General features: G+C 64.0%; 55 protein-coding genes and 1 tRNA gene (1 of these 56 only partly in view). 32 read left to right on the top strand and 24 right to left on the bottom strand.

Features of this window, described 5'->3' with window-relative positions; translation table 11 throughout:
* The 4 genes from FJ959_RS32555 to FJ959_RS28260 all read left to right on the top strand — a co-directional run.
* Positions 1-132, top strand: partial view of a hypothetical protein gene (locus tag FJ959_RS32555; RefSeq protein WP_263490082.1) — the 3' portion only. The gene continues 3 nt to the left of window position 1, outside the view; 132 of the gene's 135 nt are visible here — the last part of the coding sequence; its start codon lies off the left edge, out of view; it ends in the stop codon at positions 130-132.
* Between the two features lie 164 nt (positions 133-296).
* The gene (locus FJ959_RS28270) at positions 297-848 is read left to right on the top strand and encodes a sigma-70 family RNA polymerase sigma factor (protein WP_140513867.1); all 552 of its coding nucleotides are present in this window, start codon (positions 297-299) and stop codon (positions 846-848) included.
* Position 849: 1 nt separating this feature from the next.
* Positions 850-1,488 (top strand): NrsF family protein, encoded by a 639-nt coding sequence (locus tag FJ959_RS28265; protein WP_140500813.1) that lies wholly within the window; start codon positions 850-852, stop codon positions 1,486-1,488.
* 238 nt (positions 1,489-1,726) lie between these two features.
* Positions 1,727-3,622 carry a PAS domain S-box protein gene (locus tag FJ959_RS28260; protein WP_246671085.1) on the top strand — a complete coding sequence of 632 codons (1,896 nt, stop codon included), beginning with the start codon at positions 1,727-1,729 and terminating at the stop codon, positions 3,620-3,622.
* 33 nt (positions 3,623-3,655) lie between these two features.
* Here FJ959_RS28260 and FJ959_RS28255 read toward each other — a convergent pair whose 3' ends face one another.
* The 7 genes from FJ959_RS28255 to FJ959_RS28225 form a co-directional block, all read right to left on the bottom strand.
* On the bottom strand, positions 3,656-4,534 hold the full coding sequence (locus FJ959_RS28255) for a 3-hydroxybutyryl-CoA dehydrogenase (RefSeq protein ID WP_140500869.1): 879 nt from the start codon (positions 4,532-4,534) through the stop codon (positions 3,656-3,658).
* A 119-nt stretch (positions 4,535-4,653) separates the two neighbouring features.
* Positions 4,654-5,583, bottom strand: coding sequence for an electron transfer flavoprotein subunit alpha/FixB family protein (locus FJ959_RS28250; protein WP_140558136.1), 930 nt, complete (start codon positions 5,581-5,583; stop codon positions 4,654-4,656).
* A gap of 20 nt (positions 5,584-5,603) precedes the next feature.
* A complete protein-coding gene (locus FJ959_RS28245) occupies positions 5,604-6,353 on the bottom strand; it encodes an electron transfer flavoprotein subunit beta/FixA family protein (RefSeq protein WP_140525441.1) in 750 nt (249 codons plus the stop codon).
* A 177-nt stretch (positions 6,354-6,530) separates the two neighbouring features.
* The gene (locus tag FJ959_RS28240) at positions 6,531-7,343 is read right to left on the bottom strand and encodes a rhomboid family intramembrane serine protease (RefSeq protein ID WP_140560186.1); all 813 of its coding nucleotides are present in this window, start codon (positions 7,341-7,343) and stop codon (positions 6,531-6,533) included.
* 31 nt (positions 7,344-7,374) lie between these two features.
* The gene (locus FJ959_RS28235) at positions 7,375-7,956 is read right to left on the bottom strand and encodes a cob(I)yrinic acid a,c-diamide adenosyltransferase (RefSeq protein WP_140500873.1); all 582 of its coding nucleotides are present in this window, start codon (positions 7,954-7,956) and stop codon (positions 7,375-7,377) included.
* A 25-nt stretch (positions 7,957-7,981) separates the two neighbouring features.
* The gene (locus FJ959_RS28230) at positions 7,982-8,173 is read right to left on the bottom strand and encodes a twin transmembrane helix small protein (protein WP_140500874.1); all 192 of its coding nucleotides are present in this window, start codon (positions 8,171-8,173) and stop codon (positions 7,982-7,984) included.
* 24 nt (positions 8,174-8,197) lie between these two features.
* On the bottom strand, positions 8,198-9,064 hold the full coding sequence (locus tag FJ959_RS28225) for an SDR family oxidoreductase (protein ID WP_140633269.1): 867 nt from the start codon (positions 9,062-9,064) through the stop codon (positions 8,198-8,200).
* Positions 9,065-9,122: 58 nt separating this feature from the next.
* Here FJ959_RS28225 and FJ959_RS28220 point away from each other — a divergent pair, with 58 nt between their 5' ends.
* On the top strand, positions 9,123-9,974 hold the full coding sequence (locus tag FJ959_RS28220; RefSeq protein WP_140500876.1) for a YihY/virulence factor BrkB family protein: 852 nt from the start codon (positions 9,123-9,125) through the stop codon (positions 9,972-9,974).
* A 97-nt stretch (positions 9,975-10,071) separates the two neighbouring features.
* Here the strand turns inward: FJ959_RS28220 and FJ959_RS28215 are convergent, their stop codons facing one another.
* Both FJ959_RS28215 and gluQRS read right to left on the bottom strand, forming a co-directional pair.
* Entirely contained in the window at positions 10,072-10,968 is an 897-nt protein-coding gene (locus FJ959_RS28215) for a DMT family transporter (protein WP_140633266.1), read from the bottom strand.
* A 150-nt stretch (positions 10,969-11,118) separates the two neighbouring features.
* Positions 11,119-11,988, bottom strand: a complete 870-nt coding sequence (gene gluQRS / locus FJ959_RS28210) for a tRNA glutamyl-Q(34) synthetase GluQRS (protein WP_140633263.1) — start codon at positions 11,986-11,988, stop codon at positions 11,119-11,121.
* 74 nt (positions 11,989-12,062) lie between these two features.
* Between gluQRS and FJ959_RS28205 the strand changes: the two genes are divergently transcribed.
* Positions 12,063-12,704 carry a DNA-3-methyladenine glycosylase gene (locus FJ959_RS28205; RefSeq protein WP_140500879.1) on the top strand — a complete coding sequence of 214 codons (642 nt, stop codon included), beginning with the start codon at positions 12,063-12,065 and terminating at the stop codon, positions 12,702-12,704.
* A gap of 130 nt (positions 12,705-12,834) precedes the next feature.
* On the top strand, positions 12,835-13,392 hold the full coding sequence (locus tag FJ959_RS28200; RefSeq protein ID WP_023677956.1) for an HNH endonuclease: 558 nt from the start codon (positions 12,835-12,837) through the stop codon (positions 13,390-13,392).
* A gap of 364 nt (positions 13,393-13,756) precedes the next feature.
* Here FJ959_RS28200 and FJ959_RS28190 read toward each other — a convergent pair whose 3' ends face one another.
* Together FJ959_RS28190 and FJ959_RS28185 are read right to left on the bottom strand one after the other, a co-directional pair.
* Positions 13,757-14,275, bottom strand: coding sequence for a disulfide bond formation protein B (locus FJ959_RS28190; protein WP_140500880.1), 519 nt, complete (start codon positions 14,273-14,275; stop codon positions 13,757-13,759).
* Positions 14,276-14,359: 84 nt separating this feature from the next.
* Positions 14,360-14,947 (bottom strand): YqaA family protein, encoded by a 588-nt coding sequence (locus FJ959_RS28185; RefSeq protein ID WP_140500881.1) that lies wholly within the window; start codon positions 14,945-14,947, stop codon positions 14,360-14,362.
* 326 nt (positions 14,948-15,273) lie between these two features.
* Here FJ959_RS28185 and FJ959_RS28180 point away from each other — a divergent pair.
* Both FJ959_RS28180 and FJ959_RS28175 read left to right on the top strand, forming a co-directional pair.
* A tRNA-Leu gene (locus FJ959_RS28180) sits at positions 15,274-15,358 on the top strand.
* A gap of 283 nt (positions 15,359-15,641) precedes the next feature.
* A complete protein-coding gene (locus tag FJ959_RS28175) occupies positions 15,642-15,851 on the top strand; it encodes a hypothetical protein (protein ID WP_140500898.1) in 210 nt (69 codons plus the stop codon).
* Between the two features lie 185 nt (positions 15,852-16,036).
* Here FJ959_RS28175 and FJ959_RS28170 read toward each other — a convergent pair whose 3' ends face one another.
* The gene (locus tag FJ959_RS28170) at positions 16,037-16,240 is read right to left on the bottom strand and encodes a hypothetical protein (RefSeq protein WP_140500899.1); all 204 of its coding nucleotides are present in this window, start codon (positions 16,238-16,240) and stop codon (positions 16,037-16,039) included.
* A 335-nt stretch (positions 16,241-16,575) separates the two neighbouring features.
* On the opposite strand from FJ959_RS28170, the gene FJ959_RS28165 reads away from it, so the two are divergent.
* Entirely contained in the window at positions 16,576-16,809 is a 234-nt protein-coding gene (locus tag FJ959_RS28165) for a polymerase (protein WP_140633260.1), read from the top strand.
* A gap of 577 nt (positions 16,810-17,386) precedes the next feature.
* Here FJ959_RS28165 and FJ959_RS28160 read toward each other — a convergent pair.
* The 5 genes from FJ959_RS28160 to FJ959_RS28135 all read right to left on the bottom strand — a co-directional run bounded on the left by FJ959_RS28160 (position 17,387) and on the right by FJ959_RS28135 (position 21,696).
* Positions 17,387-18,667: a GNAT family N-acetyltransferase gene (locus FJ959_RS28160; RefSeq protein WP_140525444.1), complete on the bottom strand. Its 1,281-nt coding sequence runs from the start codon at positions 18,665-18,667 to the stop codon at positions 17,387-17,389.
* Positions 18,667-20,067 (bottom strand): lipopolysaccharide biosynthesis protein, encoded by a 1,401-nt coding sequence (locus FJ959_RS28155; RefSeq protein ID WP_140633257.1) that lies wholly within the window; start codon positions 20,065-20,067, stop codon positions 18,667-18,669. The genes FJ959_RS28160 and FJ959_RS28155 overlap by 1 nt, the downstream gene beginning before the upstream one ends.
* 176 nt (positions 20,068-20,243) lie before the next feature.
* Positions 20,244-20,450 carry a DUF1127 domain-containing protein gene (locus FJ959_RS28150; protein WP_140633254.1) on the bottom strand — a complete coding sequence of 69 codons (207 nt, stop codon included), beginning with the start codon at positions 20,448-20,450 and terminating at the stop codon, positions 20,244-20,246.
* A gap of 57 nt (positions 20,451-20,507) precedes the next feature.
* Complete coding sequence (locus tag FJ959_RS28145) at positions 20,508-21,005, bottom strand: hypothetical protein (protein WP_140633251.1); 498 nt, start codon at positions 21,003-21,005, stop codon at positions 20,508-20,510.
* A 418-nt stretch (positions 21,006-21,423) separates the two neighbouring features.
* The gene (locus FJ959_RS28135; protein ID WP_140500909.1) at positions 21,424-21,696 is read right to left on the bottom strand and encodes a DUF4242 domain-containing protein; all 273 of its coding nucleotides are present in this window, start codon (positions 21,694-21,696) and stop codon (positions 21,424-21,426) included.
* 215 nt (positions 21,697-21,911) lie between these two features.
* Between FJ959_RS28135 and FJ959_RS28130 the strand changes: the two genes are divergently transcribed.
* Entirely contained in the window at positions 21,912-24,497 is a 2,586-nt protein-coding gene (locus FJ959_RS28130; protein WP_140633328.1) for an AAA family ATPase, read from the top strand.
* A 58-nt stretch (positions 24,498-24,555) separates the two neighbouring features.
* Here FJ959_RS28130 and secA read toward each other — a convergent pair whose 3' ends face one another.
* Positions 24,556-27,288: a preprotein translocase subunit SecA gene (gene secA, locus FJ959_RS28125; RefSeq protein ID WP_140500910.1), complete on the bottom strand. Its 2,733-nt coding sequence runs from the start codon at positions 27,286-27,288 to the stop codon at positions 24,556-24,558.
* Between the two features lie 258 nt (positions 27,289-27,546).
* Here secA and FJ959_RS28120 point away from each other — a divergent pair, with 258 nt between their 5' ends.
* Complete coding sequence (locus FJ959_RS28120) at positions 27,547-28,473, top strand: peptidylprolyl isomerase (protein WP_140558156.1); 927 nt, start codon at positions 27,547-27,549, stop codon at positions 28,471-28,473.
* 64 nt (positions 28,474-28,537) lie between these two features.
* On the opposite strand, the gene FJ959_RS28115 is transcribed toward FJ959_RS28120, so the two are convergent.
* Complete coding sequence (locus FJ959_RS28115) at positions 28,538-29,137, bottom strand: TetR/AcrR family transcriptional regulator (RefSeq protein ID WP_140500912.1); 600 nt, start codon at positions 29,135-29,137, stop codon at positions 28,538-28,540.
* Positions 29,138-29,524: 387 nt separating this feature from the next.
* Between FJ959_RS28115 and argJ the strand changes: the two genes are divergently transcribed.
* The 5 genes from argJ to FJ959_RS28090 all read left to right on the top strand — a co-directional run bounded on the left by argJ (position 29,525) and on the right by FJ959_RS28090 (position 32,728).
* Positions 29,525-30,766, top strand: coding sequence for a bifunctional glutamate N-acetyltransferase/amino-acid acetyltransferase ArgJ (argJ, locus tag FJ959_RS28110; protein ID WP_140500913.1), 1,242 nt, complete (start codon positions 29,525-29,527; stop codon positions 30,764-30,766).
* A gap of 29 nt (positions 30,767-30,795) precedes the next feature.
* Positions 30,796-31,548 (top strand): GNAT family N-acetyltransferase, encoded by a 753-nt coding sequence (locus FJ959_RS28105; RefSeq protein WP_140500961.1) that lies wholly within the window; start codon positions 30,796-30,798, stop codon positions 31,546-31,548.
* Between the two features lie 8 nt (positions 31,549-31,556).
* Positions 31,557-31,979 (top strand): (deoxy)nucleoside triphosphate pyrophosphohydrolase, encoded by a 423-nt coding sequence (locus FJ959_RS28100; RefSeq protein WP_140633245.1) that lies wholly within the window; start codon positions 31,557-31,559, stop codon positions 31,977-31,979.
* 145 nt (positions 31,980-32,124) lie between these two features.
* Positions 32,125-32,439: a hypothetical protein gene (locus FJ959_RS28095; protein WP_140500915.1), complete on the top strand. Its 315-nt coding sequence runs from the start codon at positions 32,125-32,127 to the stop codon at positions 32,437-32,439.
* Between the two features lie 109 nt (positions 32,440-32,548).
* Entirely contained in the window at positions 32,549-32,728 is a 180-nt protein-coding gene (locus FJ959_RS28090; protein ID WP_140500916.1) for a Flp family type IVb pilin, read from the top strand.
* A gap of 27 nt (positions 32,729-32,755) precedes the next feature.
* On the opposite strand, the gene FJ959_RS28085 is transcribed toward FJ959_RS28090, so the two are convergent.
* On the bottom strand, positions 32,756-33,628 hold the full coding sequence (locus FJ959_RS28085) for a methyltransferase domain-containing protein (protein WP_140560194.1): 873 nt from the start codon (positions 33,626-33,628) through the stop codon (positions 32,756-32,758).
* A 66-nt stretch (positions 33,629-33,694) separates the two neighbouring features.
* On the opposite strand from FJ959_RS28085, the gene FJ959_RS28080 reads away from it, so the two are divergent.
* The 4 genes from FJ959_RS28080 to FJ959_RS28065 are packed head-to-tail and all read left to right on the top strand — an operon-like array spanning position 33,695 to position 36,085.
* Positions 33,695-34,495, top strand: coding sequence for a ComF family protein (locus FJ959_RS28080; protein WP_140500963.1), 801 nt, complete (start codon positions 33,695-33,697; stop codon positions 34,493-34,495).
* Between the two features lie 27 nt (positions 34,496-34,522).
* Entirely contained in the window at positions 34,523-34,792 is a 270-nt protein-coding gene (gene grxC, locus FJ959_RS28075) for a glutaredoxin 3 (RefSeq protein ID WP_140633242.1), read from the top strand.
* 10 nt (positions 34,793-34,802) lie between these two features.
* The gene (locus FJ959_RS28070) at positions 34,803-35,663 is read left to right on the top strand and encodes a carbon-nitrogen hydrolase family protein (RefSeq protein ID WP_140633239.1); all 861 of its coding nucleotides are present in this window, start codon (positions 34,803-34,805) and stop codon (positions 35,661-35,663) included.
* Entirely contained in the window at positions 35,660-36,085 is a 426-nt protein-coding gene (locus FJ959_RS28065; protein WP_140500920.1) for a DUF1178 family protein, read from the top strand. The genes FJ959_RS28070 and FJ959_RS28065 overlap by 4 nt, the downstream gene beginning before the upstream one ends.
* Before the next feature lie 4 nt (positions 36,086-36,089).
* On the opposite strand, the gene FJ959_RS28060 is transcribed toward FJ959_RS28065, so the two are convergent.
* A complete protein-coding gene (locus FJ959_RS28060) occupies positions 36,090-36,575 on the bottom strand; it encodes a MarR family transcriptional regulator (protein ID WP_140500921.1) in 486 nt (161 codons plus the stop codon).
* 98 nt (positions 36,576-36,673) lie between these two features.
* Between FJ959_RS28060 and FJ959_RS28055 the strand changes: the two genes are divergently transcribed.
* Positions 36,674-37,588, top strand: coding sequence for a DMT family transporter (locus FJ959_RS28055; RefSeq protein ID WP_140513841.1), 915 nt, complete (start codon positions 36,674-36,676; stop codon positions 37,586-37,588).
* Between the two features lie 6 nt (positions 37,589-37,594).
* On the opposite strand, the gene ubiG is transcribed toward FJ959_RS28055, so the two are convergent.
* Positions 37,595-38,344: a bifunctional 2-polyprenyl-6-hydroxyphenol methylase/3-demethylubiquinol 3-O-methyltransferase UbiG gene (gene ubiG, locus FJ959_RS28050; protein WP_140513840.1), complete on the bottom strand. Its 750-nt coding sequence runs from the start codon at positions 38,342-38,344 to the stop codon at positions 37,595-37,597.
* 213 nt (positions 38,345-38,557) lie between these two features.
* Between ubiG and FJ959_RS28045 the strand changes: the two genes are divergently transcribed.
* From FJ959_RS28045 to FJ959_RS28005, 9 genes are all read left to right on the top strand, one after another.
* Positions 38,558-39,130 (top strand): putative glycolipid-binding domain-containing protein, encoded by a 573-nt coding sequence (locus FJ959_RS28045; RefSeq protein WP_140560196.1) that lies wholly within the window; start codon positions 38,558-38,560, stop codon positions 39,128-39,130.
* Between the two features lie 211 nt (positions 39,131-39,341).
* A complete protein-coding gene (locus FJ959_RS28040) occupies positions 39,342-40,595 on the top strand; it encodes an aspartate kinase (protein ID WP_140500924.1) in 1,254 nt (417 codons plus the stop codon).
* A gap of 80 nt (positions 40,596-40,675) precedes the next feature.
* Positions 40,676-42,946, top strand: a complete 2,271-nt coding sequence (gene ptsP / locus FJ959_RS28035; protein WP_140525455.1) for a phosphoenolpyruvate--protein phosphotransferase — start codon at positions 40,676-40,678, stop codon at positions 42,944-42,946.
* Between the two features lie 10 nt (positions 42,947-42,956).
* Positions 42,957-44,036: a peptide chain release factor 1 gene (gene prfA / locus FJ959_RS28030; RefSeq protein WP_140500926.1), complete on the top strand. Its 1,080-nt coding sequence runs from the start codon at positions 42,957-42,959 to the stop codon at positions 44,034-44,036.
* Positions 44,029-44,901: a peptide chain release factor N(5)-glutamine methyltransferase gene (gene prmC / locus FJ959_RS28025; RefSeq protein ID WP_140633236.1), complete on the top strand. Its 873-nt coding sequence runs from the start codon at positions 44,029-44,031 to the stop codon at positions 44,899-44,901. The genes prfA and prmC overlap by 8 nt, the downstream gene beginning before the upstream one ends.
* A gap of 304 nt (positions 44,902-45,205) precedes the next feature.
* A complete protein-coding gene (locus FJ959_RS28020; RefSeq protein WP_140560200.1) occupies positions 45,206-46,147 on the top strand; it encodes a DUF4167 domain-containing protein in 942 nt (313 codons plus the stop codon).
* Between the two features lie 218 nt (positions 46,148-46,365).
* Positions 46,366-48,972 (top strand): ATP-dependent chaperone ClpB, encoded by a 2,607-nt coding sequence (gene clpB / locus FJ959_RS28015; protein ID WP_140633233.1) that lies wholly within the window; start codon positions 46,366-46,368, stop codon positions 48,970-48,972.
* Between the two features lie 61 nt (positions 48,973-49,033).
* The gene (locus tag FJ959_RS28010) at positions 49,034-49,393 is read left to right on the top strand and encodes an MmcQ/YjbR family DNA-binding protein (protein ID WP_140560202.1); all 360 of its coding nucleotides are present in this window, start codon (positions 49,034-49,036) and stop codon (positions 49,391-49,393) included.
* Positions 49,394-49,649: 256 nt separating this feature from the next.
* Positions 49,650-51,140, top strand: coding sequence for a L,D-transpeptidase family protein (locus FJ959_RS28005; RefSeq protein ID WP_140560203.1), 1,491 nt, complete (start codon positions 49,650-49,652; stop codon positions 51,138-51,140).
* Positions 51,141-51,253: 113 nt separating this feature from the next.
* Here FJ959_RS28005 and FJ959_RS28000 read toward each other — a convergent pair whose 3' ends face one another.
* Positions 51,254-51,886: a TMEM175 family protein gene (locus FJ959_RS28000; protein WP_140560204.1), complete on the bottom strand. Its 633-nt coding sequence runs from the start codon at positions 51,884-51,886 to the stop codon at positions 51,254-51,256.
* Between the two features lie 183 nt (positions 51,887-52,069).
* Between FJ959_RS28000 and FJ959_RS27995 the strand changes: the two genes are divergently transcribed.
* A complete protein-coding gene (locus FJ959_RS27995) occupies positions 52,070-53,623 on the top strand; it encodes an MFS transporter (protein WP_140560205.1) in 1,554 nt (517 codons plus the stop codon).
* Positions 53,624-53,640: 17 nt separating this feature from the next.
* Here FJ959_RS27995 and FJ959_RS27990 read toward each other — a convergent pair whose 3' ends face one another.
* Positions 53,641-55,611, bottom strand: coding sequence for a M23 family metallopeptidase (locus FJ959_RS27990; protein ID WP_181168324.1), 1,971 nt, complete (start codon positions 55,609-55,611; stop codon positions 53,641-53,643).
* Between the last annotated feature and the right edge of the window lie 450 nt (positions 55,612-56,061).

Below are 56,061 nucleotides of genomic sequence, written 5' to 3'. Positions count from 1 at the left end.
GGCGTCGTCCTCGATCTCGTTGAACTGGCACGCAGCACCTATCGATACATGACAGGTGTAGTCAACATTTTTGGCCTGCTTCAATCGGCCGCTGGCGGCATAGACCCATGCCAGGCGGACAATTCCGCGTGATGGCCGCGCGCGACAGACGGTCCAGGACACAGTCGCCGTCGACGAGCCCAAGTTCGCGTTCGCCCGCAATCTTTCGTGACTTGCCGGTAGTTTGCCTTGGACATTATTTCGCCGGCCACGTAACAAATCAGCGCCGAGGCGCGAAGATCGGGGAGTGAACTCTTGTGAGCGGCAAGGACGAGGCCGAGCTTTCCCGGCTGATGCGAGCCGCGATCGCGGGAGATGAAAGGGCCTATGCCGACTTTCTGCACCGGACGGCCGCTCTGGTTCGCGGTTTTGCCAGGCGCAAGATCGTCAAAGGCGGGGTCGATCCCGAGGATGTCGTGCAGGAAACCTTGCTGGCCATTCATGTGAAACGGCACACCTGGCGCCAGGACGCACCTGTGCTGCCCTGGGTCTATGCCATCGCGCGCTTCAAGTTGATCGACGCGTTCCGGCGGCGCGGACGGCGCATCGAGATCGATGTCGACGATATTGCCGAAACCTTCGCCGAGCCGGAAACGGAAACCGTCAGCGAACGCGACATCAACCGGGCGCTCGACGGCCTGCCGCCGGCACAGCGCTCCGTGGTGTCGTCCGTGTCGGTGGAGGGGCGCTCGATCGGCGACACGGCAGCCAAGTTCGGCATCAGCGAAACAGCGGTGCGGGTTTCCTTGCATCGCGGACTTGCAGCCATTGCCAAGCGGTTCGGGCAGGGGCGGTTTGGGCGGGAATGACATGAGGACCGAAGATCTCATCAAGGCGCTTGATGCCGACGCCCGCAGCAAGGCGATGCCGCTGCGCTCGGCCTGGTGGCTGGCTGCCGGCGTGGCCGCCGTGATCGCGGGCGCGGTTTTCATGATGACGATCGGTCCGCGCCCCGACTTCATGGCTGCCGCACATACGATGCGCTTTCTTTCGAAGTTCCTGTTCACCATCGTGCTCGCCGCCAGCGCCTTCGCCTTCGTCAGGGCATTGTCGACACCGGGAGCATCGACAGGCAAGGCGGCGGCCTGGATGGCGGCTGCGCCCGTGCTCGTGGCAGTGGCCGTGGTGCTGGAGCTTTACGCCGTGCCCGAGGCCGACTGGGGCAGGCGTCTCGTCGGTTCCAACATGATGGTCTGCATGGGGCTCATCCCGCTGATCGGCATCGGCCCGCTTGCCATCTTCCTGTGGATGCTGCGCTATGGCGCGCCGACACGGCCGGTGCTGGCCGGCACGGCCGCGGGCCTGCTCGCCGGCGGGCTGGCGGCAACCTTCTATGCCGCGCATTGCTTTGATGATTCGCCGCTTTTCGTCGCCACCTGGTATACGATCGCGATCGCCGCGCTGGCGCTGCTCGGCGCGCTCGGCGGCCGGTTTTTCGTGCGCTGGTAGCGCGACGCCCGCTGCTGCATCCCGCGCATACCGATCCTTAATCATGCCGGCAAATGTTTGCCGGCCGGCGGCATCGCCGATACCCGACGCAACCTTTCCTTAAAATCGATCCGTCAGGATTTTCACGGGAAATGCGATTGCCCACGGGGTGGTACAAATCGTGGCAATGCGAAGGATCATCGGGCCGGCGCCGCACAGACATGCGGGGTTGGCTCTGCTCGTGGGCGGGACAGCGGCGATGACGGCATCGATCTTGCTGTCGCGGCTGGATCCCGGCGCCGAGACGCTCGAATTATGTGTGCAGGCGTCGGTCGGTGTGGCAGCCGGCGCACTTCTCCTGGCCTGCATGTTCGCGCGCGTCATCCGCAAGGACCGCCGCCAGATCGCCGAGAGCGAGCAGCGCTTCCGCCGTGCCATGGAGGATTCCTCCATCGGCGTCGCCATCGTCGGCCTCGACGGGCGCATTCTCGAGGCCAACCCGGCTTTCGCTGCCATGCTCGACTACCGCCGCGACGAGATCGAGGCGTTGACCTTCTTCCAGCTCACGCATGCCGACGATCTGGAGATCGGGCGGGAGACGATGGAAGACCTGAAGGCCGGCAAGATCGATTCCTTTCATTTCGAGAAGCGCTATCTCAAGAAGGACGGCACGCCCGTCTGGGCCAGGCTGGCCGGCTCCGTCATTCGCGACGGGAATAGCGGCCGGCCGCTGTATCTCGTCTCGCAGATAGAGGACATCAATGCGCGCAAGCAGGCCGAGGCGCGGATCGCCGAGGCCGAAACGCGCTGGAACTTTGCATTGGCCGGCGCCGGCCAGGGCGTCTGGGACTTCGACAAGCGCAGGGGCGGCACCAACTATTCCTCGACCTGGGTCAAGATGCTGGGTTACGCCGACGGGGAACTCGACGGTGACCCCGATCACTGGCTGGCGATGATACATCCCGACGACCGCGAAGCAGTGGCCGAGGCGGACCGCGCCCATCTCGAAGGCCGCACGCCGTTCTTCGAGGCCGAATTCAGGATGCGCCACAAGGATGGCCGCTGGCTCTGGTTCCTCGACCGCGGCAAGGCGATCGAGCGCGACGAAGAGGGGCGGCTGATCAGGGCGATAGGCAGCCTGACCGACATCACCCGGCGCAAGCAGGCGGAGGAGCGCCTCGCCGTGTCGGCGGCCATGCTGGCGGACGAAAAGGAGCGCCTCAAAGTGACGCTCCAGTCGATCGGCGATGCCGTCATCTGCACCGATGCCGCCAACCGCGTCACCTTCATGAATCCTGTCGCCGAAAAGCTGACCGGTGTCTCTTGCAATGATGCCCTCGGCAAGACGCTCGGCCATGTCTATTGGGCGGTCGACGAGGAGACCGGCCACAGGATCGGCGTGGCGCGGCCTGCGATCGGCGGCCAGGGAGCCGATGACCAGAACAGCCGCGCCGTCCTCATCCGGCGCGACGAGACGCGCTGCAGCATCCGGCAGGTCGTGTCGCCGATCATGAACGAACGCAACGAATTCTGCGGACTGGTCATCGTCTTCCAGGACTTCACCGATGCGCGCGCGCTGCAGCGCCAGCTTGCCCACGCCGCCGCGCATGATGCGCTGACCGGCCTTGCCAACCGCGCGAGTTTCATCCGCGCCATGGAAGAACTGGTCGATCAGGCCCGCAAGGAGGGGATCGGACATCAGTTCATGTTCATCGACCTCGATCATTTCAAACTGGTCAACGACACAGGTGGCCACGCGGCGGGAGACGCATTGCTCAAGTGCGTTGCCGAGGCCGTGCGTGGCGTGCTTGGTCCGCAGGACATGGTCGCGCGTCTGGGCGGCGACGAATTCGCGGTCATTCTGAAGTCGGGCTCGGCCGCCGGGGCCAGGATCGCGGCGCGATCCATCATCGATGCGATACAGGGCCTCGATTTCACCTGGGAAGGCCGTCCCCATTCGATCGGCGCCAGCATCGGACTGGCTCCTATCGACGCCGATTGCGGCGCTGTCGACGAGATCATCGCCAGGGCAGACGCCGCCTGCTACGTGGCCAAGGCTGCGGGTCGCGGATGCGTGTCCATGGCGCCCGAGAATGACGCCACGGACGACAGGATCGAAATCGAGACACCCAAGCCCCTGGCCGCAGCGTCGTAGCCCCGCGATAGGGCCGCGATCAACCCTGGCGGGTCAGCGTGTTGGAACCGGATGCTCGCCGCGATAATCGTAGAAGCCGCGGCCGGTCTTGCGGCCGAGCCAGCCGGCCTCGACATATTTGACCAGCAACGGGCAGGGGCGGTACTTCGAATCCGACAGGCCGTCATGCAGCACCTGCATGATCGACAGGCAGGTGTCCAGGCCGATGAAATCGGCCAGCTGCAGCGGCCCCATCGGATGGTTGGCGCCGAGCCGCATGGCGGTGTCGATGGCATCGACCGTGCCGACGCCCTCATAGAGCGTGTAGATCGCCTCGTTGATCATCGGCAAAAGGATGCGGTTGACGATGAAGGCCGGAAAATCCTCCGAGACCGTGATCGTCTTGTCGAGCTGCTTCACATAGGTCTTTGCCGCCTCGAAGGTCTGGTCCTCGGTGGCGATGCCGCGCACCAGTTCGACCAGCTTCATCAGGGGAACCGGGTTCATGAAATGGATGCCGATAAAGCGCTCGGGGCGGTCGGTCTGCGCGGCTAGCCGCGTGATCGAGATCGACGAGGTATTGGTCGCCAGTATGGCCTCGGGATTGAGCTGCGGACAAAGCTGGGCGTAGATCTTGCGCTTGACCGTCTCGTCCTCGGTCGCTGCCTCGATGACCAGGTCGGCACCGGCGAGATCGGCCATGGATGGCGCCGCCGCGATGCGCGCCATCGCCTGGTTGCGGAGCTTCTCGTCGAGCTTGCCGGACCCCACCTGGCGGGCCATGTTGCCGCTGACAGTGGCGATGCCCTTCTCGATACGGTCGGGCGATATATCGTAGATCAGCACCTTGTAGCCAGAAAGTGCGGAGACATGGGCGATGCCGCCGCCCATCTGGCCCGCGCCGATGATGCCGATCGTTTCGATCTTGCTCATTACACCGATCCCGTCGAAAAAGGCCTTTGCGGCCTGCTTTTTGTGCGGTGCAAACTAAAAGGGTGGGGCGACTTCGTCTACCCCACCCCTCACAATTTAATACGCTTTGCGGCAGGGCGTCAAAGCGCCTTCTGCAACTCCGGCAGGACAACGAACAGATCGCCGACGAGGCCATAGTCGGCAACCTGGAAGATCGGCGCTTCCTCGTCCTTGTTGATGGCGACGATGACCTTCGAATCCTTCATGCCGGCGAGGTGCTGGATGGCGCCGGAGATGCCGACGGCGATGTAGAGGTCGGGGGCGACGACCTTGCCGGTCTGGCCGACCTGCCAGTCATTCGGCGCATAACCGGCATCGACGGCGGCGCGGGATGCGCCGACGGCAGCGCCGAGCTTGTCGGCGACCGGCAGGATGACCTCCTGGAACTTCTCCGAGGAGCCGAGCGCGCGGCCGCCCGAGATGATGATCTTGGCCGAGGTCAGTTCCGGACGATCGGTCTCCGATAGCTTGTTCTCGACGAAGGAGGAGAGGCCAGGATTGGCCGCAGCGCTGACGGTTTCGACAGCGGCCGAACCGCCCTCGGGCGCCGCCTGGAAGGAGGCGGTGCGCACGGTAATGACCTTCTTGGCATCGGTCGACTGTACCGTCTGGATGGCGTTGCCGGCATAGATCGGCCGCTTGAAGGTGTCCGGCGAGACCACTTCGATGATCTCGGAGACCTGCGCCACGTCGAGCAAAGCGGCCACGCGCGGCGCGACGTTCTTGCCCGACGAGGTTGCCGGCGCGACGATGGTGTCATAGGAGCCGGCCAGCGACACGACGAGCGCCGCGGTCGGCTCGGCGAGACGCTCGGCAAGCTCGTCGGCTTCGGCCAGCAGCACCTTGCTCACGCCCTTCAGCTTGGCGGCGGCGTCGGCTGCGCCCTTGGCGCCCTTGCCGGCCACCAGCACATGCACGTCCGAGCCGATCTGCAGCGCGGCCGACAGCGCCTTGGCGGTCTGGTCGGAAAGGGTAGCGTTGTCGTGTTCGGCGATGAGGAGAATGGTCATTTTATCTGTTCCTTCCGATCTCAGAGCACGCCGGCTTCGTTCTTCAGCTTGTCGATGAGCTCGGCGACGCTCTTGACCTTGACGCCCGCCTTGCGGCCGCCCGGCTCTTCGGTCTTGATGACCTTCAGCCGCGGCTTGACGTCAGCGCCGTAGTCGGCCGGGCTCTTCTCGTCGAGCGGCTTCTTCTTGGCCTTCATGATGTTGGGCAGCGATGCATAGCGCGGCTGGTTGAGGCGAAGGTCGGCAGTGACGATCGCCGGCATCTTCAGCTCAACCGTCTGCAGGCCGCCGTCGACCTCGCGCGTCACCCTGGCCTTGTCGCCCTCCAGCACCACCTTGGAAGCAAACGTGCCCTGCGCCCAGCCGAGAAGGGCTGCGAGCATCTGGCCGGTCTGGTTGGAATCATCGTCGATCGCCTGCTTGCCGAGGATGACAAGGCCGGGCTGCTCGGCCTCGACCACGCCCTTCAGTACCTTGGCGACGCCCAGTGGCTCTGTCTGCTCGTCGGTCTTGACCAGGATGGCGCGGTCGGCGCCCATGGCGAGCGCGGTGCGAAGCGTCTCCTGCGCCTGCTGCGGGCCGATCGACACGACGATGATCTCTTCGGCCTTGCCGGCTTCCTTGAGCCGGATCGCCTCTTCCACCGCGATCTCGTCGAATGGGTTCATCGCCATCTTGACGTTGGCCAATTCCACCGCCGAACCGTCAGCCTTGACGCGAACCTTCACATTCGCATCCACAACCCGCTTCACGGGCACAAGGATCTTCATTTTCCTGTCACCTCTCTTGAGATAGTTGGGGCGCGCTATACCAGCGTGAACCCTGTCAGAGTTGTCGAAAGCCGACATTCCGGATGGAAATTCTGCTCTTCAACCGCCAAAGGCGGGCGGAAACGCTTCCGTAGTTGCGGCGAACCCGCACGTCAATATGCCACGGCGTCGGGCAATTCACTCAATCGGTTCAGTCGGGGCCGGGGCACTTCCTCGACCCCAGCGTGGCACGGGCTGCGCGGCAATCGGCTCGTTTACGGCCGGATCTACGGCGACGGCGGGCTGGTCGGCGGGTGCGGCTTCTTCGTCCGCGCCCGCAAAAAGCGGCACGCCGCGGCTGCGCAGCACGAGCACCAGCACGGCGCCGGCGATGATGCCGCCTATGTGGCAGGCCCAGGAAATCTGGTCCTCGCCACCGGCGGCGAACATGACGATCTGGAACAGCACCCACAGGAGGAGCGGGATGAAGGCCGGGATGCGCAGCGGAATGCGGGCAAAGGCCAGCACCCAGACCTTCACCCTGGGATAGAGGATCAGGTAGGCGACGACCACGCCGGCGATGGCGCCGGAGGCGCCGATCAGCGGCACCTGCGAGTCCCACGCGATGAGGCCCTGGAAGGCGGCTCCGGCGATGGCGCACAGGAGGTAGAAGATGAGATAGCGGATATGGCCGAGCGCGTCCTCGACATTGTCGCCGAACACCCACAGGAACAGCATGTTGCCGCCAAGGTGGAAAATGTCGGCATGCAGGAATGAGTAGGTGAGATAGCTCAGGCTTTCGGGAATGACGATAAAGCGCGGGTCGAGCTCTGCCGTGTCATGCACCACGGAGGGGATGAAGCCGAGGCCGAGCACGGCGGCATTGGTGAAATTCTCGCCCCCGAGCGCGGTGGCGCAATAGACCAGCGCGTTGGCCAGGATCAGGGCGATCGTCACATATTGCAGCCTGATGTGCCGCAGCCTGTTGGTGTCGTAGAGCGGGATGAACATAGGTGCCTGGCCTCTCCCGCCTTGGCATAGTTCAGCGGTTCTTGCCAGGAACCCATAACACGTCGGCATTTCCATTGTCATTGACCGCCCTGGCGGCGACGAACAGGAAGTCGGAGACGCGGTTGATGTATTTCAGCCCGTCGCGGTTGACGTGCTCACCAGGATGCTGTGCGAGCGCCACCATCAGCCGCTCGGCCCGCCGCGCCACCGTTCGGGCGAGATGGAGCGCAGCGGCGGCCGGCGTGCCGCCGTTCAGCACGAAGGATTTGAGCGGCTGGAGGTCGTTGTTGAGGAGATCGATGTCGTGTTCGACGCGCTCGGTCTGCGCGGCAATGATGCGCAGCGGCTCGTAGCCGAGCGGCTTGCCGTCGTCGGGCACGGCCAGATCGGCGCCCAGGTCGAAGAGATCGTTCTGGATGCGGGCAAGCATGGCGTCAATCGCCGGGTGGCTTGGGGCGGTGTGAACACGAGCCATGCCAATGCAGGCATTGGCTTCGTCGACAGTGCCGTAGGCGTCCACCCTGAGATCGGACTTCAGCCGCCGCTCACCCGTGCCGAGCCCGGTGGTGCCGTTGTCGCCGGTGCGGGTGTAGATCTTGTTGAGCTTGACCACGTCGCCTCCCGAACGGCCGGTGTCCTCATTTGCGGGTGAAATACACGGCCAGCAGGATCAGCGCCAGCGCCACGGCCTGCAGCACGACGCGCGTCTGCATCAGCTTGTTGGAGGTCATGCCGGAACCGCCGCGCATCATGTTGATCAGACCCCGGACCAGCACGATCACCACGGCGACCATGACCAGGATGGCAAGGATGTTGAAGACGGATGCCATTTGCGTTTCCAGTCCTTTTCTTGTTCAGGCGCGTTTGGCGAGCAGGCGGTGAAGCATCGATGCCGGAAGGATGCGTTTGAGCGTGGCGCCGACCTTGGCGGGCACTGTTACCACATAGTGCGGGCGCGGGCGCCGCGACAGAAGTGCATGGCGAAGCGCCTTGTGGACCACTTCCTGCCCGGGCTTCAGCGCCGATTGGCTGCCGCCGGTGCGCATCCGTTCCAACTGCGCCTCATAGTCCGCGCGATGCACGGAATTCTCATGGTCGATATTCCTGAGAAACCAGGCGAGGCCATTGCTGGCGATCTTCGATTTCACCGGCCCCGGCTCGATCAGCGAGACATGCACGCCGCTGCCGGCCAGTTCCTGGCGCTGACAGAGCATCAGCGCCTCCAAAGCGTGTTTGGATGCCGAATAGGCGCCGCGAAAACGTACCGGCACCAGGCCAAGGATCGACGAGCAATGAACGATCCGGCCACGGCCCTGGCGGCGCATCACCGGCACGAGCCGGCGGGTCAGGTCGTGCCAGCCGAAGAAATTGGCCTCGAACTGCTCGCGCAAGGCGGCCACCGGCAGATCCTCGACCGCGCCCGCTTGCGCATAGGCGCCATTGTTGAACAGAGCATCGATCCTGCCGCCGGTCCGCTCCAGCACTGAAGCCGCAAGCGCTTCGATGGAGGCAGGTTCGCGATAGTCCAGATAGAACGCCTCGATGCCCTCCTTTTCCAGGGCCGCGATGTCTTCGGGCTTGCGCGCCGTGGCGAACACCCGCCAGCCTTCCGCCTTGAGCGCCCGCGCGCAATAAGCGCCTATGCCGGACGACGCGCCGGTGACGATGATGACGCGCAACGCGCGTGCCGACGGATTCGTCTTATGACCAAGGGTTGCCATTTGCCGCATTCCCTTCCCATATTCGCGGCGTCGAGACAATCGAAGGGGAGCGCGGTTCTTGTTGCGGAATATCGTCGCCCTGCGCCGCGTGCTCTACGACGCGATCGGTCATTTCAACACCGATGACGGCTGGGCGATGGCCAGCCATCTGGCAATCACCTCGCTGATGGCGCTGTTTCCGTTCCTGATCTTCGCCACCACGCTGGCGAGCTTCCTCGGCGCGCAAGCCTTCGCCGACACGGCCGTGCACCTGGTCTTCGACACCTGGCCGGAACAAATCGCCAAACCGATCGCGCGAGAGGTGCTGAACGTGCTCACCGTGCGACGATCGGATCTGCTCACCTACGGCGTGCTGCTGGCCGCCTATTTCGCCTCGAACGGCATCGAGGCGCTGCGCACCTCGCTCAACCGGGCCTATCGCGTCACCGAGACGCGCGGCATCATCTATCGCCGCGTGCAGAGCATCTTCTTCGTGCTGATCGCCACGGCAGGCTTCCTGGCGATCAGCGTGCTCCTGGTCTTCGCGCCATTGCTGGCGCGGCTGGCCGAGGCGCATTTCGAGTGGATAAAACCCTATACGGGCACCATCACGCTGTGGCGCTACGTCATCGCCTCGACCGTCATCGTCGGCGGTCTGTTTTCAGTGCATTACTGGCTGCCGGCCGGCAAGCGCCGTTTCGTCTCGCTGATCCCCGGCATCGTCTTCACGCTCGCCGCATGGCTGATCGGCTCGACCATTTTCGCCACCTATCTCGACCATTTCTCGTCCTATGTGACGACCTATGCCGGGCTTGCCTCGATCATGATCGCGGTGGTCTTTCTCTACATCGTGTCCGCGATCTTCATTCTCGGCGGCGAACTCAACGCAGCAATCAGCCGCTATCTCGAGGCACGCGCGCGGGTGGGATGACCGGCTGAATTGAAGAACTGGAGAATTGGAGAATTGGAGAATTGAAGAAGAAGCCCCCAGCGCCAGATGGCACCATTTTCCTCAATTCCTCAATTCCTCAATTCCTCATTTCTACAATTCTTCCCTTGGTCTGCCGCACCGTTGCCAGACCGACACCGAAGGTCGTGATCGCCATGCCGGCAATCTGAAGCGCGTTGAGCTGCTCGTCGAACAAGGCCCAGGCGATGACGGCCGTCACCGCCGGCACCAGATAGAACAGCGAAGCGACCTTCGACATCTCGCCGTCGCGGATCATCACCATCAGAAGGAAGATGGCGCCGATCGACAGCACCAGCACCAGCCAGGCCATGGCGAAGATCAATTCGCCGTTGATGACGACCGTGTGGGTCTCGAAGGCCAGTGAAGCCACGATCATCACCGAAGCGCCGCCGACATAGTGCCACATGGTCGCGGCGACGAGGTCGCCGCCGGAAGCAAAACGCTTCTGCCATATCGTGCCGGCGCTCATGCCGAGCACCGAGACGAGCGAGGCTGTCAACGTGGCTGACGTCACGCCGCCGCCGAGCGCGCCGAGCTTTGGCCAGAGCACGATGACGACGCCGGCCAGGCCGACCGCGAGGCCGGCCCAATGGCGCGGTAGGATCGCCTCGCCGAGAAACTTGCCGGCGAGCACCGCCGTGATCAGCGGCTGCAGGCCGACAATCAGCGCCGACAGCCCGGCGGGCATGCCCCTGTGGATAGCCCAGAAGACCGCGCCGAGATAGACGCCATGCATCAGAATGCCGGCCCCGGTGGCGTGCAATGCCTCTTCGCGGGAGGCTCTCTTGGAGCCAAGCACGACCACCAGGCCGGCGAACAACGCCGCCGCCAGGACGAAGCGCGCAGCCAGGAACGTAAACGGTTCGGCCCACGGCATGGCATAGCGGGCGCCGATGAAGCCGGTCGCCCACAGGACGACGAAAGTGGCGGGGATGAGCCGCTTGACGCTGTGCATTTTCCGGGGACCGCGCTTGATGAGAATTGAGCCGTGGCGAAGCTCTAGTCCGGTTCAAGCCGGCGCGCAAAACGAAACGATTGATCCATGCATCACCGGAATTCAACCGGCCGCCTTTTCTGCAAGCTGTCTCTTCGGCCTTCGCCTGCGTCAGAGACCGACCATCCGCCTGACATCGTGAGCCGACACGCCCGCTTCGCGCAAGACGGCAAGGCCGGTGTCCTTCAGGCTTTTCGACAGCTTGCGCCCGTCGGGTCCCAGGATCAGCCGGTGATGGAAATAGGCTGGCTGCGGCAGGCCAAGCAGTTCCTGAAGCAGCCGCTGTACCCCGGTGGCGGAATAAAGATCCTGGCCGCGCACGACATGGCTGACGCCCTGCAGCGCATCGTCGACGACGACGGCGAGATGATAGCTGGTCGGGATTTCGCGGCGCGCCACGATCACGTCGCCCCAATCGCGCGGGCGGGCCTCGACGACGCGCGTCGCGGAAAGCGATTCGTCTGAAAATTCGTTCCATGACAAATCCTTGCCGACGCGTGCCATCGCCGCATCGACATCCAGCCGCCAGGCGAAGGGAGCGCCCTCGGCAATGCGGCGCTGGCGTTCCTTCGCCGGCAGAGCCTTGTCGACGGCGGGATAGACCGGCACGCCGTCGGGATCGCGCGGCCAGTCGCGCTTTTCGCTCTCGGTGATGAAAGCCCGGATCTCGCTTCTGCTCATGAAGGCGGGATAGACAAGGTCCTCCCGGATCAGCCGGTCAAGCACCGTCTCATAACAGGCGAAGTGCTCGGATTGCCGTCGTACAGGCTGTTCCCAGGCAAGACCGAGCCATTTCAGGTCGGCAAAGATGCCCGCCTCGAATTCCGGCGAGCAGCGCGTGGTGTCGATATCCTCGATGCGCAGCAGCAGGCGGCCGCCGACCGCTCGCGCCAGTTTCTGGTTGAGCAGCGCCGAAAAGGCATGGCCGAGATGCAGTTCGCCATTGGGACTGGGCGCGAAACGGAATGTCAGGAGTGTCATCTCTTGAGCGGCAATCGGGTTGTGCGGCGGTTTTGCCAATTGCTACCGTGCGGCCGGTTCAGGAACAAGAAAGCATGCAACGTATCGCCACATTGGACGACATCGCCCGGGGGCTCGACGCGCTTTGCGCGATCGACCCAAGGCTGGAAAAGATCCGCGGCATGGCGGGCGAGGTGCCGCTACGGCTTTCCCAACCGGGATTCTTGAGCCTTGCCTCGATCATCGTCTCGCAGCAGGTGTCGCGCGCCAGCGCCGATGCGATCTTCGGCCGGCTGACGAAACTGGTCGACCCGCTGACGCCGCTGGCGATCCTTGCCGCCGGCGAGGACATGTTTCGCGAGGCGGGCCTGTCGCGACCCAAGCAACGCGGCCTCCTCGCCGCCGCCCAGGCGGTGGCGGACGGCCTCGATCTTCATCATTTGTGTTCGCTTGACGCCGGCGAGGCAATCACGACCATGACGGCGGTGCCCGGTATCGGTCCGTGGACGGCACAGGTGTATCTGCTGTTCGCCGCAGGCCATCCCGACATCTTCCCGGCGCGCGATGTCGCGCTCCAGACCGCCGTCGGCCATGCGCTCGGCATCGACCCGCGTCCGCAGGAGAAAACACTGATCCAACTCGCCGAATCATGGAGCCCATGGAGAGGTGTCGCATCGCGGCTTTTCTGGTCCTATTATCGCGAATTGAAGGGCAGGGATGCCGCACCCCCGGCCTGAAAACGCGAAAAAGCATCAAAATCTCGTTTTTTTGTGCCTTCGGACGCGTGACAATCCGCTTCACATCCCTGTCATGTCGGGCTTACAGTATCCGCGCCATTCAGGTTAGAGAACCAAGGAGGCCAACGACGTGACGGTTGCCGTATCTCCGGATGGGCTTCCAGCGCTGGTGCTGAATGCGGATTACCGTCCGCTCAGCTATTACCCCCTGTCGCTCTGGTCGTGGCAGGACGCCATCAAGGCGGTGTTCCTCGAACGGGTGAACATCGTCGCCGAATACGAGCACGCGGTGTCCTCGCCGACCTTCTCGATGAAGCTGCCGAGCGTCGTCAGCCTGAAGGCCTATGTGAAGCCGTCGCGGCATCCAGCCTTCACACGCTTCAACGTCTTCCTGCGCGACCGCTTCCAGTGCCAGTATTGCGGCACGCCCGACGATCTGACCTTCGATCACGTCATCCCCCGCCATCGCGGGGGTGCTACGACGTGGGAGAATGTCGTCGCCGCCTGTTCGCCCTGCAATCTCAGGAAAGGTGGCATGATGCCGGCCCATGCCAAGATGTGGCCGTTGCAGAAGCCCTACCAGCCGACGGTGCACGACCTGCACAATAATGGCCGTCTGTTCCCGCCCAACCATCTGCATGAAAGCTGGATGGATTATCTGTACTGGGATGTCGAACTCGAACCCTGAGATCGTCCGAGAATTCGGGACGCTGGCCGTCTGAAGCGATTGTCTCCATGATAGTCTGACATACCCTGATATCGGACCAGCTCGGCCGCGCTCACTTATCAGCGGCTTCGCGTTTTGAGGACCGGCTTCCTCCACTCCGTCGCTGCTTCGCAGCGCCACCTCTCCCCCCTCCGGAGGGAGAGGAAAGGAGCCTGAGGCAATAGGTTCGCGCCATTCCTCTCCCCCGTCGATCGGGGGAGAGGTGGCTCGGCGGAGCCGAGACGGAGTGGGGGTCGACCTGGCTCGGACGTCGAAAGCCGCGCTATCCGACTCGGCCCGCCGGATTTCTGCTCGAACTCTTGTCGTGCCGTTCGGTTGAACGGACTCAGTCGCGCGAAAGCGCGCTGCGGAAGGCGATGGCCGCGAGGACAAGGCTGGCGATGGCGTTCCAGCCGGCGAGCGACAGGCCGAGAATGCGAAGCGCGGCCTTGTCGCAGGACGGGGGCACGAATTTGTCGAGCGCGTCGAGGACGCCTTTGCCGCCGGTGTCGACCGGGCCTCCGCCCGCGGTGCAATCGGCCGGGCCCTGCCACCAGGCCCACTCCACGCCGGCATGATAGATGCCGAGATAAAGGCCATAGAGCATCAGCAGGCCGCCGATGGCCAGCAAGCCGCGCACCACCCATGCCGGCGCGTGCAGCGCCGATGCAAGCAGCGCCAGCAGCATCAGCGGCACGCCGATATAGTAGGGCGTGCGCTGTTCCAGGCAGAGATGGCAAGGGATGTAGCCGCCAATGTACTGGAAGGCGAGCGCGGAGCCGACAGTGGCGGCCATGGCTACGGCAAGGAACAGGGCCGTCATGGTCCGCTGGCGTCCGGTGTTGGCAGTCATGGTCGCAGTCATGGGGTCTTTCGTCCGTTATGTTCGCCGCTCGCCCGGTCTTGTGGTCCATGTCGCCACGCCGCCGCGCGGTTTGGGCGACATGAATCAGAAGGCGTATTTGACCAGGATATAGAGCAAAATCAGGGCGGCTGCCGCCGCACCCGCGATCAGGCCGAGGCGCTTTTCGATGAACTCGCGGATCGGCTCGCCATAGCGGCGCAGCAGCCAGGCCAGGAGCAGGAAGCGCCCGCCGCGCGCCACGATTGCCAGCGCGATGAACAGCAAAAGATTGACGCCGATGACCCCCGAAAGGATCGTCACCACCTTGATCGGCGGCAGATGGGCGGCGCCCGAGGTGATCAGCATCAAGATGATGAAGCCGATGCCCGAAGAGACGCGCAGCGCCTCGAACTCGTCATACTTGCCGTAGAATTCGAGGATGGGCCGCGCCAGCGCGTCGTAGGCGTAGTGGCCGATGAACCAGCCGGCGATGCCGCCCAGCACGGAGGCGACGGTGGCGATCAGCGCATAGCGATAGGCGCGATCAGGCCGCGACAGTGCCATCGGCAGATAGAGCACGTCGGCCGGCACCAGGAACACGGAACTCTCGACGAAGGCGATGAAGGCCAGCCACCATTCGGCGGATTTGCGCGCCGCCAGCGACAAGGTCCAGTCGTACAGTCCGCGAAGCATCGGCTCTCCTAATGTCGTAATGCCTACCGCACGGCGCCCACATGCACGGCGTGGCCGGCATAAGGGCAGGCAGAAAACCAGGGGCATGGATGAAACAGGTGCATGCGTGAAACCAAGACCCGAAGCGCGCCGCGTTCCTTCTTCCGGACGCCAGGCGCTTCGACACGACGCCTGTCTAGAAAGATTTTCCGCGCCGCACAATGGCAGTGCCCGCAGGAAACCGAAAGGGGCGGTTTGGTCGCGGCTCCGCAGGCTATCGGCAACAGGCCAGTTGACGAACAGGCCTCCAACCGTATAGTCCGCGCCATCCAGGCCGCCCGGCCTGAGCCCCTATGGCGGAATTGGTAGACGCGCTCGACTCAAAATCGAGTTCCGCAAGGAGTGCTGGTTCGATCCCGGCTAGGGGCACCATTTCAGTCGCCGCTTCGATGCGTCTGCCGCTAATTTCCCGATCGGCGTTTCGGCACTGCGGATATGGTGCTCGAGTTTGTCGTGCGCCGCTTAAAGCCGATATCGCAAGAGCGACATCCGGGAGCGGCTCGGCAGGGTGCAGGACGGCCTGTCCAATGCGGTAGCCGCTTTCACGCTTCAGGACCTATGTTGGCCGCCTGACCGTTCCTCGGTGTGGATATATCAGGCCTTGAGATTGCCCCTTGCATCAGTTGTTGCTTATTTATCTGAAAGGGAGGAACTCATGCCGATTCGTCAGAAAGCTCAGGAGGCTGGCGTCTTCGATTCCTCCGAAGTGGCCCTGCTTGGCCGCGTGTTCGACAGGCTGAAGCTCGACGCCCGATCGGCCCAGCAACGCGAAGCGATTTCATCCCGCATAATCGCGAATTACATGGCCGGGATCAGGGACGAAGACGAATTGGTTTCGGCATCCAGACAGCCGCTGGGACGCTAGCGCAATTCTGGTGCAAGTCGGGTCAAAACGGTTTCATCGACGAGCTTCGGAATCCACGTGAAAACAAACGGTTAGGGTGAGCCGGCGGTTTCATCAACGCCGAACCGCGCCAATGGGTCGGCGTAGACACCGGCCATAGTCGCAAGAAACGCCACTCGTGCCGTCCCATCCGACGACATCCGGGTTCAACAAGGAAATCCCGCGAAGCTGAATTCGGCGACCGTGCCGTCCTCCGATCTGGTGACCCGAACGAACAGCGCACCTGGAATGCGGGGTTGCATCGGATGACCGGTTGCCCGTCTGGCAGCCCCTGCGGGACTTGAAGCCGCCACCTCGTGCGTGCCGATAATTCTCTCGCCCAGGATTTCCTCCACCTTGTAGCTGGTCATTTTCCCCGTTGGGCGACGATCTTGACTATCGACAGAAGGAGCCCGGCCTGCTTTTGGCGGTAGGTTCGGCACTTGGCGAGCAGGCCGGGCTGTGCTCCCGGCTGTCAGGTACCTTGGTGGAGGGCTTAGCCGGTGCGAAAGGCAGACTGTCTCCTTCTCCTCGGACCCGCAATTGGGACTGAAGTCCGAAGCATCGACGCATTGGTCCTAAACCCTGAACATAAGCCGCCGTTCCTCATTGGCGTGGAAGCCGTCGAGTAAAGTCCCTTCATCGACGGTCCCTGGACGCCCGCCGTTGCTGCGAGCGGCGGGTGTCCGACTTCGGGGAGAAAGACATGCAGCTTGGCGAGATCATCGCGAACACCTTCGCCGTCCTGCTGCTGATTTGTTTTCTCGCGATCGTGTTCTTCCTGTTTGGAAAGCCGCTGTGGCCGGACCACTATGCTCGCACGTCGATTATTCTCCCGGTCGACGCGATGACCACGGCTTCGGTGAGACGGACCGGCGCGCATCCTCATCTGCCGGACACTTTCGACATGGCGCTCGCTCGCCCAAGACCGTCCCCGTAGGGCTCCGTGGCGGGCTTTTTCGCGTCCAGGATTCTGGCGCCCGCAGCTTTCCCATTGGCGGCTCCCCCGCTGGTTCCGGCAGGTGGATTTCTCGCGTTCAGCGCCTGTTCCTCGCAATCCGCGCGCCACCGCCGAAAGCGACGGGGAAGAATGAGGACGAGTGGCTCAAGTTAGATCTGGTCGGCCGTTTCAAGTTCCTGAAGAGCAATGAAGATTAGCCTCATGCTCGCTGCCGGATTTCGTGAAGGCGGACCAAAGTCCCAGGGTCTGGTCCCAAAGGTCTTATGTTACCACTTAAGTTCCGTGAATGTCCTTTATATGTTCGAATGAATTAGCTAATTCTGATGTCCGCCACGAGGAAAAGCGCTGAAGAAAAACGGATGCGCCGCCGGCAAGCGACATGAATTATACCAAAAATCGCATCACCTTTGTCGCGCTTTGTTGAAAGATTGTGACTGTTGCTCAAGTAGGCGCTGGCGAATAAACGCTATCAATACAGTGACTGTTTATCCCATGAAGCAACCAAATGCTCAGGCTTGAAGCAAGCATCCACGCGCTCCAGAAGATGCGAGCGCGTCTATCGTCTCTTGAGCAGGCTCTTCATCCGGTTGCGCAGCAGGCGGGCCATGTTGCGGGTCTCCCGGTAGAGATGCAGTTGCGAGGCCGCCTGGCGGGCGAGACGGTCGGCGTCCGGCGTCAGGCCGATCACCAGCGTGCCCATCGGCTTGCGCTCGGTCCACAGCCTGCTCATCACTGGATGGTCGGGCACGGCACAGGAATCGGTCATCATGATGTTGGGGTCGTCGAGATGCTGCCTGGTCACCTCGATCATCAGCAGCGTGCCTGGCGAATAGCCGGCCAGAGTTTCGTCGTAGGCCGTCTTCCAGGTGTAGGCAACGCCGGCTTCGACGAAGACGATCAGGCACGCAATGGTGCGGCCGTCGAGCGTCAGCGAATGGATGCGGCACAGGTCCTGCTCGGCCAGCCTGTGCACGGCCTCGCGGGCGAAGGCGGCGCGGTAGCGGTCGATCGCCATGGCCGTGCGCTCGCGGCCCTTCCAGCCGGCCGCCTCCAGCGTCAGGAAGCTCTCGATGGCGTGACGGATCTCGTCGGGGCCGCGCGCCACGACATGTTCAAGCTTGCCGAGGTCGCCCAGCCGCCGCTTGAGGCGGCGGAACTCGCGGTAATGGTGCGCGCGCAGCGAAGCCTTCAGATAGTCCTCGGCGTCGCGTTCGCTCTCGAGCAGCGGACGCTGGGCGTGACCGGTGGTGACCAACATCAGGCCACGCGTTTCGGCCACGGTGGCAACCAGGCTCGCCACCGCGCCGTCGAGCCTGATGTCGGGCAGGACGAACACTTTCGGCAGCTTCAGATGCGGGCGCGACAGCATCGAGAAGAAATCCTCGAGGACACCGACCGGATCGTCGCGGTCGACCAGCGGGGTGCCGAGCGGGCCGAACGGGCTCGACCATGTGCGCATGACCGGAACCCCGAGCGGCACCACCGGCCGCTCCACCGAGAACGGCACCAGAAGGCGTAGCCGGTTGCGGTATTCATCGCCGTCACGGATGACGGCCAGACGCACCTCGCGGTCTTCCAGCCGGGGCATTGCGGGCGCGAGGAAACGCGGGTTGAAGAAGACGTTGGGCTCGATGGTGCGGGCGCACAGATAATCCAGCTCCTCGACGAGGTCGAACCCGGCCGACGCCGGATAGATGGCCAGTTTCCGCTCGGGCCGGTTGTTGGCGAGGATCTCGATATGGGCCGGGTCGGTGTCACGCCCCAGTCCGGCAAGGCCGGACACCATGGCGCCGGCGGGGCCGCCGCTGGTTTCCTCGAGCAAGGGGATGGCGGCCATCACGCGGCTCCTTTGGCTGGCACGAAGATCGCCATGACGATGCCGAGCTTGCGCCAGACCGTGAAGGACAGCGCGCCGGCCTCGAAGATCATGGCGAAGGCGGTGGCCATTGCGGCGCCCCACAGGCCGAAGAGCGGGATCAGCACCACGTTCAGGCCAATGTTGAAGGCCAGCGTCATGGCATAGACGGCGGCGCAGACATTCTGGTTGCCGCTCATGGTGAGCAGGCTTTCGCACGGGCCCACGGCGGCGCGCGCCACGACGCCGAAGACGAGCAGGAACAGAAGCGGATAACCCGATGTGAATTCGGGACCGAACAGCATCAGCATCGGTTTGCCAAGCGCCAGCACCAGCAGCGCCATGGCGAGCGATGGCCAGAAGGTCCACGACACCGTCTCGCGGGCGAAGGCGGCGAGCTTTTCCGGCTCGCCATGGGTGAACTGGGCATAGCGCTGAGCGACGCCTGCCTTGACGGCGAAGTAGACGAAATGCACCAGCGCCAGTGTCTTGACCGTGGCGAAATAGACGGCGACGTCGTTGGGGTCCATATAGGCGCCGACCATCAGCACGTCGGCATTGGTGAGCAGGAAAAAGAAGCTTTCGACCAGGAAGATCGGCAGCGAGACAATGAACCATTGTGCGAAATGCACCTTCAGCGGCCCGGCCGGAATCTGCTTTTCCATGCGCCGGGTGACGCCGATAAGCTGGGCGAGCGTGGTGACGTAAGTGGCGGCGATCGAGGCGAAGATCGCGGTCTTCGCGTCGGGCGCGTAGCCGGCGAAAAGCATCAGCGCCATGAACAGCAGGATCAGCACGGGCCGTATCAGATAGGTCGGCGCCAGGGCGAACAGCGCCCAGCTGTTCGCCCTGGCCTGGCCTTGCAGCAGGTCCGACAGCGCTATCATCGGCAGGCAGATGACGCCGAGGATGAACGGCAGGACATAGTAGTTTTCAGTCCATGACGAAGCGAGCCACACGCCGAGTGCGCCGAGCCCGGCGATGACCGTCGAAGCGATCAGGACGAACAGGCGGCTGGCCACGACGATACCGCGCAACTCGTCAATGAGGCCGCGCTCGCGGTATTCGGGAATGAAGCGGATAACCGAGGTGTGGAAGCCGAGGCAGGCGAGATTGCCGACGATGACCATGGTCACCCAGACAAGGACGAAGATGCCGTATTCGAACGAGCCCATCCAGCGTGCCATCAACACCTGGCTGACGAAGGCGATGACGGCGCTGACGATGCGGATGGAAAAGGCAATGACCGACATGCGGCCGGCCTCGCCGCGCTCGTCGGCGGTGAACAGCACGGCGTCGACGCGGCCAAGCAACGGCTCCACGCGCAGCGCCAAACGCTGCGGCAAGAACCGCCCGGCTGTCGTGGCCGCGGAAAAGCGCACCCCGATTGTTCTCCGTTTTCCGCTTCTTTTCAGGCTTTGGTGTAGCGGAGACACCTTAAGAAAGGGTGGGTGGGAGAGGCATGCACAATGGCAGAGGGGCGAGCGAGGACGACCGGTGTGGGTTCCATGCCGCAAGTGGGAGACAGGCGCTCTGTCGTTCCAACTCCCAGCCAAGCCTAAGAGCGGCGCGCTTCGCCGTGAGTTGCGACATAGTCGATCTCGGAACGGCTGATGCCGATGTCTTTCAGCATGAAATCGGGCATCGCCTCCAGGTGACGCCGCTCATGTCGGAGGCGCTGTCCGCGCGCCAGCCAAGCGAGGATGGCCATCAGCCGCCATGGTGGGGCGCGCAGCCTTGCCAGGAAGATAGCTATCTCGGGCATGGTTTCTCCTCGCGACGCGTAAAAGGCCTGCCGGCACTGTTCCGGCAGGCGGTGCCGTCAGTCGGCCTTTTTCATGGCGTCGCATGAGACATTCGGGTTCATGTCGGCGAAGGCGCCGGTCGGGTTCGGCTTCCAGGCCCAGACATGAAGTTCGTAGAAGGGGCCGAGGCCGTAGCGGTTGGGAGCGCTGTCAAAGTTGAACAGCTGGCCTTCGAGCGACGCGGGACCCTTCGCGGTGATATATTCGACGGCCACCAGCTTCAGCTTGCCATCGGCCATCGGCTCGTACATCACGGCCTCCGGCTTGGCGAGGTCGACGGCATCATCCTTAAGATAGGCGCCGTTGACGTAGTGAATGCCCATCGCGCCGCCGGTGATGCCGCTGGCGCAGGGAATCGGCGCATAGCCCTCGGCGGTGGCCGCCGCGACATTCACGAAGCGGCCGTTGGCCGCCCGCACCTCGGCGGCCAGCCGATTGCCACTATCCGCAGATGCGGCAGTGGCGGTGATCGCCATGATGGACAGCGCGGCAAGGCGCCAGAAATTGACGTTCATTTTATTCTCCATTGGTTGTTGGTGACGCGCAGGCGGCAGGACCGGCCTGTAAGGCCCTGCTGCCCTGCCTGCGCGTTGGATCGTCAGTTGCGGGACGGGTCCGATCCGTTCCTCTCTAGCCGGGCGGCGGTCTCATTGATGCCACCCCCAGTATTCCCAGTAGTCCCGCCGCATCTCGTGCTCCGGCAGGCCGACGTCCCGCCTTAAATAATCGTCTTGCGGTGGCAGGCGCCTGCGCCGGCTTCGCAATGGCGCGAGCAGCGCGGAGACAATCCGCGATGCGAGACCACGCCGGGAGGGTGCATGGTCGAACGCCACGACGGCGGCTGCCGTTTCGGGAGGAAACAGCACGGAAAGCCGACACCCATCGCTGCCCAGGACGATCTCACGCTCATTGTTCCATCCTTGGTCCATAGGGTCAGCGATAAAAGTAAGGGTCCAGGACCCTCACCTCCGTGATCTTGTCCACCGGTAGCGAATTCTTCTGCGCCGTGCTACGGATCGCCTCCGGCGAGGGGGCGTCGTAGATGCAGAAACTCTTGTTCCTGTCGGGCGACACGAAGGAGTGCAGCCAGGTGACCCCCTTCTCGGCGTTGCGCATGATGATGCCGCCGAGCGCCGTCGCGCCGACGTCGTTCGTCGGCACGTTGAGCCCGTCGGGGAATGTCCGTTCGATCAGATAGCGAGGCATGGAGTGGCTTCCTTTTGTGACTGATTCACGCTCGAAATGAGCGCGGTTGGAGAAAAATCACGATCGTCGAAAGCGCACATCGGAGCCTTTCCCCATATTGCGCGGGACGATTCCCTATGTTTTCGACGTTTGGTCTGGGAGCCACACTGCGGATACCGAAGCGGGGGTATTTTGGAGAAGGGTCGAGGGACGACGATACTTATGGGCCAGTGACGATGCTTCTGGAACGGCAGGCACAACTCGATCAGTTGGAGGAACTGCTCGCGGAGGCCGCGCGCGGTCGCGGCCGCGTGGCGGCATTGCTGGGCGAGGCCGGCGCCGGCAAGACGGCACTCGTCGAGGCGTTCGTAACCCGTGCCGGGCAGCACGTTTCCATATTCCGCAGCGCTTGCGAAGACCTGTCGATTCCCGATCCGCTGGGACCGCTCTATGATCTGGCCCGGGACGCGCAGTGGGCACTGCCCCGGGCAATCGACGACCGCCAAGGTCAGCGGCTGCCCCTGTTTTCAGACGCTCTCGAGGTTTTCGAGGCGAGGTCTCGGCCGGGTTTGCTGGTCATCGAGGATATGCACTGGGCCGACGACGCGACCCTGGATTTCGTCCGTTTCCTGGGCCGGCGCATCACCAACACACATATGCTGGTGCTGTTCACGGCACGCACCGACCGCAGCGAAGGGCAGATGCGTGCGCGCCGGGTGCTCGGCGAAATTCCAGCCGGCAACGTCCAGCGCATCGAAGTGCCACTGCTCAGCGAGGCGGCGGTGTTGTCGCTTGCCGAAGCAGCCAACCGCGACGGCAGCGCAATCTATCGCGCCACCGCGGGCAACGCCTTCTTCGTCACCGAATTGCTGGCTGCCGAAAGCGAGATGATCCCGCCGGCCAGCGTCCGCGACGCCGTGCTGGCGCGTGCCGAGCGCCTGTCGCCGGGAGCGCGCTCGATGCTCGACGCGGTGTCTGTGTTTCCACGCCGCGCCGATGCCTGGGCGCTGCGCGGCCTCTGTGGCGTCGCCAGCGCCGGCCAGCTGGCGGAATGTGTCTCGAATGGCTTGCTCGACGATCTCGGCGATGGCTACGCCTTCCGGCACGAGATCGCCCGTCGCGCCATCGAGATGGCGCTGACCTCGAGCCGTCGGCGCGAATTCAACCAACGCGCGCTTTCCGCACTGCAGGAAAACGCCGAGGTGACTACCGCAAGGCTTGTGCACCATGCGGTGGAGGCCCAGAATCTTGAGGCGGTGCGCGAGCTTGCCCCGCTCGCAGCGCGCGAGGCTTCCCGCGTCGGCGCGCATCGCGATGCCGCCGGCTACTACGAGGTCGCCTTGCGGCATGCCGACAGCCTGCCGATGAGCGACCGGGCGAGGCTTTACGAAGGATATGCGTTTGAATGCCATCTGATCGGCCGCATCGATGCGGCCATCGAGGCGCAGAGCCAGGCGCGCCGGCTACAGCAGGCGCTGGGCGACACGCTCAGGGAGGGCGACAGCCTCAGATGCCTGTCGCGCTTCGCCTATCTGGTGGGTGACCGCGAACAGGCGGACCTGTTCGGGGCCCAGGCAGTGGAACTGCTGGAACAGGCGCCTGCCAGTCCGGAGCTTGCCATGGCCTATTCCAATCTCTCGCAGCTGGCGATGCTGGCCGAGAAGCTCGATGAGACGCTGCTGCTTGGCGGCAAGGCAGTCGCTCTGGCCGAACGGTTGAACAAGCCGGAGATAATCTGCCACGCGCTCAACAATCTTGGTTCGGCCGAGCAGTGGCTTGACCTGGCCAAGGGCCGGCTGCACCTCGCCCGCAGCCTTGAAATCGCGCTCGTGCAGAATTTCCAGGAGCACGCGGCACGCGGCTTCACCAATTGCGCCTGCGCCGAAATGAACCAGCTCGATCTTGTGCGCGCGCAATCCTTTCTCGACCGCGGCATTGCCTATTGCGTTGAGAACGACCTCGCGACCTGGCGCGACTATATGCGGGGCGTGCAGGCGCAGCTGCTTTTGCGACGCGGCCTTTGGGACGATGCGGCGGCCATGGCTCTCGACGTCATCGACGATGCTGCAACGACAGCCCTGGTGCGTTACCCATCCCTGGTCGCGCTGGCGAAACTGCGCATAAGGCGAGGCGATCCGGCTGGGCCGGTGCTGGAGGAAATGAAGCGGTTCCTGGACAGGGGAATGGAGCTGCAGCGGCTGGTGCCTTACACGGCGTCGATGGCCGAACTGGCATGGCTTGGGCAAGGCGACGCCAGTGAGGCGCTTCGCCTGATCGAGCTGGCAGAAAGCCTGTCGCCGACGAGGGCGATGTTCGCCGAACTGGCCGTCTGGCGGCTGCTCTTGTCGCCTGAAAGCGACCCTGGCGATACGACCGGCATGGCGGAGCCCTATCGCCTGCTGCTCGCCGGCGATTGGCACGGTGCCGCGACGCTGTGGGCCCGGCTGGGTGCTCCGTTCGAGCAGGCGCTCGCCCTGCTGCGCGGCGACGAGCCGGCCCTGCGCCTGGCCCTGGATATATTCGAGGGGCTCGGTGCCCGGCCGGTCGCCCAGCACGTCCGCGCCGTCATGCGGCAGAATGGCGTCAATAACATTGCAAGGGGACCGCGGCAGAGCACGCGCGCCAATCAAGCTGGCCTGACGCTGCGCCAGATGCAGGTCCTGCAACTGATCGAACGCGGTTTTTCCAACAAGAGAATAGCCGAGCACCTGACCATCTCACCGAAGACCGTCGATCATCATGTCTCGGCGGTGCTGGGCAAGCTGGACGCCATTTCGCGTGGCGAGGCGACCGCCGCCGCGCGCGATTCCGGGCTGATCTGAGCACGTAGGAATCGCGCCCGGATCAGAAATCCGGGAATGTGAGCCCTGCAGGTTTTCCTTACGCGAAAGCGCCGTGGCAGTGCTTGTATTTCTTGCCGGAGCCGCAGGGGCACGCTTCGTTGCGGCCGACCTTGCCCCAGGTGGCGGGGTTGTTGGGGTCGCGGTCTTCGGGGGCGACGATGGCGTTGCTTTCCTGGCGCACCAGAAGGGCGGTTTCGCCGCCTTCGAAATCGTTCTCGCCGGTGGTACCGTCAATATGCGTGCCGAACATGTCGGGGGCTTCCGGCGGCGGGGCCTCGGCAGCCTGGCGGACCAGTTCGACGCGCATCAGCTGCGCGGTGACGGCCTGGCGCAGATTGCCCAGCATCGCCTGGAACAGCTCGAACGCCTCGCTCTTGTATTCCTGCAAAGGATCGCGCTGGGCGTAGCCGCGGAAGCCGACAACCGAACGCAGATGGTCGAGATTAACGATGTGCTCGCGCCACAGATGGTCGAGCGTCTGCAGCACCACGGAGCGCTCGACATAGGTCATCACCTCGGGCCCGAAGCGCTCGGCGCGCTCCTTGGCGGCGGCGTCGGCGGCTTGCGTGATGCGCTCGCGAATGTCGTCCTCGGCGATGCCTTCTTCCTTGACCCATTCCTCAATCGGCAGGTCGAGATTGAGGAACTCGGCGACCTCGGCCTTCAACCCGGCGACATCCCACTGCTCGGCATAGGCGTTCTCGGGAATGGCCTTGGCGACGATCTCGTCGATAACGCCTTCGCGCATCTCGGCAATGGTCTCCGACAGGCCTTCGCCGTCCATCAGCTCGATGCGCTGTTCGAACACGACCTTGCGCTGGTCGTTGGAAACGTCGTCATATTTCAGAAGATTCTTGCGGATGTCGAAGTTGCGCGCCTCGACCTTCTTCTGCGCCTTTTCCAGCGCCTTGTTGATCCAGGGATGGATGATGGCCTCGTCTTCCTTGAGGCCGAGCTTCTGCAACATGCCGTCCATGCGCTCGGAGCCGAAGATGCGCATCAGATCGTCCTGCAGCGACAGGAAGAATTTCGAGCGGCCGGGGTCGCCCTGGCGGCCGGAGCGGCCACGAAGCTGGTTGTCGATGCGGCGTGACTCGTGGCGTTCGGTGGCGAGCACGTAGAGGCCGCCGGCAGCCAGCGCCTTTTCCTTCAGGCGCTCGACGTCGGCATAGATTTCCTTTTCCCGCGCCTCGCGCTCGGGCCCTTCGGGCATGTCGCCCAGTTCCTCGGCGATGCGCATCTCGGCATTGCCGCCGAGCTTGATGTCGGTGCCGCGGCCGGCCATGTTGGTGGCGATGGTGATGGCGCCGGGCTTGCCCGCCTGGGCGACGATCGCCGCCTCGCGCTCGTGATGGCGGGCGTTCAGCACCTCGAAATCCTTAAAACCTTCCTTGCGCAGCCGCTCGGCCAGTTGCTCGGACTTCTCGATCGAGGTGGTGCCGACCAGCGTCGGCTGGCCCTTGGCGCTGGCTTCGCGGATCTCCTTGACGATCGCCTTGTATTTTTCCTCGACCGTCCGGTAGACCTCGTCGTCCTCGTCCTTGCGGATGACCGGCAGGTTGGTCGGGATCTCGGTGACTTCGAGGCCGTAGATGTTGCCGAATTCCTCGGCCTCGGTCAGCGCCGTGCCGGTCATGCCGGAAAGCTTCTTGTAGAGGCGGAAATAGTTCTGGAAGGTAACGGAGGCGAGCGTCTGGTTCTCCGGCTGGATCGCCACATGCTCCTTGGCTTCAAGCGCCTGGTGCAGGCCTTCCGAATAGCGGCGGCCGGGCATCATGCGGCCGGTGAACTCGTCGATGATGACGATCTCGCCGTTGCGCACGATATAGTCCTTGTCGCGCTGGAACAGGCGGTGCGCCTTCAGCGCATTGTTGACGTGATGGACGATGGCGACGTTCTCGACGTCATAGAGCGACTCGCCCTTGAGCAGGCCGGCGTCGCGCAGCAGGTTCTCGAGCTTCTCGGTGCCTTCCTCGGTGAAGATGGAGGTCTTCTGCTTCTCGTCGATCTCATAATCCTGCGGCTGCAGCTGGATGATGAAAGTGTCGATGGTGTTGTACATTTCCGAACGGTCCTCGAGGGGACCGGAAATGATCAGCGGGGTGCGCGCCTCGTCGACCAGGATGGAATCGACTTCGTCGACGATCGCGTAGTTGTGACCACGCTGTACCATCTGGGCGCGCTCGTACTTCATGTTGTCGCGCAGATAGTCGAAGCCGAGTTCGTTGTTGGTGGCATAGGTGACGTCGGCGGCGTAGGCGACGCGGCGCTCCTCGTCGGACAGGCCATGGACGATGACGCCGACCGAGAGGCCGAGGAACTTATAGACGCGGCCCATCCATTCGGAGTCGCGGGTGGCGAGATAGTCGTTGACGGTGACGACGTGGACGCCATTGCCGGCCAGTGCATTGAGATAAACGGGCAAGGTCGCGACCAGCGTCTTGCCCTCACCGGTGCGCATCTCGGCGATGCCGCCATTGTGCAGCACCATGCCGCCGATCAGCTGGACGTCGAAGGGGCGCATGCCGAGCACGCGGCGCGCCGCCTCGCGGGCGGTGGCGAAGGCCGGGATCAGCAGGTCCTCGAGGCTGGCGCCGTTGGCGATGTCCTGGCGGAATTTTTCCGTGCGGCCGGCGAGCTCTGCATCGGAGAGCGCCCGCATCTCGTTTTCCATGGCATTGATCGCCTCGACACGGGGCCGGGTCGACTTGACCCTGCGGTCGTTGGAGGAGCCGAAAACCTTACGGGCGAGACCGCCGAGACTGACCATCCAATGGTCCTTTCGATAGAATTCTCAAACTGAGACGAGCGCCGGCCGGCCCCATCAAATCAACGTGAATGCGCCGCCTGTATGCGGGCAACGCAAAAAGCGCCCGGAAAACGGTTCTGGACGCAAAGTCGTTGGACAGATAAGAGGGGGCTCAACTGATGTCAACGCCGCGCTGGCCCGCCGGTCGCGCCAAATTCGGCCACAATCTGGCTGATCTGGAAGCCTCCCGTCCTTCACATCCTCATCGGAGTCATCTTAATGTCCTTGTTGTTCCGCCGTGCGTCGCTCGCCAGCCTCGGCCTGGCCGTCGGCCTGTCGGCTCTTTGCCTGTCGCCGCTGATGGCGCAGGAAACCGCACCAGCCCAGCCGGCACCACCAGCGGCACCGGCCGCACCGGCGGCACCGGTCGATCCGAATACAGTGGTTGCCACCGTCAACGGCCAACCCCTCACCGAAGCAGATCTCGTGCTTGCCGAAGGCGAGCTGTCGCAGCAGTTCGCGCAACTCCCGGCCGAGCAACGCCGCGCCGCGGCGCTTTCGGCCGCAATCGAGATCCGCGTCATGGCCGCCCAGGCCGTCTCGACCGGTCTCGACAAGGATCCCGATTTCCAGCGCCGCATGGCCTTCCTGCAGCAGCGCGCGCTGCATGGCGAGATGGTCGAGAAGGGCGTCGTCGACAAGGTCACCGACGCCGAGATCCGCGCCCGCTACGACCAGGAGATCGCCAACACGCCGCCGGTCAACGAGGTGCATGCCCGTCACATCCTCGTGAAGACGAAGGAAGAGGCCGAGGCGATTATCAAGCAACTCGACGGCGGCGCCGATTTCCAGAAGCTCGCCAACGAGCACACCTCGGATCCGAGCGGCAAGACCAGTGGCGGCGATCTCGGCTGGTTCGGACCTGGCCAGATGGTGCCGGAATTCGACAAGGCCGCTTTCGCGCTCGAGGTCGGCAAATACACCGAGCAGCCGGTGCAGTCGCAGTTCGGCTGGCATGTGATCAAGCTCGAGGACAAGCGCACCAAGCAGCCGCCGGCCTTCGACGACGTCAAGGACCAGGCCAAGCAGGCGGTCATCCGCGACAAGTATTTCGCGCTGGTCAAGTCGCTGCGCGCCGATGCCAAGGTCGAAATTCCCGACGCCAATTTGAAGAAGGCCGTCGATACGCTGGAAAGCGCCAAGTAAACCAGAACGGTCTCGAAAAAGGGGCGCGGTGGCCAAAGGGCGCCGCGCCCTTTTTTGCGTCAGTTCAGCCGTCGGGCCCCTCTATGCCTCGCAGGAGATAGCGGACCACCTTGCGTATCGTCGCCTCGTCTTCGTCGAGCCGGTTGGTCAGGAGCTGCCGCCACGCATAGGAGGCCACCAGGTCGGCGGCCACAGCCGGATCGACATCGGCCGCGACCTCGCCCCTTGCCTTGGCGCGCTCGATGATCTGGCCGGTGTGGGCCCGGCGCCCGCCGGTATAGCCGGCAAGGGCCGTGGCCGCCGTTTCGTCCGACTGCGCCTCGGCGATCAGCGACCTGAACACGCTGCCCGACGACGTCTCGCGCCAGTGCGCGAACAGGTTCTTGAGGAAGCCGACGAGATCCTCTTCCAGTCTTCCCGTATCGGGAACATCGACGTGTTTCTGGCGCTGGTAGACCTCCAGCAGCAGCGAGGCCTTGCTCGGCCACCAGCGATAGATGGTCGGCTTGCCGGCACGCGCCCGCCGCGCCACGGCCTCGATCGAGAAGCCGGCATAGCCGGCCTCGACCAACACCGCCTCGGCGGCATCGAGAATGGCTTCCGCGCTGTCGGGATTGCGCCGCGCACCAATGGATTTACGCGTCGTATCCGCCTCTTCGGCCATCCTGTCGCCCTCGCGTCGGTTAGGCCGGCAATATAAGTGATCCGACGATGGAACGAAACGGCCCGTTCTTGGCGGCTGACGCAGGAGACATTTTGCCTGCCATGTCCCCCCCGCACGATGCGCAGGCCGCCATCGGTGCTGACCAACTCTGCCCGCGCTCCCGCGCCGAGTCGCAACGGCTCCCAGAAATACCAGGGCCAGGGTCAGAAGCTGCCCTCGGGAGAGATCGCAACCTGGGCGGGGCGGTGCCAGCGAACTGCAACGGAGCCGGCTGCGAACCGGTCAAGGCCAATTCCGGTTCTCACGCCGCCACCAAAACGCCTTGCGCGGGCGCGCCGTATCGGGCAAACCGGCGTTTCTCCGCCGATTTTTCCCGTCCGAGGTTCCATGTCCACGACGATTTCGCCGCTCGCGCCGAAGAAATACCCCAAGATGCCTGAGATCGAGGGGGTGCGCATCGCCACCGCCGAAGCGGGGATAAAATACAAGAACCGCACCGATCTCCTGGCCATGGTCTTCGAGCCCGGCACGGCGGTCGCCGGCGTGTTCACAAAGTCGAAATGCCCCTCGGCGCCAGTCGATTTCTGCCGGCAGAACCTTGCCGCGGGCAAGGCCCGGGTGCTCGTCGTCAATTCCGGCAACGCCAATGCCTTCACCGGCAAGAAGGGCCGGGACTCCACCGCGCTGACGGGCGAAGCGGCAGCCAAGGCTGCCGGCTGCACGCCAGGCGAGGTGTTCCTGGCCTCGACCGGTGTCATCGGCGAGCCGCTTGACACAACCAAGTTCAGCCACCTGCTGGCTGGTCTGGTCAGCAACGGCAAGCCCGACCTGTGGACCGAGGCGGCCAAGGCCATCATGACCACGGACACTTATCCGAAGGTGGCGACGCAGACCGTCAAGCTCGGCGAGACCGATGTCACCATCAACGGCATTTCCAAGGGCGCCGGCATGATCGCACCCGACATGGCCACGATGCTGTCCTTTGTCGCCACCGATGCGCCGATCGCTGCCCCCGTGCTGCAGGATCTGCTGTCGCGTGGCACGGCCAAGACCTTCAACGCGGTGACCGTCGACAGCGACACCTCCACCAGCGACACGCTGCTGCTCTTCGCCACCGGAAAGGCCGCCAAACGCGGCGCGCCGGAGATAACCGACCCCAAGGATGCCCGTCTGGGGGCCTTCCGCCGTGCGCTCGGCAAAGTGCTGAAGTCGCTGGCGCTGCAAGTGGTGCGCGACGGTGAGGGCGCCCGCAAGCAGGTCGAAGTCACCGTTACCGGCGCGAAATCGGCACGCTCGGCCAAGCGCATCGCGCTCTCGATCGCCAATTCGCCGCTGGTCAAGACGGCGGTCGCCGGCGAGGACGCCAATTGGGGCCGCGTCGTCATGGCCGTCGGCAAGGCCGGCGAGCCGGCCGACCGCGACCGCCTGTCGATCTGGTTCGGCGATAACAGGCTGGCGCATGAGGGCGAGCGCGATCCGGCCTATTCGGAGGAAGCGACCTCGGCGTATATGAAGCGCGACGACATCCGCATCCGCGCCGATATCGGCATCGGCCGCGGCAAGGCGACGGTGTGGACCTGCGACCTCACCAAGGAATACGTCGCCATCAATGGCGACTACCGGAGCTGACGGACTTGGTTTCCAAACATCCGGCCAGCATGCTGGCGACAGTGCGCCGCTATGAGGCGGCCGGGTTCCGCGCCTGGCCCGCGGCGGCAGTCCATTATGACGGCACCTGGGTGGTGCGGCTGACGGCCGGACATCCGGCCAAGCGGCTGAATTCGGTCAATCCGCTCGATCCCGGCGACACCCAGCACATCGCCGACCGCATCGGCCGCGCCAGCCGCCGTTTCGATGCCTATGGCCGTCCGCTGACCTTCCGCATGTCGCCGTTATCGGGGCCGGATCTGGCCAGCCATCTCGACCGCGAGGGTTGGAGTCGGTTCGACGAATCGCTGGTGATGCGGCTGCCGCTGGCGGATGCGCAACTCGACGCCGCCATGGACCAGATCCCGTTGAAGGACATCAGCCGCTTCATCGGCGCGTCGCTCAAGGTCAGCGGCTCGGACGCGTCGCTGCGGCCAGGCCTGTCGGAGATCATCGGCGCCATCCAGCCCGAGGCCGGGCTGTTCGCGCTCGAGGCTGGAGCGGAACCACTGGCGACGCTGATCTGCGTCCATGACGGCGATCTCGCCGGCCTGTTCGAGGTCGCCACCGACAAGTCGGCACGCAACAAGGGCCACGGTCGCAACCTGATCCTGTCGGCGCTGAAATGGGCGCGGCTGCGCGGCGCGCGGGAAGCCTGGCTGCAGGTCGAGGCCGGCAATGTGCCGGCGCTGGCGCTCTATCATTCTCTCGGCTTCGACGAGGTCTATCGCTACCACTACCGCCGGCCGCCTGTTCATGGGTGAAATCGGGCATGAATGATGTGACGATCGCCGGCAAGCGCCTGCTCCTGGTCGTCGCCTGCGCCCTGGTCGACGCCGACGGGCGCGTGCTCCTGGCGCAGCGGCCCGAGGGCAAGCAGCTTGCCGGGCTCTGGGAGTTTCCCGGCGGCAAGGTCGAGCCCGGCGAGACGCCGGAGCAATGCCTTATCCGCGAGCTCTATGAGGAGATCGGCATCGAGACCGAGATCCCGTGCCTGGCACCGCTCACCTTCGCCAGTCATAGCTACGACGATTTCCATCTTTTGATGCCGCTTTTCATCTGCCGCCGCTTTCGCGGCATCGCCCAGCCGAAGGAGGGGCAGGCGCTGAAATGGGTGCGGCCCAGGCAGATGCGCGACTACCCGATGCCGCCGGCCGACGCTCCGCTGATCCCGTTCCTGATTGACCTCCTGTAGGCGAACAGAACCGCTAGCGGCCTGTGGCTGAGCGGAGCTGCGGGGCGCATAAGCCAGCATTAATGGAAGATTTATCTCATCATGAAAAATTGATGCAAGGCTGCCTCGTCGCGGCCGTGCCGGCGATTTTCTGGGGAGCGACAGCATGAGCCTAGACAGGGATTGGGATTCGATCCGGCCCGACCGCAGTTTTCGCGCCGCGGATGCGGGCATGGGCGTGCTGCGCGTCACGTTGCTGTTCGGTTCGGCCGCGGTCGCGCTGGCCCTGATCGCAACGCCCTTCCTCGAGAGCCAGACGCGCTCGCAATCGGCTCGGAATTTTGCCAGCGGTCTCGACATGACTGCCACTGGTTCGATTACTCGTCGCGATACCTATACGGTGCGCCGCAGCGTGCTTCAGCCGCAGCCCGATTCGGTCTGCATCATCCGATCCGACGGCCGGACCAGCGGCGACTGCTGATCGGGTCCAAGACATTTTCAGAGGCGGCGGTTTCATCGCCTATTAAGCCTGTGCCGTTAACCTTTCTTAACAGGTCGGCGGTATGGTTCCGGCAAGAGGGATCGACGTGATGAAAACAGTGCTGCTGCGTTTCCTGAACGATGAAAAGGGCGCCACGGCCGTCGAATACGGCTTGATCGTCGCCGTACTGTCGCTGACGATCGTCGGCGGCATCAGCCAGGTCTTCAACGCGATCACCTGGCTGTTCAGCGACAATGGCAGCAGGCTTGCCAACGCTTTCGCACCCTGATCTGGCTGTCCGCGTCCGCGGACACTGTCATTGCCCCTTGGGCTGCTCCAACACAGTCTTCAGCGAGATCTTGGCCGAACCCGGCTTGAGCGGCTTTTGCTGCGATGCATCGGGCGCCCAGCCGGACATCCAGACCATCGAAAAGCTTGCGCGGATGCGGCCGTCGGGATCCGAAAACCGCTCGGCGTAGATTTGCGCGGCGCGGGCGAACAGCTGGCGTGTGCCCGGCCGCCGGCTGCGATCGGCAAGCGCGCTGGTTTCGCCCATGGCGCGCAAATCGGCCATCAGGTTGAAAAGACTGTCATAGCGCACCGTCACCGTCTCGACATCGGCGACCGGCAGAGCGAGGCCGGCGCGCTGCAGCAGCGCTCCCGCGTCGCGAACGTCGGTGAACGGAATGACGCGCGGGCTGGCGCCGCCGTGAAGCTCGGTCTCGGCCGCCAGCAGGCTTTCACGCAACTCGCCGAGCGTGCCGGCGCCGGCGAAGGCACCGAGGAAAAGCCCGTCCGGACGCAGCGCACGGCGGATCTGCACCAGCATGCCGGGAATGTCGTTCATGGCCTGCAGCGACAGGAGCGACACCGCCAGGTCGAGGCTTTGCGGCTCGAAGGGCACGGTTTCCAGCGGCGCGACCATGCCGGCGGAATCGCCCAGGAAAGCCGCATCCGCCTCGACACGGACGATGTTCGCCACCTTGCCGCTCGCGGCGAGGATGTCGGCCGCGGCCGACGTCTGGCAAAACAGCACCGCTGCCCTGCTAAACCTGCGCTCCACGGCACCCAGCCGGTCGGCAAGATCGTCGGCACTGCGCCGCATCAGGAAGTCCGCGCCGCCGACCGGATGATCGAGCGCGCGCCGCTTGTGCGCCAGCCACAGTGAGGTGTCCATTATCGGCAGCAAACGGGCAGATCCTTTGTTTGTCCATTCCCCGATGGAGTTGATATAGTGGCGCACAGCACCCACCACGTGGCCGATCCCATGCCCAAGATCAAGCCTCTGGACATCAGGAACCTTGCACGGTCGGCGGCGAACTGGCCGGCGCGCATCCTGTTCCCGCCTGTCTGCGCCGGCTGCCGCAGGCATGTCTCGCAGCCCGGCGTTCTGTGCGGCGCCTGCTGGCCGAAGTTGCGCCTCCTGGAGCGGCCCTGGTGCCCGGTGATGGGCACGCCGTTCACCCACCATATGGGCGAGGGCTTTCTGTCCGCCGAGGCGATCGCCGATCCGCCGCCCTTCGAGCGGGCGCGGGCGGCCGTCGCGTATTCCGGCGTCGCCCGCCAGATGGTGCAGGGGCTGAAATACCAGGATCGCACCGACCTGGCGCCGTGGATGGCGCGCTGGATGCTGCGCGCGGGCGCCGACCTCATTGCCGAGGCGGATGTGGTGGTGCCGGTGCCGCTGCACTGGCGCCGCTTCTTCAGGCGGCGGTTCAACCAGTCGGCGGAATTGGCGAGGGCGGTCTGCGAGCTCAGCGGCCTGTCTTTCGCACCCTCGGCCATGCGGCGTGTCAAGCTCACGCGCCAGCAGGTCGGGCTGGAGCGCAAGGACCGCGAGGAGAATGTGCGGGCCGCCTTTCGCGTGCCTGCCGAAGCGGAAATCGAGATCGCCGGCCGCCGCGTGCTTTTGATCGACGACGTCTACACCACGGGTGCCACGGTTCGCGCCGCCAGCAAGGCGCTGAAAAAAGCAGGGGCCGGCGCCGTCGATGTGCTGACCTTCGCACGCGTGCTGCCGGGGGACTTTCGGGCCGACGAGTCCACGACTATATAAGTCGGCAACAAACAGTGGAAATTCGTCATGGTCGACGTCACCATCTATACACGCATGATGTGCGGCTACTGCACGGCCGCCAAGCGGCTGCTCGAGCGCAAGGGCGTCGCCTATACGGAGCATGACGCGTCGTTTTCGCCGGAACTGCGCCAGGAGATGATTTTCCGCGCCCATGGCCGCACGACCTTTCCGCAGATTTTCGTCGGCGACACGCATGTCGGCGGCTGCGACGACCTCCACGAGCTGGAGGCGCAAGGCCGGCTGGACAAGTTGCTCGCCAATGGTTCGACGAATTGAGGATATGACGATGGGTGTTTTCAAGGCGGCCGCGATCCAGATGCGTTCGGGCGAGAGGCCAGAGCGCAACGCAATTGATCTCGAGCGGCTGGTGCGCGAAGCAGCCGGCCAGGGGGCCACCTACATCCAGACACCGGAAATGACCGGAGCGCTGGTGCGTGACAAGAAGGCCGCGTCTTTCACCTCAGAGGACAAGGACATCATCGTCGGGACCGCCCGCCGACTGGCCCGCGAACTTGGCGTCCACCTGCATATCGGCTCGACCGCCATCCTGCGCGCCGACGGCAAGCTCGCCAACCGGGCGCTGCTGTTCGGTCCGGACGGCGCCACGCTCGCCTCCTATGACAAGATCCATATGTTCGACGTCGATCTCGACAATGGCGAGAGCTGGCGCGAATCCGCGACCTACGAGCCCGGCACGGAGGCGGTCGTCACGACCATCGAAGGCGCCAAGCTGGGCTTTGCCGTCTGTTATGACCTGCGGTTTCCGCAACTGTTCCGCGCCGAGGCGCTAGCCGGCGCCGACCTGCTTTCCGTGCCCGCCGCCTTCACCCGCCAAACCGGCGAGGCGCATTGGCACGTGCTGCTCAGGGCCCGCGCCATCGAGAACGGCGCCTATGTCGTGGCCGCTGCGCAAGGCGGCCTTCACGAGGACGGCCGCGAAACCTATGGCCATTCGCTGATCGTCGATCCGTGGGGCCGCGTCATCGCGGAGGCGGCGCACAATGAGCCGGCGGTGATCGTCGCCGAGATCGACCCGGCGCAGTCGCTGGCGGCGCGCAAGAAGATCCCCAATCTGAAAAATGCGCGGGATTTCGCTGTCAATGCCGGTTCGTCCGAGACATCGCGTCTCAGGGGAGCGGCCTCTTGATCCGCTTCTCCCTGATCTGCGAAAACGAGCACGAGTTCGAGGGCTGGTTCCGCAGCAATGACGATTTCGACACGCAAAAGAAGCGTGGCTTCGTCGATTGCCCGAGCTGCGGCTCGCACAAGGTGGAGAAAGCCCTGATGGCGCCGGCCGTGTCGACGGCGCGCAAGCAGGAAACGATAGCGCTCGCCATGGGCGAGGCGCAGAAGCAGGCGCTGGCGCAACTGAAGGCAATGGCCGAGAAGGTTCGCGAGAATGCCGATTACGTCGGCGACAAATTCGCCGAGGAAGCGCGCAAGATCCATTTCGGCGAGACCGACCCGCGCGGCATCTATGGCGAGGCGACGCTGGAGGAGGCCAAGAGCCTGGCCGAGGACGGCGTCGAGTTCATGCCGATCCCGGTGTTTCCGGAGGATCGGAACTGAGCGGTCAGCTTACGCTGCCGATCAATTTTTCAAGCAGGCGCGAAAGCGTTTCCCGTTCGGCTTGCGTCAGGCCGGAAAGAATCTCGTGCTCGTTGGCGACGTGGGCAGCAATGGCCTCGTCGATCAAAGCGAGGCCTTTTTCAGTCAGCCGCACGACGATGCCGCGCCGGTCGTTGGGATGCGGACCACGCACGATCAACCCTGAGGTTTCGAGCCGGTCGAGCCGGTTGGTCATGGCGCCCGAGGTCACCATCGTCGCCTCGTAAAGGGCGGTCGGGGTCAGCGCGTAGGGCGCGCCCGAGCGGCGCAACGTGGCCAGCACGTCGAATTCGCCGGCCTGCAATCCATAGCGCGCAAACAACGGCGCGAGGCGCTCGCGGGCAATCAGCGAGGATGCTTCATTCAACCGCCCGATCACGCCCATCGGCGAGACGTCAAGGTCCGGCCTCTCCCTGTTCCATTGTTCGATCGCCTTTGCCGCCCTGTCCATCTATTCTGCCATGTATCTTGACGTTAAGAATCTTTTCGTTATCTTATCGGAAAATGAAGTGGCGGCCAAGTGCCGGCGACGATGACGAGGACCATCAGATGAAATTTCTCTGGGATTCGGCGCTTGGCCTGCTGGTCGTGACGGGCGCCCTGCTTGGCCTGACGCTGCCGTTCGGCAAGCTTGCGACCGCCGCCGGCGTTCCGGCCATGGTCTGGGCCTTCGTCATCTCGCTCGGTGCCGGCGGCGTGCTGTTGCTGGCTCTCCTGCTGCGTGGCGAGCGCATCAAGCTTACGGCGCGCAAGCTGCGCTATTTCTTCGTCACGGCGGCGGTGTCCTATGCCTTTCCCAACCTCTTGATGTTTTCGGCCATCCCGCATCTCGGCGCGGGATATACGGGCATCATGTTCACGCTATCGCCGGTGATCACGCTCGTGTTCTCGATCTTGCTTGGCGTTCGGCGCCCCAACCTGCTCGGCGTCATCGGCATTGCGGTCGGCTTCATCGGTGCGGTCATGGTCGCGCTTACACGCGGCGAAGCTGGCCAACCGGCCGATTATTTCTGGGTAACGATCGGGTTGCTGATCCCGGTCAGCCTTGCCGCGGGCAACATCTACCGCACCGTCGACTGGCCCGAAGGAACCGGCCCGATCGAGCTTGCCGTGGGCAGCCATCTGGCGTCGGCGACCTTGCTTCTCCTCGGCATCCTGACGCTTTTCGGCTGGCAAGCGTTTGTTCCGCTGGGCGCGGTACCGCCTGTGGTCGTCGCGCAGATGGCGTCGGCTTCGGCAATGTTTGCCTTCTTCTTCCGGCTGCAGGCGGTGGGCGGCCCGGTCTATCTCAGCCAGATCGGCTATGTGGCGGCGGCCGTCGGGCTGTTCGCGGGCACGATCTTCCTCGGCGAGCACTATCAGCTGCTGACCTGGGCAGGCGCTGTCATCATCACGGCCGGCGTGTTTATCACCACCAAGGCGCAAAGCGGGACCAGCGCGAGGGCGCAGAGTCAGGCGGCGTGAGCCGGTTCAGACCGTGCCCTTTTCCGCCAGCACCATGTAGTTGACGTCCATGTCTTTCGACCGCTGCCAGCGGTCGGCGAGCGGGTGGTAGACGACGCCGGTGCGGTCGATGACGGTCAGGCCGGCGCCGCCGAGCGCCTTTTCCAGCTCTTCCGGGCGCACCAGCTTGCCGAACTGATGAGTGCCGCGCGGCAGCCAGCGCAGCACATATTCGGCGCCGATGATGGCCAGCCCTAGCGCCTTCAGCGTGCGGTTGATCGTGGCCACGAACATGATGCCGCCGGGCTTGACCATCTCGCCGCATTTGGCGACGAACAGGTCGATGTCGGCGACATGCTCGACCACTTCCATATTGAGGATAACGTCGAATTTTTCGCCGGCGTCGGCCAGGTCCTCGGCCGTGGTGGCGCGGTAGTCGATCGTCACGCCGACTTCGGCGGCGTGCAATTTGGCCACTTCGATATTGGTGGCGGAAGCATCGGCGCCGACCACTTCGGCGCCAAGCCGCGCCATCGGCTCGCACAGCAGGCCGCCGCCGCAACCGATGTCGAGAAAGCGCAGGCCCTCGAATGGCCGTGCCGCGCGCGGATCGCGGCCGAAGCGCGTTGCCACCTGGTCGCGTATGTAGGCAAGCCGGATGGGGTTGAACTTGTGCAGCGGCCGGAACTTGCCGTTCGGGTTCCACCATTCGGCGGCAAGGGCGGAAAAGCGCTCCACTTCTCCGGCATCGATCGTCGATCGTCGGGGCTCTGGCATCGATTGGTCTCCTCGGACGCTAGCAAGTCGGGCGTGGGGGAGGGAAAGTCAAGGCTGCATTTTCGCCTGCTGACAGTGCGAGGCCGGCACCGCCGACAAGCGCCCTCTATTGCCGGCGGCGCCCTGTCAGGACGTGTCAGCTCAGGGAGCACCTCGGCCGAAACAAAAAAGCGGCGGCGTGCGAAAAAGGGAAGATCGTGTTGAGAAAAGGAGATGGCCGTGATTCAGACCGCATCGATCCTTTGGCGCAGGCTCGACCTTGAAGGTCACGATTCCTGCATGCTCTCGCAGCGGCCCGGCGGGCACCGCCTGAAGGGGCAGGCCATCTTCCTGCAAGACGACAAGCCGTGTTGCATCGCCTACGAGGTGGATTGCGATGCCGGCTGGCACACGCGCTCGGCACGTATCGAGGGCTTTCTCGGCCCGCAAGAGCTTTCCCTGGGGATCGAGCGCCATACTGACGGCTCCTGGACGCTGGATGGCGAGCCGCAGCCGGAGGTGGCCGGCCTGATCGACGTCGATCTCGGCTTCACGCCGGCTTCGAACCTCCTGGCGATCCGCCGGTTCGCGCTCGCCGTCGGCGAGGCGACGCCAGCACCGGCCGCCTATCTGGCCTTTCCCGAGCTCAGAGTGACGCGGCTCGACCAGGCCTACCGGCGCCTCGACCCGGCCCGCTATGCCTATGCCGCGCCGGCGTTCGGCTATGAGGCGGTGCTGGAGGTCTCTCCACTCGGCTTCGTGCTCGACTATCCAGATTTGTGGAAGAGCGTCGCCCGCCCGGGCTGAGGTCCGCCGCTCTGAGAGCCTTGCCGGTAGCGGCGCTGCGCAAAATGGAGTTCCAGTCCAGCAGGCACGTGGCGCCCTTCTTGTGCGCCATCGCTTGCGAAGCCTGGATGTTTTGGCTAAGGAGGCCGCGCATTCAGCGGCCGGCGCCAGCCGGGCGCTTTTCTCGGTTTTTCGGCGCAGAGCCGGCTTCAGTCAAAGGCATTTCGCTTCCATGGCGCGCATCGTGATGAAATTCGGCGGAACCTCCGTCGCCGACATCGCCCGCATCCGCAATGTGGCGCGTCACGTCAAACGGGAGGTCGATGCCGGCCACGAGGTGGCGGTGGTGGTCTCGGCGATGGCCGGCAAGACCAACGAACTGGTCGGCTGGACGCGCGAGGCCTCGCCGATGCACGACGCGCGCGAATATGATGCCGTCGTCGCGTCCGGCGAGCAGGTGACGGCAGGCCTCCTGGCGATCACCTTGCAGAACATGGGCGTGCACGCCCGCTCCTGGCAGGGCTGGCAGATCCCGATCAAGACCGACAACGCGCATGGCGCGGCACGCATCCTCGACATCGACGGCGCTTTCCTGGTCAAACGCTTCGGCGAGGGCCAGGTGGCCGTCATCGCAGGTTTCCAGGGCATCGGACCGGACAACCGCATCGCAACGCTTGGTCGTGGCGGCTCCGACACCAGCGCGGTGGCGATCGCGGCCTCCGTCAAAGCCGACCGCTGCGACATCTATACCGACGTCGACGGCGTCTACACCACCGATCCACGCATCGAGCCCAAGGCGCGGCGGCTGGCCAAGATATCGTTCGAGGAAATGCTTGAAATGGCCTCGCTCGGCGCCAAGGTTCTGCAGGTGCGATCGGTCGAGCTTGCCATGGTGCACAGGGTGCGTACCTTCGTGCGGTCGTCCTTCGACGATCCCGACGCGCCCGGAATGGGGGATTTGCTCAATCCGCCCGGAACGCTTATTTGCGACGAGGAAGAAATCGTGGAACAGCAGGTCGTCACCGGAATTGCCTATGCCAAGGACGAGGCGCAGATTTCGCTGCGCCGTGTCGGCGACCGGCCGGGCGTTGCCGCCGGCATCTTCGGGCCGCTGGCCGAGGCCAACATCAACGTAGACATGATCGTCCAGAACATTTCCGAGGACGGCAAGCTTACCGACATGACCTTCACGGTGCCCTCCGGAGACGTGGACAAAGCGCTGGCCGTGCTCGACCGGCTGAAGGCCGATGTCGGCTACGACGTCGTGCAGTCGGAAGCCGGCATGTCGAAGGTCTCGGTCATCGGCATCGGCATGAGAAGCCATGCCGGCGTTGCCGCCACCGCCTTCAAGGCGCTGGCCGACAAGGCGATCAACATCCGCGCCATCACCACCTCCGAGATCAAGATTTCGATACTGATCGACGGTCCTTACACGGAACTCGCGGTTCGCACTTTGCATTCCGTCTACGGTCTGGATAAGCAGTAGCAGACTGAATCAGTTGTTGCGTGCGTGCCGGCGGCGGCCGAAACTGCGCCGGCAAGAAGCCTATTGGAGAAGAAGCCGCGATGCGTGACCCGGCCAGTGGCCCGCGCGTTCTGCTGAAACGGCTCCGCGAGCTCATGCAGGAGCCGCTGGAGCCGCAGGAGCGGCTCGACCGCATCGTGCGCGACATCGCCTCCAACATGGTCGCCGAAGTGTGCTCGCTCTATGTGCTGCGCGCCGATTCCGTGCTCGAACTCTACGCCACCGAAGGCCTGAACCCGAACGCGGTGCACCTGGCGCAGCTCAGGCTGGGGCAAGGCCTGGTCGGCACGATTGCCGCCAGCGCGCGGCCGCTCAACCTTTCCAATGCGCAGGAACATCCGGCCTTCGCTTACCTGCCGGAAACCGGGGAAGAGATCTACAATTCCTTCCTCGGCGTGCCGGTGCTCAGGGCAGGGCGCACGCTGGGCGTGCTGGTGGTGCAAAACAAAACCATGCGCCATTACCGCGACGACGAGGTCGAGGCGCTGGAAACCACCGCAATGGTGATCGCCGAGATGATCGCCACCGGCGATCTGGCGCGGCTGACGCGGCCCGGCCTCGAGCTCGACCTGCGCCGCCCGGTCAGCTTCACCGGCCTGTCCTTCAACGAGGGCGTCGGACTCGGTCATGTCGTGCTGCACGAGCCGCGCATCGTCGTCACCAACCTGTTCAACGAGGACAGCGAAGAGGAAGTCCGCCGGCTCGAGGCATCGCTCGGCTCGCTCAGGCTTTCCATCGACGACATGCTCGAGCGCCGCGACGTCGCCTTCGAGGGCGAACATCGCCAGGTGCTGGAAGCCTACCGCATGTTCGCCAACGACCGCGGCTGGGTCCGGCGGCTGGAAGAGGCGATCCGCAACGGCCTGACGGCGGAAGCTGCGGTCGAAAAGGTGCAGAGCGACATGCGCGCGCGCATGCTGCACATGACCGATCCTTATCTGCGCGAGCGGATGAGCGATTTCGACGATCTCGCCAACCGGCTTCTGCGCCAGCTGATGGGACGCGGGCCTGACGATGTCGCGGCCTCGCTGCCGAAGGATGCCATCATTGTCGCCCGCTCGATGGGCGCCGCCGAACTGCTCGACTACCCCCGGGACAAATTGCGCGGACTGGTGCTCGAGGATGGCGCCGCCACCAGCCACGTCGTCATCGTCGCGCGCGCCATGGGCATTCCCGTCGCCGGGCAGATGAAGGGCGCCGTTTCCATGGCGGAAAACGGCGATGCCATCATCGTCGACGGCGAGGAAGGCGCGATCCATCTTCGTCCGCAGTCGGATCTCGAAGCCGCCTATGCCGAAAAGGTGCGGTTCCGGGCGCGCCGGCAGGAAGTCTACCGCGAACTGCGCAAGAAGCCGTCGGTGACCAAGGATGGCGTTGCGGTCGACCTTTTGATGAATGCCGGGCTTGCCGTCGACCTGCCGCAACTGGCCGAATCGGGTGCCGCCGGGATCGGCCTGTTCCGCACCGAATTGCAATTCATGGTCGCCTCGACCTTTCCCCGTGCCGAGGCGCAGGAGCGGCTCTACCGCGACGTGCTCGATGCCGCGCGCGGCAAGCCGGTGACCTTCCGCACCATCGACATCGGCGGCGACAAGGTGCTGCCCTATTTCAAAGGCGCCATCCAGGAAGAGAACCCGGCGCTCGGCTGGCGGGCGATCCGCCTGACGCTGGACCGTCCGGGATTGCTGCGCACCCAGATCCGCGCCCTGCTGAAAGCCTGCGGCGGGCGGGAGCTCAAGCTGATGCTGCCGATGGTCACCGAGCTCGGCGAGATCGCCCAGGCGCGCGAAATCATCGACCGCGAGGTGCGGCATCTGTCGCGCTTTGCCCATCATTTGCCGACCAGCCTCAAGCTCGGGGCAATGTTGGAGGTGCCGTCCCTCCTGTTCCAGCTTGACGAGTTGATGAAGGCGGTCGACTTCGTCTCGGTCGGCTCGAACGACCTGTTCCAGTTCGTGATGGCGGTCGACCGCGGCAACACGCAGCTTTCCGATCGCTTCGACACGTTGTCGACGCCGTTCCTGCGGGTGCTCAAGACCATCGCCGATGCCGGCGCCCGCAACCACACGCCCGTCACACTCTGCGGCGAACTCGCCGGCAAGCCGATCTCGGCAATGGCGCTGGTCGGCCTCGGTTTCCGTTCTATCTCGATGTCGCCCGCTTCGATCGGTCCGGTCAAGGCGATGCTGACCGAATTGCCGCTGGAGGCGTTGAAAGCGTTCTTCGACGACAATCTGATGGCGCCGGCCCAGGGGCTGCCGATGCGGGCGCTGCTGCAGGCCTTTGCCGACGACCGCTCAATTCCGTTATAGCACCTTTGCAATGATCTCCCTTCCCCGCGACCGCATGGATCAAGTCGTCAAGCGTTTCGAAATGCTCGAAGCGCAGATGTCGGCCGGCCCGGCGCCGGATGCCTATGTTAAGATGGCATCGGAATATGCCGAGCTCCAGGAGATGGTTGCCAAGGTCAGAGCCTTGCGCTCGGCCGAGCAGGAGCAGGCCGATCTCGAGGCGATGCTCGCCGACAAGGGCACCGATGCCGAGATGCGGGCTCTCGCCGAGGCCGACCTGCCAGAGGTCGATGAGCGCATCGAAGCGTTGCAGAAGGACATCCAGATCCTGCTCTTGCCCAGGGATGCGGCCGACGACAAGAACGCCATCCTGGAAATCCGCGCCGGCACCGGCGGCGACGAGGCAGCATTGTTCGCCGGCGACCTGTTTCGCATGTATGAGCGCTATGCCGCTTCGCGCGGCTGGCGGTTCGAGACGGTATCGGCCAGCGAGGGCGATGCCGGCGGCTATAAGGAAATCATCGCCACGGTTTCCGGCAAGGGGGTTTTCGCGCATCTGAAATTCGAGTCCGGCGTCCACCGGGTGCAGCGCGTGCCCGCGACCGAGGCCAGCGGACGCATTCACACCTCGGCGGCGACGGTAGCCGTGCTGCCGGAGGCGGAGGAAGTCGACATCGACATCCGGGCCGAAGACATCCGCATCGACACGATGCGCGCGTCGGGCTCGGGCGGCCAGCACGTCAACACCACCGATTCGGCAGTGCGCATCACCCATTTGCCGACCGGCATCATGGTGGTGCAGGCGGAGAAATCGCAGCACCAGAACCGGGCCAAGGCCATGCAGATCCTGCGGGCCCGGCTCTACGACCTGGAACGCAGCAAGGCCGATGAGGAGCGCTCGGAATCGCGCAAGTCGCAGGTCGGCTCCGGCGACCGCTCGGAACGCATCCGCACCTACAATTTTCCGCAAGGCCGCGTCACCGATCATCGCATCAACCTGACGCTCTACAAGCTCGACCGGGTGATGATGGGCGAACTCGACGAAGTCATCGACGCTCTGATCGCCGATCACCAGTCGAAGCTGCTCGCCGATATCGGTCTTGATGGCTGATCCTTTGCCCCAGGCGCTGGGGCCGCTGCTGCGGGCAGCGCGAGCGCGCCTGGCCGCGGTCGATGATCCCGCGCTCGATGCAAGACTGATCGTGGAGCACTTTTCAGGTACGACCCGCACGCAGGCCATTGCCGATCCCGAACATGCGGTCGATGCCGCCGCTCTTGTCCAGATCGACCGCGCCTTGAGGCGCCGCGCGGGCGGCGAGCCCGTGCACCGCATCCTGGGCTATCGGGAGTTCTACGGGTTGCGGCTGTCGCTGTCGCCGGAAACGCTGGAGCCGCGGCCCGACACCGAAACGCTGGTCGAGGCCATACTGCCCTTTGTCAGGGCAACCGTCATGCGCGAGGGCGAGTGCCGCATCCTCGATCTGGGAACCGGCAGCGGAGCCATCGCGCTGGCGCTGCTCAGCGCCGTGCCGGCAGCGATTGCCACCGGGGTCGACTTCTCGGAAGGGGCGTTGAGGACGGCAACGCGCAATGCCGCGCAATTGGGGCTTGGCGACCGGTTCACGGCGCTGCTGTCCGACTGGTTTGAAAAAGTTTCTGGTCGATACCATGTAATTGTCGCAAACCCTCCCTATATACGATCGGAGGACATCGGAAATCTGCAGGATGAAGTCCGCGATTTCGACCCGCGCCTGGCCCTGGATGGCGGCGCGGATGGGTTGGCCCCTTACAGGGTCATCGCCGCTGAGGCGGCTAAGTTTCTAGAAGCCGGAAGCAGGATTGCGGTCGAGATCGGCTACACACAGCACATCGAGGTCACCGCTATATTTCGCTCGTCCGGCTATGCGGTCGCTGGTGCGTTCGGCGACCTCGGCGGAAACGACAGGGTTCTTGTCTTTCAACGGGGAAAGCCTTGACGCAGTGCGAAAAAAACCGCTTGGCAATGCCGGGGAATGCGGCTAGGGTCGCGTTAACCGGATGAGACGAAGCAGGCAGTGCTCTTAGCGATTCGGTTTTCCTTGGAAATAGCTGCCTTCTTGCGCAAACGACGCCCAAGCTTCGTGCGGGAATCGTCCGGCAAGTGATGTAACCGGAACAGGATGGCACGTGGCGCCAACGCAATTGATGCGGGCGAACGCCGGTGAAGAAACGAAACGGCTGGCTGCATGAGCGCCACCGTTCGTGAAGAGTTTTCGAAAATTTCAATATGAAGAGAGTCGAATGAGGCCACAACAGCAGAACAGGCGCATGCGCGGTCGCAACAACAATGGCGGCGGCGGCAACAACAACAATAACAACAACCGCAAGGGGCCAAATCCCCTGACGCGCAACTACGAGAGCAACGGCCCGGACGTGAAGATCCGTGGGTCTGCTCAGCAGATCGCTGAAAAGTACGCCACCCTTGCCCGTGATGCGCAAAGCTCCGGCGACCGGGTGATGGCGGAGAACTATCTCCAGCACGCCGAGCACTATAATCGCATCATTGCCGCCGCGCAGGCGCAGATGCCGATCCAGAACGTCCAGCAGAATCGCGACGAATTCGACGATGATGGCGATGAGGATCGCGACGAGTTCGACAATGCCGGCAACGCCGGCAACAACGTTGCGGATGCGCCGGTTCCGGTGATCAACCACGGCGCGGGTCCGCAGCCGGTTATCGAAGGCATGCCGGCCGAAGTCGCGCTGAACCGGGAAAACGGCCGCGATCGTGATAATCGCGATCGTGATAATAATGGCGGGCGCAACAGTGGCGGCCGCGACAACAATGGCGGACGCCATCGCGACCGCCGCCCCAATGGCGGCTATGGCCAGAACAGCCAGCGCGGCGATTATGGTTCGTCCGCCGAGCAGGGTGCCCAGCAGCAGCGCAACGAGACGGCCGAACAGGCCGAGGTCGCCACGCCAGCCGAATCCGCCGCGCCGGTCGAGCAGGCGGCGCCGCTGTTCGAGAACCTGTCGCCGGCCGGGCTCGCAGCCCAGGCCGAACTCAATGAGACGGCCGCGGAGACTAGTCCCAGCCGTCGTCCGAGGCGTCCGCGCCGCCCGCGCGGCAATGCCGACCAGATCACCAGCGGCAACGACAATGCCGACGCTGGCGAGGTGGTCGCGGCGCCGACGGACAATGGCAACGCCGACACCGCGGTCGCCGACATCGACAACTGAGCGGCGACGCTTCCATGCATTGAACGGCGGAGAGAAATCTCCGCCGTTTTCGTTTGCGCGGCCGTGGAATATTATGCTTTCGCAGCCATCGAGACGTCTTGAGGGTTCGCGGGTTGCGCACCATATCAGCCTCAACTGGATCCGGCTCTCACGGGCGGGTCCGTCACCGCAAACTGATCCGGTGCCGCAAAGCGGGCCGGTGATGGAAGGAGACAGGTATGAATCTCGAGAAATACTCGGAGCGCGTGCGCGGCTTCATCCAATCCGCGCAAACCATGGCGCTCTCGCGCAACCACCAGCAATTCACCCCCGAACATATCCTGAAAGTGCTCGTCGATGACGACGAGGGTCTGGCTGCGTCGCTCATCGAGCGCGCCGGCGGCAGCGTCCGCGACGTCAAGCTCGGCATCGAGACGGCACTCGAAGCGATGCCCAAGGTGGAGGGCGGCAACGGCCAGCTCTATCTGGCACAGCCGTTGGCCAAGGTGTTTTCGACAGCCGAGGAACTGGCCAAGAAGGCCGGTGACAGCTTCGTCACGGTCGAAAGGCTGCTGACCGCGCTGGCGGTCGAGAAATCAGCCAAGACATCAGACATACTGGCCAAGGCCGGCGTCACCGCGCAGGCGCTCAACCAGGTGATCAACGACGTCCGCAAGGGCCGCACCGCCGATTCGGCGAATGCCGAACAGGGCTATGACGCGCTGAAGAAATACGCGCGCGATCTCACCGCCGATGCCCGCGCCGGCAAGCTCGATCCGGTCATCGGCCGCGACGACGAGATCCGCCGCACCATCCAGGTGCTGTCGCGCCGCACCAAGAACAATCCGGTGCTGATCGGCGAGCCGGGCGTCGGCAAGACGGCGATCGCCGAAGGCCTGGCGCTGCGCATCGTCAATGGCGACGTGCCGGAATCGCTGAAGGACAAGCAGCTGATGGCGCTCGACATGGGCGCGCTGATCGCCGGCGCCAAATATCGCGGTGAGTTCGAGGAGCGGCTGAAGGCCGTGCTTTCCGAGGTCACTGCCGCTGCTGGTGGCATCATCCTGTTCATCGACGAGATGCACACCCTGGTCGGCGCCGGCAAGGCGGACGGCGCCATGGATGCGTCCAACCTTCTGAAGCCGGCGCTGGCGCGCGGCGAACTGCACTGCGTCGGCGCCACCACTCTCGACGAATACCGCAAGCATGTGGAGAAGGATGCCGCACTCGCCCGCCGCTTCCAGCCGGTCTTCGTCGAGGAGCCTACGGTGGAGGACACGGTCTCGATCCTGCGCGGCCTGAAGGAGAAATACGAGCAGCACCATAAGGTTCGCATCTCCGATTCGGCGCTGGTCGCGGCGGCGACGCTGTCCAACCGCTACATCGCCGACCGGTTCCTGCCGGACAAGGCGATCGACCTCGTCGACGAAGCCGCTTCGAGGCTTCGCATGCAGGTCGATTCCAAGCCCGAAGCGCTGGACGAGATCGACCGCCGCATCATGCAGCTCAAGATCGAGCGCGAAGCGCTGAAGGTCGAGAAGGACGAGGCTTCGAAGGACAGGCTTGCCCGGCTCGAGAAGGACCTCGCTAGCCTTGAGGAGGAATCGACCGAGATGACCTCGAAATGGCAGGCAGAGAAGCAGAAGCTCGGGCTCGCCGCCGATCTCAAGAAGCAGCTTGACGAGGCGCGCAACGAACTGGCCATCGCCCAGCGCAAGGGTGAGTTCCAGCGCGCCGGCGAGCTTGCCTATGGCAAGATCCCGGAACTGGAAAAGAAGCTGAAGGAAGCCGAGGCCCAGGACGGCAAGGCTGGCATGGTCGAGGAAGTGGTCACGCCCGATCATGTCGCCCACATCGTCTCGCGCTGGACCGGAATTCCGGTCGACAAGATGCTGGAAGGCGAGCGCGACAAGCTGTTGCGCATGGAAGACGAGATCGGCAAGCGCGTCGTCAGCCAGGGCGAGGCGGTGCAAGCGGTTTCCAAGGCAGTGCGGCGCGCTCGCGCCGGCCTGCAGGATCCGAACCGGCCGATCGGCTCGTTCATGTTCCTCGGCCCGACCGGCGTTGGCAAGACCGAACTGACCAAGGCGCTGGCGAACTTCCTGTTCGACGACGAGAGCGCGATGGTGCGCATCGACATGTCGGAGTTCATGGAGAAGCATTCGGTTGCCCGATTGATCGGCGCGCCTCCCGGCTATGTCGGTTATGAGGAAGGCGGCGCGCTGACCGAAGCGGTGCGGCGCCGGCCCTATCAGGTCGTGCTGTTCGACGAGATCGAGAAAGCGCATCCCGACGTGTTCAACGTGCTCCTGCAGGTGCTCGACGACGGCCGGCTCACCGATGGGCAGGGCCGCACGGTCGACTTCCGCAACACGCTGATCATCATGACGTCGAACCTCGGCGCCGAATACCTGGTCAATCTCCGCGAGGACCAGGATGTCGACCAGGTTCGCGACGAAGTGATGAACGTCGTCAAGGCGTCGTTCCGGCCGGAGTTCCTCAACCGCGTCGACGAGGTGATCCTGTTCCATCGGCTGCGCCGGCAGGATATGGGCCGCATCGTCGAAATCCAGCTCAAGCGGCTGGAAAACCTGCTGGTCGACCGCAAGATCACGCTGTCGCTGGACCAGGAGGCGATCGACTGGCTGGCATCCAAGGGTTACGACCCTGCCTATGGCGCGCGGCCGTTGAAGCGGGTGATGCAGAAAGACTTGCAGGATCCGCTGGCTGAGAAGATCCTGCTCGGCGAGATTCTCGACGGCTCGACCGTCAAGGTGACCGCCGGCTCCGACCGGCTGAATTTCCGTTCGAAGCCGACGGTCGTCGCGACCGAAGCGGCAGCATGATTGAACGCCGCGCGCCCAGGACGGGCGCGCGGCCTTTTCGCGTCTTTCGGCAGGAGCACGCATGACGCTGGACGACTATAACGGCCTCTGCGCCTCGCTGCCCGCCACATCGCATGTCGTCCAGTGGGGCGGCACCCATGTCTGGAAGGTCGGCGCCAAGGTCTTTGCCATCGGCGGCCGGAGCGAGGGCCGCGACCCTTTCATCACCTTCAAATGCTCCGACATTGCCTATGATGTGCTGAAGGAGCAGCCGGGCTTGCGGCCCGCACCCTATCTTGCCTCGCGCGGCATGAAATGGATCCAGCGCCAGACAAGCCAGAGCATGGATGATGGCGCGCTGAAGGATTACCTGCGCGAGAGCCATCGTCTTGTCGCCCTGAAGTTGACGAAGCAGGCGCGAAAGGAACTGGGACTTGCCTGAGGCTAAAGCGCGTCACGTTCGACGGATTCAGGCGACGCGCTTTAGCTCTTGGTTCTATGCATGTCGTTCGCCCCAAACCGGGCCGCTTTTGGACGATATGCATTTAGCTGATATTCGTCGAGGCGCCGGAAAACCGCCATCTTCATGCCCGGTTCATATTGGAACCTTATGGTCGGGCGGTGGTTCGCTGGCGAAGGATTCGCTACGCGCGAAAGCCGCCTGCGACGGCAATTACGGACCGGAGAGTTTGCCCACGATGTTGCGGACGATCTTCACCCTTTCGGCACTTGCGGCCGGACTGGCGTTTTCAAGCGCGTTCGCCGCGCCGACTGAGGACGCTTCGCCGCGGGTCGTCCGCCCCGCTGACGGCGGCATCCTGCTGGCCCAGGACGGCAATCTCGACATCTATTACGACGCCAGGGGGAACCGCGTCATCGTCGATGCGGACACGGGCAAGGTCGTCGCCATCCAACCGCCGCAGACCAGGCTCGACCGACGCGCGCTGCGCCGCGAGACACGGCTGCGCGAACTCGGCCGCGTTCCCGCCGACGACGACCGCTACTATCTCGACGATCCGGAAGACATGGCACGCTTCCGCCGCAGGCAGATGGAAGACGAAGGCCGGGTCATCGCGCCGCCCGTCCAGGAATATGATCCCTATGGCGACAATTCCGTCGAGGCCTACCCGCCGGCCCCCGGCGGCGACGGCGTCTACGACGACAACTATCCGGAAGCGCCGCAGCCGGCAACGCCGCCCTCCATCAAGCGGCAGCCGCTGAACGAGGCCTCGATAGAGCCGGTCCAGCCCACGGCTCCCGCCGCGCAGCCGGCGCCCGCAGACGAGGCGGGATTACCGCCGAAAGCAGGCGGCAAGACTGTGGTCGACCCGTCGCTTTCGCTCGGAGCACGCCAGGATGTCGCGGCTCTGCAGGTGCTGCTTGATCGCGGCGGCGCTTCGCCTGGCGTCATCGACGGGCGCTTCGGTTCGAATGTCGACAAGGCGCTGGCTGCCTACAACCAGATCACCGGCAGCAATCTGCGATCGACCGACGCCGTCGGCATCCAGGCGGCCCTTGCACAATCGGGCGGCGATGCCTTGGCCAACTACACGATCACGCCGGAGGATGCGGCCGGTCCCTATGTTGCGTCGATCCCGGAAGATTACAGCCAGAAGGCGCAGCTCGACCGCATGGGCTATACGTCCGTCACGGAAGCGCTTGCCGAGCGCTTCCACATGGACGAGAACTATCTCAAGGCGCTCAACCCGGAGGCCAATTTCAACCGTCCCGGAACGATCATCAAGGTTGCCAATTTCGGCAGACTGGTGTCGTCGCCGGTGGCTCGCATCGTCGCCGACAAGGGCAAGAAAGAGGTCTTTGCCTATGATACGGCGGGCAAGCTGGTCGCGGCCTATCCCGCCACCATCGGCTCGTCCGACACGCCGTCGCCGTCCGGCATTCATGCCGTGTCCCGTGTCGCGCTTGATCCGAACTACACTTACAACCCCAACATCAATTTCAAACAGGGCGAGAACAATAAGGTCCTGACCATTCCGCCCGGCCCGAATGGCCCTGTCGGCTCGGTGTGGATCGCGTTGGACAAGCCGACCTACGGCATCCATGGCACGCCGGATCCCTCGAAGATCGGCAAGACCGAAAGCCATGGTTGCGTGCGACTAACCAATTGGGATGCCCGCGAACTGGCCAAGCTGGTTTCGCCCGGCGTGACGGTGGAATTCGTCGACTGAGACGATGCGGCGTTCGTCGCTGGTTAGAGCGGTTCAGTGTTCGATGGACTTCCGAGCCGCTCCAGCGCTGCGCGCTTTTCCCGGGAAACCGCCACGTTTTTCCTGGAATTGCTCTACCCGATTATCCTGCGCAACCATTTCGCGCTCGGTGTCGCGGCATAAATCAGCTGCACCATGAGAATGAAGCCGACGCTGAGCAGCGGGGTGACCAGACAGAGCAGGGCGCCGACCGCCCACAGAAGCTGCGCCTTGACGATGCGCAGGTAGACCGTGCGTTTCGTTTCGACGTCGACATCATCCGCCAGAAGGCCATTTTTCTCCGCATAGCGCCAGCTGGCGATCAGGGTGACGCCGAGCATCAGCAGATTGAGCCAATAGACGGCGACCGCGGTTCTGAATTCGAGGAAGTCGGCCAGAAGATCGGTCGAGAACGGCAGCAGGGCGATAAAGGCGAGAAAGCTCAAATTGAGCGTTGCCAGCCGCCTGTCGGATCTGGTGATCAACCCATGCTGCGCATGCTGGCCGAACCAGAAGATGGTCAGCGTCAGGAAGGAAAGCGCATAGGTCAGGAAGCGCGGCGCCAACGCCAGGACGGCGTCGAGGAGATCGCCTTCGGAATGGATCGCCTCGTGCGTCGGTACACGAATCTCCAGAACGATCAGGGTCAGCGCGATGGCGAAGACGCCGTCGGTCAGGCCAACAACGCGGTGGAGCCCGGACTGGGATGGTTCGAGCGGTCGCTTCATCGATTTTCTCCCCTGTCTGATCGGCTCCCGTCCGATGCCGCGTGAAAGCTTAGCATGCCGGCGCTTGTTTGCACCTGCGTGGGCCGGCACCTGCCAATGCGGCCAGGTGGCTGCGCAGCTGGTTTCAACGACCGGGACCGCTGGCTGGTTGTTGCAGGCGCGCCGCGGGTTTATGCAGGTTGCATGCATTCACCGAGCAAAGCCGCTGCCGTCCCGCCGCCGATCGCCAACGGTACATTCTGCCCACAGTCGCAGCGGCGCTATGTGCTGATCGCCGCGATCCTGGCTTCAGCGCTTGGTTTCATCGACGGTTCGATCCTTGCGATCGCCACGCCGGCAATCCGCGTCGATCTCGGCGCCAGTCTGGCGCAAGCGCAGTGGATATCCAATGCCTACGCGCTGACGCTTTCGGCGCTCATCCTCGCCGGCGGTGCTGCGGGCGACCGCTTCGGCCTGCGCCGCGCCTTCGTCGTCGGCATCGCGCTGTTCATTGCCGCTTCGCTGGCCTGCGCGCTGGCGCCCAATCCGGCGGTGCTGATCGCGTTTCGTGCAATCCAGGGCGTCGGCGCTGCGATCATGGTGCCGGGCAGCCTTGCCATCATCGCCAAGGCCTATCCGAAAAAGGAGCGCGGCCGCGCAATCGGCATCTGGGCCGCCGCTTCGGCGCTGACCACGGCACTCGGTCCGGTGCTGGGCGGTTTCGTGCTGTCGACCCTCGGCAATGGAATCTGGCGTGCGATATTTGCCATCAACCTGCCGCTTGGGCTGGTTTCGATCTACCTGCTGCTCGCCAAGATCCCGGCGGATCGGCCGACCGAAAAGCGCAGCCTCGATCTTGGCGGCGCGGCGCTGGCGACACTGGCCTTCGGGTTGCTGGCCTACGGGCTGACGGCGATGAACGCGGAGGCTGCCGGATTCATGTCGGGTTCGGCAATCGTTGCCGGCGTGGTCCTGCTTTTCGTCTTCATTTTCTACGAGCGCCGGCAGCGCGAGCCGATGATCGATCTCAATCTGTTTCGCATCGGCGCCTTCGCCGGCGCCAATCTCGCGACCTTCTTCCTCTATTTCGCGCTGTCGGCCAATCTTTTCTACCTGCCCATGCTTTTGATCGCCGGCTGGGGGCTGAGCACGGCCGAGGTCGGCTTCATCTTCCTGCCGCTGTCTGCATTGATCGCACTGCTGTCTGGGCCTGTCGGCCAGTGGTCCGACCGGATCGGACCGCGTTTTCCGATCGCCAGCGGCAGTCTGGTGGTTGCCTTCGCCTTCGCCGGGCTTGGCTTGTTGACGCATGCCGGTATCCACAATTTCTGGACCGGAACATTTCCGCTGATGGCGCTGATGGGGTTCGGCATGGCGCTGGTGGTGTCGCCGCTGTCGACCGCGATCATGACGGCGGTGGAAGACAAGGATACGGGCGCGGCCTCCGGTATCAACAATGCCGTCTCGCGCATAGGCGGCCTGATTGCGGTTGCGGCTATGGGGTCGCTTGCCGCCTGGGTCTACGCGAAGGCCCTGGATGGCAGCGCCTTGCCCGGCGTGCCGGGGTTCGGTGAACCGGCGACGACCGGACTGGCCCCGGCTGTCGACGCCGCACGGCTTGCCGCCAGCGACGCCGCATTCTCGGCTGTTTCCTTTGTAACGGCGCTGCTTTGCCTGCTTTCGGCTGTCATCGCCTGGATGACGATTTCAGGCGAATCATTGCCATGGCGCCGGCCCGCCGAAAACCCTCGCGACTGACGGGTGGATCGAAGGAACTATCCTTCGATCTTGGCGCTCGCGACCTTCAGCGAATCACTGTCTTCCTGCTTCAGCAGGTCGTCGATGCGCTCGCGTTCACGCTTGAAGGCGACAAGGTCCTCGCCCTTCAACACCTTGCCGACCGGCAGGCGGACGCGCATCGGATCGACCTTGGTGCCATTGACGATCAGCTCGTAGTGAAGATGCGGGCCGGTGGCGAGGCCGGTCTGGCCGAGATAGCCGATGGTCTGGCCTTGGCGGACGTGAACGCCCGGTTCGATGCCTTTGGCAAAAGCGCTCTGGTGATTGTAGGAGGTCTCATAGCCGTTGGCATGGCGAATGATGATCTGCTTGCCATAGCCGCCGGCCCAGCCGACCTTCTCGATGACGCCATTGCCCGCGGCGATGATCGGCGTGCCGATGGGGGCTGCCCAGTCGACGCCGGTATGCATGCGGACATAGCCGAGGATCGGGTGCCTGCGCGCGCCAAAGCCGGAGCGGAACTTTCCGGCCGGCAACGGATTGCGCAGCAGGAACTGCTGGGCGCTCGAGCCGTCCTCGTCGAAATAATCCGTGCTGCCGTCCTGCATCTGAAAACGGTAGAAATTGCGCGTCTGCCCGCCGAAGGTCGCCGAGACGTAAAGCAGTTCGGAATTGTCCGAGGTCTGGTCGTCGCCGTCGGGCTGCGAGAACAGCACTTCGAGACGGTCGGCCGGATTGAGGCGGGACTGGAAGTCGACATCGGAAGCCAACAGCTTGATGAGCCGCTGCGTCATGGCCTTGGACATGCCGTAGGAATAGGCGGCGCGGTAGATGCCGTCATAGACGTTGGGCAGGTTGCCGCGCACCACCACTGGCGCCGACGAATCATCGAACGCCGTCAGCAACTCCGGATTGGGCTCCGGTTCCTGCGCCGGCACATACTGGCCGCGATCGTCGAGTGCGATGGTGACGATATGCTGGGTCCGATCGTAGACGCTGGTGCGCACGACCTTGGCGGCGTCGCCATGGACCTCGAGACCAACACGCAGCACGGTTCCAGCCTTGAGCGCCGGGGCGTTCAAGAGCTTGGTGATCGCCTCGGCCATGCCGGCGGCGTCCTCGCCCGTATAGCCCGAATCTGCGAAGGCTTCCGTGATGGCGAGATCCTTGGTGAAAGGGATGATTTCCTCGGCGAAGGCCGGTGCCTGGTCATCGGCGTTGGCACGTGGCGCGACCGAAACGTTCTCCGGCACGATCCTGACGTCGTAGGAGCCGGCCATGCTCTCGGCAAAGGCCTCGCCAAATCGCTGCGGGTCGACATAGTGGAGCGAAGCGACCTGGACGGCGCCGTCGCTGAGATCGGTGCCGGCCTCGCGCACTACCTTTTCCACCTCATCGGCGGAAAGGTCGCTCTTTTCATCGAAGGAAGCCGTTTCAATGGGGAAGTCGACGGTCTTCAGGCTCATTTCGCTTTCGACCTTGGTGCCGTAGATCTGGCCCGGCGCAGCGGCGGCCGTCGCCGGTTGCGCCGATGCATCGTCACCGTCGTCGCCGAACACCTGCATCGGATCGAAGGGCGGGTAGGGCCGGTTGGTGGTATGGCCAGCCGCCAATGCCATCTTGATCTGCACGAAAGGCATGGTGTGGATGACATCGCGGTCGCCGACCTTGGTGACCATCGACACTTCCATGCGTCGACGGTCCTTGGCCTTGGCGATCTGGCGCGGCGCCACCAGCCTGGTGGTCTTGGCCATCTCGCCCGAATCGCCATTGCCGGCAAGGCCGATCAGTTCGGCGATCTCGGGTGGCGTCGCCAGTTGCTGGCGCCCGTCGAGGGCGGCGAACAGCGCCACGCCCATCAGCACGCTTGAGGTCACGCCGGTCAAGAATGTCCCCGACAGCCAGCGCGCGGAAACCTCGCGCCGGTCGGGTGGGCCACTGCGGCCGTCCGCGATAAGCGGCGGCTCGTTGCCGAGTTCGGCTATGACATCTTCCGTATCTGGCATCCAGAAAGGCTGCTTTTTCCCCGGGCGGAACGGCTTGTCGCTTTTGTTGTGGCCATGACATTTGCCTGTCACGGCAGGTTAAGTCAACGAAGCCTCGGGCCCCGGTCGAATTCCCCTCGCGCGCTTCTCTTATAGAGCGCTCTGCAAAGAGGGCGGCGTTTCCCTCTCTCGAGGGCTCATCGCACACCTCTATATGAGGCTTTCAAAAGAGGCACCGCGCCGCTGCGCTGCGCCCGCTTTGTTGGTTCTGGTGTCGAACGGCAATGCGGCGGCAATAGGGCTCCTCCGTGGCTGGATACTCCTTGGCGTCCTGTTCCCCAACGGCAGCCGGCTATCGACAAATCGGGCCTGAAATTTCTGTCGCAAAAAATTCAAAAACTTCTTGGATCGGTGTTGACAGTTTGTGAGGGTGGCGACTATATACGCCTCACGAACGAGGGCGGTGCGCCG

The sequence above is a fragment of the Mesorhizobium sp. B2-2-4 genome (genome assembly GCF_006442375.1).
Lineage (GTDB): Bacteria > Pseudomonadota > Alphaproteobacteria > Rhizobiales > Rhizobiaceae > Mesorhizobium.
The sequence above is the reverse complement of the archived record's forward strand: the minus strand, read 5'-3'. Positions and strand labels throughout refer to the sequence as shown.

Excerpts from the sequence above, each read along its gene's own strand:
- prmC (WP_140633236.1), top strand. The coding sequence starts at position 44,029 with ATGGCTGATCCTTTGCCCCAGGCGCTGGGGCCGCTGCTGCGGGCAGCG.
- FJ959_RS28215 (WP_140633266.1), bottom strand. The coding sequence starts at position 10,968 with ATGCACAGCGTCAAGCGGCTCATCCCCGCCACTTTCGTCGTCCTGTGG.
- secA (WP_140500910.1), bottom strand. The coding sequence starts at position 27,288 with ATGGTCAGTCTCGGCGGTCTCGCCCGTAAGGTTTTCGGCTCCTCCAAC.
- FJ959_RS28130 (WP_140633328.1), top strand. The coding sequence starts at position 21,912 with ATGCTTCTGGAACGGCAGGCACAACTCGATCAGTTGGAGGAACTGCTC.
- FJ959_RS28120 (WP_140558156.1), top strand. The coding sequence starts at position 27,547 with ATGTCCTTGTTGTTCCGCCGTGCGTCGCTCGCCAGCCTCGGCCTGGCC.
- FJ959_RS28040 (WP_140500924.1), top strand. The coding sequence starts at position 39,342 with ATGGCGCGCATCGTGATGAAATTCGGCGGAACCTCCGTCGCCGACATC.
- FJ959_RS28135 (WP_140500909.1), bottom strand. The coding sequence starts at position 21,696 with ATGCCTCGCTATCTGATCGAACGGACATTCCCCGACGGGCTCAACGTG.
- FJ959_RS27990 (WP_181168324.1), bottom strand. The coding sequence starts at position 55,611 with ATGCCAGATACGGAAGATGTCATAGCCGAACTCGGCAACGAGCCGCCG.
- ubiG (WP_140513840.1), bottom strand. The coding sequence starts at position 38,344 with ATGCCAGAGCCCCGACGATCGACGATCGATGCCGGAGAAGTGGAGCGC.
- FJ959_RS28045 (WP_140560196.1), top strand. The coding sequence starts at position 38,558 with ATGGCCGTGATTCAGACCGCATCGATCCTTTGGCGCAGGCTCGACCTT.
- FJ959_RS28245 (WP_140525441.1), bottom strand. The coding sequence starts at position 6,353 with ATGAAGATCCTTGTGCCCGTGAAGCGGGTTGTGGATGCGAATGTGAAG.
- FJ959_RS27995 (WP_140560205.1), top strand. The coding sequence starts at position 52,070 with ATGCATTCACCGAGCAAAGCCGCTGCCGTCCCGCCGCCGATCGCCAAC.
- FJ959_RS28255 (WP_140500869.1), bottom strand. The coding sequence starts at position 4,534 with ATGAGCAAGATCGAAACGATCGGCATCATCGGCGCGGGCCAGATGGGC.
- FJ959_RS28000 (WP_140560204.1), bottom strand. The coding sequence starts at position 51,886 with ATGAAGCGACCGCTCGAACCATCCCAGTCCGGGCTCCACCGCGTTGTT.
- clpB (WP_140633233.1), top strand. The coding sequence starts at position 46,366 with ATGAATCTCGAGAAATACTCGGAGCGCGTGCGCGGCTTCATCCAATCC.
- FJ959_RS28265 (WP_140500813.1), top strand. The coding sequence starts at position 850 with ATGAGGACCGAAGATCTCATCAAGGCGCTTGATGCCGACGCCCGCAGC.
- FJ959_RS28090 (WP_140500916.1), top strand. The coding sequence starts at position 32,549 with ATGAAAACAGTGCTGCTGCGTTTCCTGAACGATGAAAAGGGCGCCACG.
- FJ959_RS28145 (WP_140633251.1), bottom strand. The coding sequence starts at position 21,005 with ATGAACGTCAATTTCTGGCGCCTTGCCGCGCTGTCCATCATGGCGATC.
- FJ959_RS28020 (WP_140560200.1), top strand. The coding sequence starts at position 45,206 with ATGAGGCCACAACAGCAGAACAGGCGCATGCGCGGTCGCAACAACAAT.
- FJ959_RS28070 (WP_140633239.1), top strand. The coding sequence starts at position 34,803 with ATGGGTGTTTTCAAGGCGGCCGCGATCCAGATGCGTTCGGGCGAGAGG.
- FJ959_RS28250 (WP_140558136.1), bottom strand. The coding sequence starts at position 5,583 with ATGACCATTCTCCTCATCGCCGAACACGACAACGCTACCCTTTCCGAC.
- argJ (WP_140500913.1), top strand. The coding sequence starts at position 29,525 with ATGTCCACGACGATTTCGCCGCTCGCGCCGAAGAAATACCCCAAGATG.
- FJ959_RS28170 (WP_140500899.1), bottom strand. The coding sequence starts at position 16,240 with ATGACCAGCTACAAGGTGGAGGAAATCCTGGGCGAGAGAATTATCGGC.
- FJ959_RS28095 (WP_140500915.1), top strand. The coding sequence starts at position 32,125 with ATGAGCCTAGACAGGGATTGGGATTCGATCCGGCCCGACCGCAGTTTT.
- grxC (WP_140633242.1), top strand. The coding sequence starts at position 34,523 with ATGGTCGACGTCACCATCTATACACGCATGATGTGCGGCTACTGCACG.
- FJ959_RS28150 (WP_140633254.1), bottom strand. The coding sequence starts at position 20,450 with ATGCCCGAGATAGCTATCTTCCTGGCAAGGCTGCGCGCCCCACCATGG.
- gluQRS (WP_140633263.1), bottom strand. The coding sequence starts at position 11,988 with ATGACACTCCTGACATTCCGTTTCGCGCCCAGTCCCAATGGCGAACTG.
- FJ959_RS28115 (WP_140500912.1), bottom strand. The coding sequence starts at position 29,137 with ATGGCCGAAGAGGCGGATACGACGCGTAAATCCATTGGTGCGCGGCGC.
- FJ959_RS28225 (WP_140633269.1), bottom strand. The coding sequence starts at position 9,064 with ATGGCAACCCTTGGTCATAAGACGAATCCGTCGGCACGCGCGTTGCGC.
- FJ959_RS28160 (WP_140525444.1), bottom strand. The coding sequence starts at position 18,667 with ATGGCCGCCATCCCCTTGCTCGAGGAAACCAGCGGCGGCCCCGCCGGC.
- prfA (WP_140500926.1), top strand. The coding sequence starts at position 42,957 with ATGATCTCCCTTCCCCGCGACCGCATGGATCAAGTCGTCAAGCGTTTC.
- FJ959_RS28165 (WP_140633260.1), top strand. The coding sequence starts at position 16,576 with ATGCAGCTTGGCGAGATCATCGCGAACACCTTCGCCGTCCTGCTGCTG.
- FJ959_RS28205 (WP_140500879.1), top strand. The coding sequence starts at position 12,063 with ATGCAACGTATCGCCACATTGGACGACATCGCCCGGGGGCTCGACGCG.
- FJ959_RS28060 (WP_140500921.1), bottom strand. The coding sequence starts at position 36,575 with ATGGACAGGGCGGCAAAGGCGATCGAACAATGGAACAGGGAGAGGCCG.
- FJ959_RS28260 (WP_246671085.1), top strand. The coding sequence starts at position 1,727 with ATGACGGCATCGATCTTGCTGTCGCGGCTGGATCCCGGCGCCGAGACG.
- FJ959_RS28230 (WP_140500874.1), bottom strand. The coding sequence starts at position 8,173 with ATGGCATCCGTCTTCAACATCCTTGCCATCCTGGTCATGGTCGCCGTG.
- FJ959_RS28010 (WP_140560202.1), top strand. The coding sequence starts at position 49,034 with ATGACGCTGGACGACTATAACGGCCTCTGCGCCTCGCTGCCCGCCACA.
- FJ959_RS28190 (WP_140500880.1), bottom strand. The coding sequence starts at position 14,275 with ATGACTGCGACCATGACTGCCAACACCGGACGCCAGCGGACCATGACG.
- FJ959_RS28055 (WP_140513841.1), top strand. The coding sequence starts at position 36,674 with ATGAAATTTCTCTGGGATTCGGCGCTTGGCCTGCTGGTCGTGACGGGC.
- ptsP (WP_140525455.1), top strand. The coding sequence starts at position 40,676 with ATGCGTGACCCGGCCAGTGGCCCGCGCGTTCTGCTGAAACGGCTCCGC.
- FJ959_RS28185 (WP_140500881.1), bottom strand. The coding sequence starts at position 14,947 with ATGCTTCGCGGACTGTACGACTGGACCTTGTCGCTGGCGGCGCGCAAA.
- FJ959_RS28105 (WP_140500961.1), top strand. The coding sequence starts at position 30,796 with ATGCTGGCGACAGTGCGCCGCTATGAGGCGGCCGGGTTCCGCGCCTGG.
- FJ959_RS28240 (WP_140560186.1), bottom strand. The coding sequence starts at position 7,343 with ATGTTCATCCCGCTCTACGACACCAACAGGCTGCGGCACATCAGGCTG.
- FJ959_RS28005 (WP_140560203.1), top strand. The coding sequence starts at position 49,650 with ATGTTGCGGACGATCTTCACCCTTTCGGCACTTGCGGCCGGACTGGCG.
- FJ959_RS28175 (WP_140500898.1), top strand. The coding sequence starts at position 15,642 with ATGCCGATTCGTCAGAAAGCTCAGGAGGCTGGCGTCTTCGATTCCTCC.
- FJ959_RS28100 (WP_140633245.1), top strand. The coding sequence starts at position 31,557 with ATGAATGATGTGACGATCGCCGGCAAGCGCCTGCTCCTGGTCGTCGCC.